The sequence below is a fragment of the Paenibacillus sp. DMB5 genome (assembly GCF_001517085.1).
In the GTDB taxonomy this organism is placed as follows: domain Bacteria; phylum Bacillota; class Bacilli; order Paenibacillales; family Paenibacillaceae; genus Paenibacillus_AQ.
In genome coordinates this window covers 346,029-399,150 of sequence record NZ_LRAC01000120.1, presented here as the reverse complement: position 1 = coordinate 399,150, position 53,122 = coordinate 346,029, and the positions used below count along the sequence as shown (strand labels likewise).

54 protein-coding genes, 1 pseudogene and 1 other annotated feature (1 of these 56 running past the window's edge) are annotated in these 53,122 nt (G+C 49.3%); of the genes and pseudogenes, 47 read left to right on the top strand and 8 right to left on the bottom strand.

Annotation, left to right across the window (positions count from 1 at the left end; translation table 11 throughout):
- Positions 1-272: 272 nt before the first annotated feature.
- From AWJ19_RS35225 to AWJ19_RS14025, 5 genes and pseudogenes are all read left to right on the top strand, one after another.
- Positions 273-437, top strand: coding sequence for a hypothetical protein (locus AWJ19_RS35225; protein WP_157890009.1), 165 nt, complete (start codon positions 273-275; stop codon positions 435-437).
- A gap of 200 nt (positions 438-637) precedes the next feature.
- Positions 638-1,897: a TPM domain-containing protein gene (locus tag AWJ19_RS14040; protein WP_068724580.1), complete on the top strand. Its 1,260-nt coding sequence runs from the start codon at positions 638-640 to the stop codon at positions 1,895-1,897.
- 312 nt (positions 1,898-2,209) lie between these two features.
- Positions 2,210-3,216 (top strand): annotated as a pseudogene (locus AWJ19_RS14035) (phosphodiester glycosidase family protein).
- 84 nt (positions 3,217-3,300) lie between these two features.
- Positions 3,301-4,233: a LysR family transcriptional regulator gene (locus AWJ19_RS14030; RefSeq protein ID WP_068724578.1), complete on the top strand. Its 933-nt coding sequence runs from the start codon at positions 3,301-3,303 to the stop codon at positions 4,231-4,233.
- 15 nt (positions 4,234-4,248) lie between these two features.
- Positions 4,249-5,367 (top strand): 5-methyltetrahydropteroyltriglutamate--homocysteine S-methyltransferase, encoded by a 1,119-nt coding sequence (locus AWJ19_RS14025; RefSeq protein ID WP_068724576.1) that lies wholly within the window; start codon positions 4,249-4,251, stop codon positions 5,365-5,367.
- Between the two features lie 437 nt (positions 5,368-5,804).
- On the opposite strand, the gene AWJ19_RS34795 is transcribed toward AWJ19_RS14025, so the two are convergent.
- On the bottom strand, positions 5,805-6,278 hold the full coding sequence (locus AWJ19_RS34795) for a thermonuclease family protein (RefSeq protein ID WP_068724574.1): 474 nt from the start codon (positions 6,276-6,278) through the stop codon (positions 5,805-5,807).
- On the opposite strand from AWJ19_RS34795, the gene AWJ19_RS34790 reads away from it, so the two are divergent.
- From AWJ19_RS34790 to AWJ19_RS13975, 9 genes are all read left to right on the top strand, one after another.
- A complete protein-coding gene (locus tag AWJ19_RS34790; protein ID WP_128083593.1) occupies positions 6,262-6,624 on the top strand; it encodes a hypothetical protein in 363 nt (120 codons plus the stop codon). The genes AWJ19_RS34795 and AWJ19_RS34790 overlap by 17 nt on opposite strands.
- A 64-nt stretch (positions 6,625-6,688) precedes the next feature.
- Positions 6,689-7,045 (top strand): hypothetical protein, encoded by a 357-nt coding sequence (locus AWJ19_RS14010; RefSeq protein WP_068724571.1) that lies wholly within the window; start codon positions 6,689-6,691, stop codon positions 7,043-7,045.
- 71 nt (positions 7,046-7,116) lie between these two features.
- Positions 7,117-7,385 (top strand) — a binding site (T-box leader).
- Positions 7,386-7,445: 60 nt separating this feature from the next.
- Complete coding sequence (lysS, locus tag AWJ19_RS14005; protein ID WP_068724569.1) at positions 7,446-9,005, top strand: lysine--tRNA ligase; 1,560 nt, start codon at positions 7,446-7,448, stop codon at positions 9,003-9,005.
- A 92-nt stretch (positions 9,006-9,097) separates the two neighbouring features.
- Entirely contained in the window at positions 9,098-9,814 is a 717-nt protein-coding gene (locus tag AWJ19_RS14000; protein ID WP_068724568.1) for a YebC/PmpR family DNA-binding transcriptional regulator, read from the top strand.
- Between the two features lie 63 nt (positions 9,815-9,877).
- Positions 9,878-10,057 (top strand): hypothetical protein, encoded by a 180-nt coding sequence (locus tag AWJ19_RS13995; RefSeq protein WP_039873030.1) that lies wholly within the window; start codon positions 9,878-9,880, stop codon positions 10,055-10,057.
- 85 nt (positions 10,058-10,142) lie between these two features.
- Entirely contained in the window at positions 10,143-10,577 is a 435-nt protein-coding gene (locus AWJ19_RS13990; RefSeq protein WP_068724566.1) for an NUDIX domain-containing protein, read from the top strand.
- 62 nt (positions 10,578-10,639) lie between these two features.
- Complete coding sequence (locus tag AWJ19_RS13985) at positions 10,640-11,404, top strand: TSUP family transporter (RefSeq protein WP_068724564.1); 765 nt, start codon at positions 10,640-10,642, stop codon at positions 11,402-11,404.
- 24 nt (positions 11,405-11,428) lie between these two features.
- On the top strand, positions 11,429-11,887 hold the full coding sequence (locus AWJ19_RS13980; protein WP_198536563.1) for a GNAT family N-acetyltransferase: 459 nt from the start codon (positions 11,429-11,431) through the stop codon (positions 11,885-11,887).
- Positions 11,880-13,049: an alanyl-tRNA editing protein gene (locus AWJ19_RS13975; RefSeq protein ID WP_068724563.1), complete on the top strand. Its 1,170-nt coding sequence runs from the start codon at positions 11,880-11,882 to the stop codon at positions 13,047-13,049. The genes AWJ19_RS13980 and AWJ19_RS13975 overlap by 8 nt, the downstream gene beginning before the upstream one ends.
- A gap of 82 nt (positions 13,050-13,131) precedes the next feature.
- Here AWJ19_RS13975 and AWJ19_RS13970 read toward each other — a convergent pair whose 3' ends face one another.
- On the bottom strand, positions 13,132-13,656 hold the full coding sequence (locus AWJ19_RS13970) for a YfiT family bacillithiol transferase (RefSeq protein WP_068724561.1): 525 nt from the start codon (positions 13,654-13,656) through the stop codon (positions 13,132-13,134).
- A gap of 83 nt (positions 13,657-13,739) precedes the next feature.
- Here AWJ19_RS13970 and AWJ19_RS13965 point away from each other — a divergent pair, with 83 nt between their 5' ends.
- The 24 genes from AWJ19_RS13965 (at position 13,740) to AWJ19_RS13855 (ending at position 37,882) form a co-directional block, all read left to right on the top strand.
- The gene (locus AWJ19_RS13965) at positions 13,740-16,091 is read left to right on the top strand and encodes an ABC transporter permease (RefSeq protein WP_068724559.1); all 2,352 of its coding nucleotides are present in this window, start codon (positions 13,740-13,742) and stop codon (positions 16,089-16,091) included.
- Between the two features lie 17 nt (positions 16,092-16,108).
- Complete coding sequence (locus tag AWJ19_RS13960) at positions 16,109-16,885, top strand: ABC transporter ATP-binding protein (RefSeq protein ID WP_068724558.1); 777 nt, start codon at positions 16,109-16,111, stop codon at positions 16,883-16,885.
- Between the two features lie 78 nt (positions 16,886-16,963).
- Positions 16,964-17,644, top strand: coding sequence for a response regulator transcription factor (locus AWJ19_RS13955; protein WP_198536562.1), 681 nt, complete (start codon positions 16,964-16,966; stop codon positions 17,642-17,644).
- Positions 17,631-18,911 (top strand): HAMP domain-containing sensor histidine kinase, encoded by a 1,281-nt coding sequence (locus AWJ19_RS13950; RefSeq protein ID WP_082707880.1) that lies wholly within the window; start codon positions 17,631-17,633, stop codon positions 18,909-18,911. The genes AWJ19_RS13955 and AWJ19_RS13950 overlap by 14 nt, the downstream gene beginning before the upstream one ends.
- Before the next feature lie 139 nt (positions 18,912-19,050).
- Complete coding sequence (locus AWJ19_RS13945; protein WP_068724556.1) at positions 19,051-20,238, top strand: FAD-dependent oxidoreductase; 1,188 nt, start codon at positions 19,051-19,053, stop codon at positions 20,236-20,238.
- 27 nt (positions 20,239-20,265) lie between these two features.
- Positions 20,266-21,138, top strand: a complete 873-nt coding sequence (gene sigJ / locus AWJ19_RS13940; protein ID WP_347231115.1) for an RNA polymerase sigma factor SigJ — start codon at positions 20,266-20,268, stop codon at positions 21,136-21,138.
- A gap of 39 nt (positions 21,139-21,177) precedes the next feature.
- The gene (locus AWJ19_RS13935) at positions 21,178-21,390 is read left to right on the top strand and encodes a hypothetical protein (RefSeq protein WP_068724555.1); all 213 of its coding nucleotides are present in this window, start codon (positions 21,178-21,180) and stop codon (positions 21,388-21,390) included.
- Between the two features lie 207 nt (positions 21,391-21,597).
- Positions 21,598-22,041, top strand: coding sequence for a GNAT family N-acetyltransferase (locus AWJ19_RS37300; RefSeq protein WP_068724553.1), 444 nt, complete (start codon positions 21,598-21,600; stop codon positions 22,039-22,041).
- A gap of 106 nt (positions 22,042-22,147) precedes the next feature.
- Positions 22,148-22,327, top strand: a complete 180-nt coding sequence (locus AWJ19_RS13920; RefSeq protein WP_068724552.1) for a hypothetical protein — start codon at positions 22,148-22,150, stop codon at positions 22,325-22,327.
- 140 nt (positions 22,328-22,467) lie between these two features.
- Positions 22,468-24,432, top strand: coding sequence for a TetM/TetW/TetO/TetS family tetracycline resistance ribosomal protection protein (locus AWJ19_RS13915; RefSeq protein WP_068724550.1), 1,965 nt, complete (start codon positions 22,468-22,470; stop codon positions 24,430-24,432).
- Positions 24,433-24,536: 104 nt separating this feature from the next.
- The gene (locus tag AWJ19_RS13910; RefSeq protein ID WP_068724549.1) at positions 24,537-24,938 is read left to right on the top strand and encodes an NUDIX domain-containing protein; all 402 of its coding nucleotides are present in this window, start codon (positions 24,537-24,539) and stop codon (positions 24,936-24,938) included.
- A 168-nt stretch (positions 24,939-25,106) separates the two neighbouring features.
- Positions 25,107-25,532, top strand: coding sequence for a DMT family transporter (locus tag AWJ19_RS13905; protein WP_068724547.1), 426 nt, complete (start codon positions 25,107-25,109; stop codon positions 25,530-25,532).
- 22 nt (positions 25,533-25,554) lie between these two features.
- Positions 25,555-26,052: a DMT family transporter gene (locus AWJ19_RS13900; RefSeq protein WP_068724545.1), complete on the top strand. Its 498-nt coding sequence runs from the start codon at positions 25,555-25,557 to the stop codon at positions 26,050-26,052.
- A gap of 490 nt (positions 26,053-26,542) precedes the next feature.
- Positions 26,543-27,484 (top strand): S8 family serine peptidase, encoded by a 942-nt coding sequence (locus AWJ19_RS13895; protein ID WP_068724543.1) that lies wholly within the window; start codon positions 26,543-26,545, stop codon positions 27,482-27,484.
- 4 nt (positions 27,485-27,488) lie between these two features.
- Positions 27,489-30,572: a lantibiotic dehydratase gene (locus AWJ19_RS13890; protein WP_068724542.1), complete on the top strand. Its 3,084-nt coding sequence runs from the start codon at positions 27,489-27,491 to the stop codon at positions 30,570-30,572.
- 10 nt (positions 30,573-30,582) lie between these two features.
- Positions 30,583-31,854 carry a lanthionine synthetase C family protein gene (locus AWJ19_RS13885; RefSeq protein ID WP_068724540.1) on the top strand — a complete coding sequence of 424 codons (1,272 nt, stop codon included), beginning with the start codon at positions 30,583-30,585 and terminating at the stop codon, positions 31,852-31,854.
- Between the two features lie 21 nt (positions 31,855-31,875).
- On the top strand, positions 31,876-32,427 hold the full coding sequence (locus AWJ19_RS13880; protein ID WP_241781739.1) for a DUF5823 family protein: 552 nt from the start codon (positions 31,876-31,878) through the stop codon (positions 32,425-32,427).
- A 14-nt stretch (positions 32,428-32,441) separates the two neighbouring features.
- Positions 32,442-34,235, top strand: a complete 1,794-nt coding sequence (locus tag AWJ19_RS13875; protein WP_068724537.1) for an ABC transporter ATP-binding protein — start codon at positions 32,442-32,444, stop codon at positions 34,233-34,235.
- A gap of 8 nt (positions 34,236-34,243) precedes the next feature.
- Positions 34,244-34,840: an accessory gene regulator B family protein gene (locus AWJ19_RS13870; protein WP_277815806.1), complete on the top strand. Its 597-nt coding sequence runs from the start codon at positions 34,244-34,246 to the stop codon at positions 34,838-34,840.
- Positions 34,818-34,985, top strand: coding sequence for a hypothetical protein (locus AWJ19_RS35835; protein ID WP_198536561.1), 168 nt, complete (start codon positions 34,818-34,820; stop codon positions 34,983-34,985). The genes AWJ19_RS13870 and AWJ19_RS35835 overlap by 23 nt, the downstream gene beginning before the upstream one ends.
- 86 nt (positions 34,986-35,071) lie before the next feature.
- On the top strand, positions 35,072-35,584 hold the full coding sequence (locus tag AWJ19_RS36615) for a hypothetical protein (protein WP_241781737.1): 513 nt from the start codon (positions 35,072-35,074) through the stop codon (positions 35,582-35,584).
- Positions 35,548-36,309, top strand: coding sequence for a GHKL domain-containing protein (locus AWJ19_RS36610; protein WP_241781736.1), 762 nt, complete (start codon positions 35,548-35,550; stop codon positions 36,307-36,309). Before AWJ19_RS36615 ends, AWJ19_RS36610 begins: the two co-directional genes overlap by 37 nt.
- Positions 36,306-37,082 (top strand): LytTR family DNA-binding domain-containing protein, encoded by a 777-nt coding sequence (locus AWJ19_RS13860; RefSeq protein WP_068724534.1) that lies wholly within the window; start codon positions 36,306-36,308, stop codon positions 37,080-37,082. The genes AWJ19_RS36610 and AWJ19_RS13860 overlap by 4 nt, the downstream gene beginning before the upstream one ends.
- A 41-nt stretch (positions 37,083-37,123) precedes the next feature.
- Complete coding sequence (locus AWJ19_RS13855) at positions 37,124-37,882, top strand: TraX family protein (protein ID WP_068724532.1); 759 nt, start codon at positions 37,124-37,126, stop codon at positions 37,880-37,882.
- 46 nt (positions 37,883-37,928) lie between these two features.
- On the opposite strand, the gene AWJ19_RS13850 is transcribed toward AWJ19_RS13855, so the two are convergent.
- Positions 37,929-38,981: an anthranilate phosphoribosyltransferase gene (locus tag AWJ19_RS13850; protein WP_068724531.1), complete on the bottom strand. Its 1,053-nt coding sequence runs from the start codon at positions 38,979-38,981 to the stop codon at positions 37,929-37,931.
- Between the two features lie 12 nt (positions 38,982-38,993).
- Positions 38,994-39,590 (bottom strand): ANTAR domain-containing protein, encoded by a 597-nt coding sequence (locus AWJ19_RS13845; RefSeq protein ID WP_068724529.1) that lies wholly within the window; start codon positions 39,588-39,590, stop codon positions 38,994-38,996.
- A gap of 344 nt (positions 39,591-39,934) precedes the next feature.
- Here AWJ19_RS13845 and nirB point away from each other — a divergent pair, with 344 nt between their 5' ends.
- The 5 genes from nirB (at position 39,935) to AWJ19_RS13820 (ending at position 44,926) form a co-directional block, all read left to right on the top strand.
- Positions 39,935-42,367 carry a nitrite reductase large subunit NirB gene (gene nirB, locus AWJ19_RS13840; RefSeq protein ID WP_068724527.1) on the top strand — a complete coding sequence of 811 codons (2,433 nt, stop codon included), beginning with the start codon at positions 39,935-39,937 and terminating at the stop codon, positions 42,365-42,367.
- Positions 42,368-42,386: 19 nt separating this feature from the next.
- Positions 42,387-42,698: a nitrite reductase small subunit NirD gene (gene nirD / locus AWJ19_RS13835; RefSeq protein WP_068724617.1), complete on the top strand. Its 312-nt coding sequence runs from the start codon at positions 42,387-42,389 to the stop codon at positions 42,696-42,698.
- Positions 42,699-42,728: 30 nt separating this feature from the next.
- Positions 42,729-43,604 (top strand): formate/nitrite transporter family protein, encoded by an 876-nt coding sequence (locus AWJ19_RS13830; protein WP_068724525.1) that lies wholly within the window; start codon positions 42,729-42,731, stop codon positions 43,602-43,604.
- On the top strand, positions 43,601-44,377 hold the full coding sequence (gene cobA / locus AWJ19_RS13825; protein WP_068724524.1) for a uroporphyrinogen-III C-methyltransferase: 777 nt from the start codon (positions 43,601-43,603) through the stop codon (positions 44,375-44,377). The genes AWJ19_RS13830 and cobA overlap by 4 nt, the downstream gene beginning before the upstream one ends.
- A 216-nt stretch (positions 44,378-44,593) precedes the next feature.
- The gene (locus AWJ19_RS13820) at positions 44,594-44,926 is read left to right on the top strand and encodes an iron-sulfur cluster biosynthesis family protein (RefSeq protein WP_068724522.1); all 333 of its coding nucleotides are present in this window, start codon (positions 44,594-44,596) and stop codon (positions 44,924-44,926) included.
- A gap of 92 nt (positions 44,927-45,018) precedes the next feature.
- On the opposite strand, the gene AWJ19_RS13815 is transcribed toward AWJ19_RS13820, so the two are convergent.
- Positions 45,019-45,777 (bottom strand): SDR family oxidoreductase, encoded by a 759-nt coding sequence (locus tag AWJ19_RS13815; RefSeq protein WP_068724520.1) that lies wholly within the window; start codon positions 45,775-45,777, stop codon positions 45,019-45,021.
- A gap of 150 nt (positions 45,778-45,927) precedes the next feature.
- On the opposite strand from AWJ19_RS13815, the gene AWJ19_RS13810 reads away from it, so the two are divergent.
- A complete protein-coding gene (locus AWJ19_RS13810; protein WP_068724518.1) occupies positions 45,928-46,413 on the top strand; it encodes an FGGY family carbohydrate kinase in 486 nt (161 codons plus the stop codon).
- Positions 46,410-47,303, top strand: a complete 894-nt coding sequence (locus AWJ19_RS13805) for an FGGY-family carbohydrate kinase (protein WP_082707878.1) — start codon at positions 46,410-46,412, stop codon at positions 47,301-47,303. Before AWJ19_RS13810 ends, AWJ19_RS13805 begins: the two co-directional genes overlap by 4 nt.
- Before the next feature lie 65 nt (positions 47,304-47,368).
- On the opposite strand, the gene AWJ19_RS13800 is transcribed toward AWJ19_RS13805, so the two are convergent.
- Together AWJ19_RS13800 and AWJ19_RS13790 are read right to left on the bottom strand one after the other, a co-directional pair.
- Entirely contained in the window at positions 47,369-47,851 is a 483-nt protein-coding gene (locus AWJ19_RS13800) for a GyrI-like domain-containing protein (protein WP_068724515.1), read from the bottom strand.
- A gap of 675 nt (positions 47,852-48,526) precedes the next feature.
- Positions 48,527-49,768 (bottom strand): MFS transporter, encoded by a 1,242-nt coding sequence (locus AWJ19_RS13790; RefSeq protein WP_068724512.1) that lies wholly within the window; start codon positions 49,766-49,768, stop codon positions 48,527-48,529.
- Positions 49,769-49,882: 114 nt separating this feature from the next.
- On the opposite strand from AWJ19_RS13790, the gene AWJ19_RS37295 reads away from it, so the two are divergent.
- Positions 49,883-50,818, top strand: coding sequence for an ABC transporter substrate-binding protein (locus tag AWJ19_RS37295; protein WP_068724510.1), 936 nt, complete (start codon positions 49,883-49,885; stop codon positions 50,816-50,818).
- Between the two features lie 11 nt (positions 50,819-50,829).
- Complete coding sequence (locus tag AWJ19_RS37290; RefSeq protein WP_068724508.1) at positions 50,830-51,663, top strand: ABC transporter substrate-binding protein; 834 nt, start codon at positions 50,830-50,832, stop codon at positions 51,661-51,663.
- A gap of 48 nt (positions 51,664-51,711) precedes the next feature.
- On the opposite strand, the gene AWJ19_RS13775 is transcribed toward AWJ19_RS37290, so the two are convergent.
- A protein-coding gene (locus AWJ19_RS13775) for a glycoside hydrolase family 2 TIM barrel-domain containing protein (protein WP_068724506.1) crosses the window boundary here: on the bottom strand, positions 51,712-53,122 show its 3' end. The gene runs 1,703 nt beyond the window's last position; 1,411 of the gene's 3,114 nt are visible here — the last part of the coding sequence; its start codon lies off the right edge, out of view; it ends in the stop codon at positions 51,712-51,714.

Genomic DNA, 53,122 nt, shown 5'->3' with positions numbered 1-53,122 from the left:
AAACTTCTCCATGATTCTGCGATAGGTCCATCCCTCTTTAACGTGTAGGCGTATAGCTTCAAGCTTCATCTCATATGGATACGTTGTGAACTTCTGTCCTTTTTTCACCATAAAAATGCACCCCTTAGATTTCATCGGATAAACCAGGGGTTTATTCCAATGTCTATTCTAAGGGATGCACTTCAGATGCCAGGCGGGTCTTATTTACTTTGGTGAGAGCGAAAGAGAGGGATCAAAGGCAAAAATGCCTTTGATTCGGCCGGAATGGCCGAATGAGCGAAATCAAAGGCAAAAATGCCTTTGATTCCGGCGCGAGTAGCCGAATGAGCGAAATCAAAGGCAAAAATGCCTTTGATTTCGGCCCGCGTGGCCGCAAGGCAAACCTCCTACAACCTTCTACTCTTATTTTTCTTTGGATTAATATTAGTAATGAATAATAGGATCGAGCATATAATCAGTAGCAGATAGCCCGCAAATGCTAGCAGAGTAGTAGTAAGTACCAACATTTCACCAAACGAACACGAACCGTAGCAAGTATTAAACCTAACATTCACACCAGTTGTTGTAGAGTAAAAATGCATTAAACCAAGTGAGGCAATGTTAGTTAAAGCCAGAATAGACAAGCAGGGGGATTCGGATGAAACATAAAGGAATCTTGTTAACATTGATTGCTGTACTGTTGAGTGTCATGCTTTTACCACCGTCTGTAAGCTTGGCCAGCCCGGCGGTTCCGGAGCATACGGATGCTTTTTATGTGAATGACTTTGCGGGAGTTATCGACCTGAAAGCAGAGAATTATATGGTCAACTACGGCGTGAAGCTCCATCAGGAGACGGGAGCGCAGGTGGTTCTTGTAACAGTGGATTCAACCGGCGGAGCATCAATGGAGGAATACGCCAGAACACTGTTCGACACCTGGGGAATCGGCTCATCTGATAAAGAAAAAGGGGTACTGCTGCTGCTCTCAATCAAGGATGACAATTACTGGGTACTGCAGGGTGACGGTCTGAAGAACTCTCTGACTGACAGCATGCTGTCGGAGCTCCTCGCCGAGTCACTGGAGCCGGATTTCGCCCGCAAAGAGTATACTGCCGGGGCTCGCAAAACCTACGGTGCTTTGATTAAAAGCCTGGGCGGGGTCTGGACAGAGCCGCTCGGAATGCAGAATTTTGTAGCTGACAATGCCGGGGTCCTTCCGCAGGTTACCAGACTATATCTTAACCAGTCCAGCAACCGTTACAAAACAACAACCGGCAGCGGCATTTATTTTGTAACAGTGAACAATCCCGGCGGGAAAACGCTGCAGGATTACACCTATGCCAAGTATGCCTCAGTCGGGGCCGGCACCAGGGATGTTATGGTGGTGCTTGACATCGAAGGGGACAACTATCATGTGCTGCAAGGCAGGGATGTGGATACCACCTTGACGAATGAGCTTATCGGGGATATCCTCAATAAGTCGCTGGAGCCGCAATTTGCCGCTAAAAAGTATGCAGCGGGTGTAACGGCAGCGGCGAATGATTTCTACCATTATTTCTTGGCCCGAGCTGACCGCAGTCCTGCAGTATCCGGGGAAGCAGCCGGAGCAGCAGCCACCGAAACAACAGAAGCAGCTGCTGATAAAGCAGTTGAAGTAACAGCTAAGCAAGAAACTGTGCCCGGTGAAGGTATTGATAGAGTCAAGGAGCCTGCTCCACAAAGTAAAGGGGTAGTGTCTATCGTTCTGCTCCTGAGTATTGTCGCTTTGATCGCTGTGGCAGCATCATACCGCTACCGTCAATCTTCCCGGTCCGCTCCATACCGGGGAACGGAACCGGAGCATAACCGGCGCCGCTTCCGGGGAGCCGGTCAAGGCGGCCGTTCAAATCGCAGAGGCGGAAAAAGCAGGCATGGATAGATTGAAGACATAATGTAAAGTTAAGCCCTCTTCATCAAGAGGGCTTTTTTGTTGTTACAAATTATGGATGATATTGTGAAAATACTGAAACCTTTGCCGGCACAAGATCGTCTATCATGGGAGAATACGAGACTGCCACATTTTGCATGACAGGCAAGACCAGGGAGGAATCCAGAAGTGAGCACTTCATCATTACCCCAGCGCTCAAGCGCCCGCAAGAAGAAACCCGTCAAAAAGAAACGAAAAAAAGCAAGCTTTCTGCGCAGACTTACCAGAGTGTTTATGTTCTGTTTATTGCTGCTGACCATTGGCATGGGCTGGCTGTATTTTGCACCCTCTGCCAACAATTTTCGTTACTTGATAGCAGACACACTAATAACAACACAGCACCGTTACATGGCAAAGTATATTATCGGGGAAGATGAACTGAAGAACAGAGTAGCGGAGTATAATCAGCGCTTTGATAATATGGGGGACGAGGTGGATACGCATACCATTGGCACTCCCGCACCTGAAGCTGATGCTGATACTGAAGCTCCGGCAGAGAAGCCGCTGGTGGAAATTGAAAAGGTCAGCGGAACCGGCTATGCGGGTTACATAATGATCGTTAACGATCCTACCAAAGTGCGGCTGGGGATTCCTAGTAAAGTAGGCTCGGGTGAAAAGGTATCCAGCATGGTAGCACGTACCGGTGCAATTGCCGGAGTGAACGGTGGAGGCTTCGCTGACCCGAACTGGAAAGGCAACGGATTTAAGCCGATCGGGCTTGTGATCTCCCAGGGCAAGCTTTTTTATAACGGGCTCGGGGGAAAGACTTCAACACAAATTGTCGGGTTAGATAAACAGGGGAAATGATTGCCGGCAATTACTCGCTTGAAGAGCTGAGCAAGATTGGGGTTCAGGAGGCCGTTTCTTTTCAGCCGCGGATTATCGTGAACGGCAAAGGGCTGATCAAAAATGCAGCCGAAGGCTGGGGTATCGCCCCGAGAACGGCTATGGGCCAGCGTGCTGACGGTGCGCTGCTGTTTGTTGTCATTGACGGCAGACAGCCGGGCTATAGCATCGGGGCCAACCTGTATGATGTCCAGCAGATCATGCTTAAGCATGGTGCAGTGATTGCTGCCAATCTGGACGGAGGTTCATCCACAGTGCTGGTGAAGGACAACGAAATCGTCAACAAACCGTCCTCGCAATATGGCGAACGTTATCTGCCGACGGCGTTTCTGGTATTCGAGCATCCGGAGCAGGTGCAGATTGATAATATCTGGGAAGGTCTTGATCCCTCCCAGATTGACGCCGCCAAGAAGCGGACCCAGTAGACATCGGACCAGAATTAAAGGTATTCTACTAGTTATAAGCCAGATTCGTACAGGCATCAGCCTTAGGTAAGAGGGGGAACAGGTTTGACATTGCAGCAGCTCCGCTACGCAATTGAGATTGCGAACAGCGGCTCGATGAACGAAGCGGCCAAACGGCTTTTTGTGTCGCAGCCCAGTCTCTCCAATGCGATCAAGGAACTGGAGAACGAGCTGGGCATTACTATTTTTGAACGGACTAACCGGGGAATCAGCATATCGGCCGAAGGCATGGAGTTTCTTGGCTATGCCCGGCAGATTATCGAGCAGACCGAGTTCATGGAGAACCGGTACACCGGCAAGAAGCGCAGTCCGGTTTATTTTTCCGTATCCACCCAGCATTACGCCTTTGTTGTAGATGCTTTTGTGCGTCTGATGAAGGAGCGGGAGCTTGCAGAATATAATTTCAGCCTGCGGGAGACACAGACCTTTGAAATTATTGAGGATGTGCGCACATTGCGCAGCGATCTTGGCATTCTGTACATCAACGAGAGCAATTATAAGGTGATGAACAAGCTGTTCAGTGACGGGAATCTCAAATTTACGCCGCTGTTCAATACCAATCCGCATGTGTATGTGAGAGCGGGGCATACTTTGGCTGGCAAAGAGTCTATTATACTCGAAGATATTTTGCCGTTTCCGTACATTACGTTTGAGCAGGGGGATAACAATTCACTGCATTTCTCGGAAGAAATGCTTAGCTTCACTCAGATTGAGAAAAACATTAAAGTAACGGACAGGGCAACCCTGTCTAATCTGCTGCTTGGGAGCGATGCTTACACGATCGGGACCGGCATTATGGCTTCCGATCTGAACGGCAACGGGGTGGTGACCATTCCCTATGAGAGTAATGAAGTGTTTACTGTCGGCTGGATTGCCCACAAAGACCGTAAACCGAGTGAAATTATGTCCGCTTATATTGATCTGCTGAACGATCTGGTCGCCAGCAGCTATTTTGACATGAATCAGTTCTTACTATAACAGCAGGAGGGTCGTATGATCAGTCCAATTACGGGTTCCGCCAGAACTGCCCCTCCCTTTCGCTATGACATCGTGGGCAGCTTTCTGCGCAGTGAGGGCATCAAGACAGCTCGCAGCTTATTCGAACAGGGTGAGATTACAGCTGCACAGCTTCAGGAGATTGAGGACAGAGAAATTGCTGAACTGCTGAAGCAGGAAAAGGCACTGGGTCTCAAGGCTGTTACTGACGGTGAATTCCGCCGTTCATGGTGGCATCTTGATTTTTTTCTGGGAATAACAGGCACACACAAAATCATTCTAAATCAAGGCAATAGTTCGCCCAAGGAAAACGCGCAACGGGCTGAAAGCTTTAAGATTACCGGAAAAATAGCATTCGGCGATCACCCGATGTTGGCCCATTTCACCAGGCTGCAGCAAATGGCAGGTGATACGATGGTCAAAATGACAATACCTGCCCCGTCCCTGTTCCATTTCGTGCAGGATTACAATGGAAACGAGATTTATCCTGACCGGGATCAGCTGTTCCAGGATATTATTACAGTATACCGTGCAGCTATACAGGCTTTTTATGACGCAGGCTGCCGCTATCTTCAGCTTGATGATACGACCTGGGGAACGCTGTCTAGCGGCAGGCACCGTGCGCATCTGCGGAGCAGAGGCATTGATCCGGATCAATTGGCCAGGGACTACGTGTCGCTGATCAACGAGAGTATAGCAGACAAGCCTGAGGATATGACTATCGCGCTGCATGTATGCCGCGGCAATCTGCGTTCAACATGGTTCGCGGCCGGAGGCTATGAGCCGGTTGCGGAGACGCTGTTCGAAGGGGCGCAGGTGGATGCCTTTTTCCTGGAATACGATAACGAGCGCTCCGGTGACTTCGCACCGCTGCGGTTCATCAAAGACCAGTTCGTGGTGCTGGGCCTTGTTACTACCAAGCATGGCGGGCTGGAGAATAAGGAGCAGCTGAAGCTGCGGATTGCCGAAGCGGCGGAGTATGTAGATATCGACAAGCTCTGTCTCAGCCCGCAATGCGGCTTTGCATCTTCCGAGGAAGGGAATATTCTTACCGAGGAAGAGCAGTGGGACAAAATCCGGCTCGTTATCGAGACCGCGAATGAGGTATGGGTGTAGGACTACAATAGCAAGTTAGGACAGGGAAAAAGAATAGGGATGTTCCGGTCTGCCTGAGCGGCTGCGGGACATCCCTATTTGTTATTTTGCCGGTACCGGACTAAGTTTGCTATTGTTAGAAGCTCTGCTATCGAGAATAGCTGCACTCCGTACACTTAAAAACCCAAAAAGTCTGCGATTGCAGCGTTTAGCTGTAGTTTGTGCAACTATTTTTGCCCGAAATAACCAAAATGAGCATATTGCTGATTTTTAGTTGTACAGAATACACTTATAAGCGTAATCCGGGGAAAAACTGGCATTTTAGTTGTATAAAGTGCAGTTATCCCGAGTGTTTGCAAAATGGAAGTTAACCGCCAGCACCTTGCTACAACCTGTTAACCATGCTAAGTGGAAAATCGCCATCTAATTCTCTATCAATTTTAAGAACCACTCACGAACTACTGGCCAGAAGCAGCCGCATCTGCATTAAATCCCCTGTTAGTTACATAGTTGTCGATGCTCCAAACCCTGAGCTTGGCTTCACGCGCCTTCGATTCAATCTCTCTAAAGTCCGCTACGTACATGGTATCCGGCGGGAAAACAGCCACTCTGGCCAGCCCCTTCTCCAGCAGCAGCTCATTAACCATCCGATCATCCACATAGACATAGGCCAGCAGCCTGCCGTACTGATCGCGCTCCGATTCGTCAAATTCAAGATGTACGGTTTGCCCTCCGAGCAGCTCTTTAGTATAGTCACGCGCTTCCAGAGCATAGGGCTCTGGCTGTTCTCCTATTTCTGGAGTATCAATCAGCAGCATCCGTACTTTTTCAGTATTTCCTTCGTTGGTCCGGATTCGGAAGGTGTCCCCGTCGATGACAGAGGTGACTTCGGCTTCCATTGTTTTGGAGGTATATATGAAAGTGCCAGCCACTTGGAAATCCCTTAATATGAAAAAATTCTGTATGGAAGCAGCCTTCTCAACAAGTGAAGTTCCCGGTGCTGTAACAATTACTAGAACGAAACTTAGAGCCACTGTGAGTAGTGAGATTCTGTTGACTCGCTTGCGGGATTTCCTGGCGGAAGCACTCCTGCGGCCGACAAAGCTGACCACCCAGACGATGATTGCCAGTATGGTGAATAATAGAAATAATACTGCCGTAAATGATTCATTTGATAGCATCCGTAAAAGCTCCTCCGTTAACAATAATGTTGCCAGTTTAGCAGAAAATAGCACCATTGAATACCTGCATCTAGCCATCAGCAAAAATAAGCTTTAAACACAAATTAGACATCATTTACATATATACCCAAATGGGTTATGGTTACTGGAGGAGGGATGACATGGATCCATATGCTGAGCGGCAGGTTGAGCGCAGGGCCAGGCCGGGAAGAATCAGAAATATGTTCATTGTGCTCGTGATTTTGTTGGGTGTGCTTGCACTGCTTAATCCGTCTACTGATGATTTTGCGGAGTATGCCGCTGATGATCTGCAGGAAATGCTGGGCCAATCACTGCCGGATGGCGTTAGTCAGGCTGTTGTCCGTCCGCTGGTGCAGAGCCTTGCAGAGAGGGATAATTACATAATCTTTTCTGTTTTCAGTCTGCCTAACATTCAAGACAGCAGCACCTTTATTGGTGATATCACAGCGAAGAAGCGTTACTTAGGCTTATTCAAAATCTTTTTCATTGAGTTGTAGTTTGAAATGCAGCCCGAAATTTAAGCTTGAAAAAGCACCGCAAAACATGTTTAAATAGTTTTAATTGGATAAGAAAAGCGATGATGAGAAGAGTAGTTAAGCAAACATTGTTCCCAGAGAGCTCCAGCCCGGTGAAAAGGAGCAGCAATGTGCCTGACGAATAAAGTCTCTGAGCTGCATATGGAATTGGGCGCAATTGAACGCTCAAGGATGGTATGACGGGAGCTCCGTTACAGAGCTAGGGTATAAGCGTGATGGCCGTACCCGAAGAGGCGGGCCTGGCAACATGTCCGCGAACAGAGGTGGTACCACGGTGCTTACGACAGCTCCCGTCCTCAAGATGACAATCTTGAGGCGGGGGCTTTTTTGTTTTTATTACAGGGCAGAGGAGATTATTAACATGCATTGGGCACAAAAAATCGCAGATGACTTGATCAGCAGACACCCGGAACGCCAGACCTTTGTATGCGCATCGGGCATCAGTCCGTCAGGCTCGGTTCATATCGGCAATTTCCGCGAGATTGTCACCACTTATTTCGTCACTAAGGCGCTGCAGAGAGCCGGGAAGGAGGTTCGCTTTATTTTTTCGTGGGATGATTTCGACCGGTTCCGCAAGGTTCCCGCGCAGCTGGACGCTTCATATGAGCAGTATATAGGCATGCCGTATACAAAAGTCCCTTGTCCCTGCGGCACCCATACTTCCTATGCGGAGCACTTTGAACAGGAGTTTGAACAGGCGTTGAACGCTTTTGGCATCACTCCTGAATTTATCTACCAGAGCCGTGAGTATCAGTCGGGCAGATATAACCGGGCCATACTCCATGCCCTGCGCAGCAGAGGGGAAATCTACGACATTCTGATGATGTTCAAAACGAGCAAAGCTACTGAGGAGGAACGGGCAGCCTTTTATCCGATTCAGGTCTATTGCGAGCGTTGCGGAAAAGATACGACCTGTGTCCACGCTTTTGACGAGGAATCAGAGGACATTATCTATAGCTGCAAATGCGGCTGTTACAATACGCTGCACGTTCCGCAGGCCTCAAACATTAAGCTGCACTGGAAAATAGACTGGCCTATGCGCTGGGGGATGGAGCAGGTTGTATTCGAGCCGGGCGGCCGGGACCATTCCTCCGAGACGGGGAGCTATAATGTTGCCAAGGTCATTGCGGAGAAAATATTCGGAAACCAGCCGCCGTATTACGTTCCCTATGAGTTCATCAGCATCAAGGGCAGCCAAGACAAAATGTCCAGCTCGTCAGGCCGGGGCTATACGCCGGATGATCTGCTGAAGGTATACGGGCCGGAGCCGATCCTGTTCATGTTCGCCAAATATCAGCCGGATGCGGCCTTCAGCATCGGCCTGGATGAGGATGTACTGCGGAACTATACGGAATTCGAGCGGTTCCGCAAAGCTTATGCTGCGGGGCAGCTGGAGAGTGAGGATATCCGTGCGGCTCTTGAACTGGCCCTAAGAAATCCCGCAGACCCGGAAATACCGGGCTTCAGCCAGATTGCGGCCCTGCTGCCGCTGTTAAACTGGGACAGCGGGCTGCTGCAAAAACTGCTTAAGCAGGATGGCGTGCAAGCCGGCGAAGAGAAATTATTCCGGCAAACCGCAGAACGGGCTGAGCACTGGATCAGACATTATGCCCCGCACAAGCTGATAACAGTGAACAGCAGCCCGGACCGGATACTGTACCAATCACTTGAGGCTGCTGAACAGGAGCGGGTTATGGCATTCTGCGGCTTGCTTCGCAGCGGATTTTCCGGTGAAACAGAATCCATGCAGCAGGTATACGCTATTTGTCACGATGCTGACAAAAAAACGATGAGAAGTAATCAGAAGCGGCTGTTTACTATTCTTTATCAACTGATTCTGCAGCAGCCGGAGGGTCCAAGAGTTCCTGTACTCGTTCAGGCACTTGGCAAAGAGCGCGTGCTGGCGCTGCTGGACTTCTAAACAGAGCTCCGGTGCTCTTTACGGGATCGTCCCAAGAGAGGTATAATATAACGGACTGTTTATAACTTATGTTGGAAAGTGAGTCGAACACTATGGGCCGTAAATGGAATAATATTAAAGAGAAGAAAGCATCCAAGGATGCCAATACAAGTAAGGTCTACGCCAAATTCGGCGTTGAGATTTATGTAGCAGCGAAGAAAGGCGAACCGGACCCGGAATCGAACCGTGCACTGAAGGTCGTTCTGGAACGCGCCAAAACTTATAATGTACCGAAGGCCATTATCGATCGTGCCCTGGAAAAAGCTAAAGGAAGCGGCGACGAAAACTATGTGGAGCTGCGTTATGAAGGCTTCGGCCCGAGCGGCTCGATGATCATCATTGATGCATTGACTAACAACGTGAACCGTACGGCTCCGCTTGTCCGTTCCGCATTCAGCAAAAACGGCGGGAACATGGGTGTCAGCGGATCAGTAACGTATATGTTTGATCCGACAGCGGTTATCGGTGTTGAAGGCAAATCCGCTGAAGAAGTAATGGAACTGCTGATTGAAGCCGACGTTGACGTGCGCGATGTACTGGAAGAGGACGAGGCGGTTATCGTATACGCCGAGCCTGACCAGTTCCATGCTGTGCAGGAAACACTGCGCGGAGCCGGCATCACCGACTTCACCGTAGCCGAGCTTACCATGCTGCCGCAGAATTATGTGGAGATTCCGGAAGATGCGCAGGCCCAATTCGAGAAGCTGATCGATGCTCTTGAAGAGCTCGACGATGTTCAGCAGGTCTATCACAACGTGGATTCCGAATAATCCGGGCTGTTCATTGCCACAATAAGGTGAACCGATTTTTAGTTACCTTAAGGAGGCAGCGCAGTGACAGATCACGCCAAACCGGATAAGAACCTGATGAACACTGTGGATGAGCTGGATCATGCGGCAGTTACCAGCCAGCAGGCACAGCAGATGGAGCAGAAGAAGCTCGACATCCGCAAGGAATCCCTTAGCGATGACAAGACAACTTATAAGAAGAATGAACAGAATTCTTATAAGTAATTACTGCATCAAACGGATTTAAGGGAGCGGCAGGAGATGATCCTGCTGCTCTTTTTTTATTTTACGTGGGAGGACTAGAACTAATATGGCAGAATTCCGGATGCTCAGTGTTGTACATATCATGCTGGTCCAGGGCGGCCAGGTGCTGCTGCTTAGACGCTTCAATACAGGACATATGGACGGTTATTACGGTTTTCCGGGCGGGAAGCTGGACGGTGGGGAAACGCTGCAAATGGCGGCAATCCGTGAAGCGCGGGAGGAAACCGGGGTGCGGATTGATCCGGCACATTTGCATATGCTGGGGACAATGCATATTAAGACAGCGGACGCGGAACGGATTGATTTTTTCTTCCGGGCTGAGGAGTGGTCGGGTGAAGTGAGCAATATGGAGCCGGATAAGTGTGATGACCTAGGTTGGTTTGATATGGATAGGCTCCCGGACAATGCACTACCATTCATGACAAAAGCGCTGGATGCCTTTGGACGCGGGGAATGGTTTATGGAATACGGCTGGGATTAAGCTTACACAAGCCTTCCAGATTACAGGTTAATACTCATTGTTTACATAGCAGGAGGCCGGGGATGGATCATATTAGTACTGGAATGATAATCGTTTTAGTGGTTTGTGGCTTTCTGGCCGGATTTATTGATTCTGTAGTGGGCGGCGGCGGACTGATCTCGATTCCAGCGCTGCTGTCGGCGGGCATACCGCTGCATCTGCTGCTTGGAACGAACAAGCTGGCAGGCACGATGTGCTCTTTTACCAGTACGGCTTCCTTTATTAAATCCGGTAAAATCAACTTTCAGCTCATCAGGCTGTTAATACCTTTCTCTATTGCCGGGGCGGTCGCTGGCTCCTTCACTGTCCGGCAGGTGCCTTCAGAATTTCTGAAGCCGCTGGTCATCGTGATGCTGGTGGTGATTACGGTCTATACGCTTTTTAAAAAATCGTGGGGCGATGTATCCACCTTCTCCGGCAGCAGCAAAAAAACGCGTCTGACCAGCATGCTGGTCGCTCTGATTATCGGGTTTTATGACGGTTTTTTCGGTCCGGGCACGGGATCGTTCCTGATCTTTGCCTTTCTGATGCTGGGCTTTGAGTTCGTGACGGCAGCCGGAAATGCCAAGGTGCTGAATTTTGCCAGCAACATCTCCAGTCTGCTTACGTTCGTTGCGTTGGGCTCGGTCAGCTACTCCTATGGTCTGGTGCTTGGAGTACCGATGGTTATCGGGGCAATACTCGGCTCAAAGGTTGCGATCCGCAAGGGAGCGGGATATATCCGTCCTTTGTTCATTGCGGTAACGGTGATCTTGATCGGCAAACAGATATGGGATACGATGCACTAAACAGATCGAGTTAGAGGTGGGAATATGGACATAAGGTTCATACCGAAGGAACAGGCATGGCAGTTAAGGCATGAGGTCATGTGGCCGGAGCGTGAGCTGGATTATGTGAAGCTGGCTGATGATGATGCCGGGGAGCATTACGGGTTGTTCGAGGGTGTGCGGCTAATATCCGCAGTTTCTTTATTCGTAGATGGTGATGAAGCGCAGTTTCGCAAGTTCGCCACTCTCGAATCGGAGCAGGGCAAAGGATATGGCAGCAGGCTGCTTAAGCATGTGCTTGAGGCGGCGGAGCATCGCGGTGTCCGGAGAATCTTTTGCAATGCACGGAGCAATAAAGCGCCTTTCTATCAGAAGTTCGGACTGGCTGCAACGGGGCACTCATTTATTAAGGGCGGTAAAGACTATATCATTATGGAACGGTTCTTCGGACCAGCCGAAGACGGAGCTGTAGACAGAAACGGAGCGGAGCAGACAAATGACTGATAAATTATATTATGAATCAGCTTTTATCCGGGATTGGGAAACAAAGGTCAGCCGGATTGAGGAAAAAGAAGACGGGCTGTATCTTGTCCTGGAGCAGACAGCCTTCTATCCGCACGGCGGCGGACAGCCTTGCGATACCGGCACCATCAGCGGTATTCCCGTGCTGGATGTCATTCTTGAGGGGGGCGAAGTGTTCCACAAGGTGGAGAGCCTTCCCGGAGGTGCTGAAGTCAGCTGCAAGCTGGACTGGGAACGGAGATTTGATCACATGCAGCAGCACAGCGGGCAGCATCTGCTGTCGGCGGTGTTCCGTGAGCTGTGCGGAGCAATGACATTAAGCTTTCACCTAGGAACCGATTATGCGACGATCGATGTTGAACTGACTGAGCTGTCACCTGCCAGGTTGCTGGAACTGGAGGCCGAGGTTAACTGGCAGATTTATCTGAACCGCAGTATCACCAGCTATTTCGTGAGCGGGGAAGAGCTGGCCGGCCTGCCGCTGGTGAAGCAGCCTACAGTGACTGAGAATATCCGGATTGTGGAAATCGAGGGAATTGAATATAATGCCTGCGGAGGTACTCATGTCCCGTCGACCGGGGCTATCGGCATGATCAAGCTGCTAAGAGCGGACAAGCAGAAGGGGAACATCCGGGTGACCTTTAAGTGCGGCAGCCGCGCACTGGCCGAGTTTAATGATAATGTGCGTATTCTTGGCGCCTTGTCCGCCAAATTCAATACCGGCAAGGACGAGATTTTGGACCGGATTGAAAAGATGGAACAGGAACAAAAGCAGCTTCATGCCGAGCTTACAGCACTAAAAGAGCAGAATGACAGCTATGCAGCGGGCGAACTGCTGGCGGCGCAGGAGCAGGGCAGCCGGATTATCGCGCAGACATATGAACACAAATCACTCAAGGATCTTCAGAGTCTTGCGGTCAAACTGACTGCGCTAACTGATCTGCCGGTACTGCTGCTGTCAGCAGCCGAGAATAAGCTGGTGTTCGCGCAGAGCGGAAATGCCGGGCTGTCCTGCGGTGCGTTCTTTAAGGAGCACCTCGGCGGCTTCGGGGGCAAAGGCGGCGGCAGCGACAAGTTGGCCCAGGCCGGCTTTACAGACTGGGAGCAGGCACTGGCATTTTATGAATTTGTGAAACAGCAGTAACACATATAGCCTGCCACGGGAGAAAGGGTCAGAATGATAGTCCTTTTTCCCTGGCAGGCTTTTTAGCTGTATTGGGGTTATTTTACCAGCCCATGCGGCTGCACAGCGAGGTAATATGGGCAAGATGATGCTTGCCGTGCCAGGCGTAAATGCCGATATTTCTGCCTAATGAAACTACACCGGATTCCGGATGGATAAAGGTCTTTTCCAGATCGGCAGGAGTCAGTTCACGCAAAACGGTAACCCAGCGCTGATGCAGCGTTTCAATGAGCAAAAGGGACGGCTCAACCGGCAGGGCATAATCCGGCAGCTCGGCCCATTTTGCCTCCTCATATGGCTTGATTACCGGCTTGTCTTCAGTCAGAGCCAGCTTAAACCGTACATAAGCATTCATATGACTATCTGCAACATGATGGATAACCTGCCGCAGTGACCATCCGCCCGGACGATACGGAGTATCCAGCTGTTCATTATTCAACTCTTTTACAGCCTCCCGCAATAGTCCCGGCAATTTTTCAATTTCCTTGATCCACGCAGTGGTAACACTTACGGTAATCTCACCCTCATACTCAAACGGGCCAATCGGGTATCTCAAATCCGTCTCCATAGACAATATCCCCCCAGTTAAGGATTATTTAATAACTTCCCCATTATAATCACTTCAGAGGATATGAGAAAGGGGAACGAAGCGTGTTTCTGAACATTCTGAAAAAGGATCTGCGCCGCAAAAAAACGATGAATATCGTACTGCTCGTGCTGATCACACTGGCTACAGCCCTGGTGGCGAGCGGAACAAACCTGATGTATACCACCTCATCGGCCATCGGGTATTTTATCGACAAGAGCAATGTCGCGGATCACAGTGTCACCATTCCCGATACAGCTGAGAACAGGCAAAAGATAAAAGACTGGGCCCGTAATCAGGCTATCGTCGGTGAGGTATACTCCGAGCCGCAGATCAGTGTAACCAGCCAGCAGATTAAGCTGCCAGCCGGCCGGAACGGATTTTCAAGCAACCTGGTGCTTACACTGGCGACGGTGCCTGACAAAGTTAATCTGATCTTCAGCCAGGACGATCAGCTGTTCAAGCTGGATGCAGGCGAGATCGGCATACCGGTAAGCATCAGAAATGCTACCGGCATGGAGCTTGGCGACATCATCACTATGAATTTTAACGGTATCTCCAAAAGCTTTAAAGTAACAGAGTTTTTCAAAGACGCCTTTTTGGGAGCCGACCTGATGGGGCTGAAGCGGCTGATCCTTTCACAGCAGGATTTTGCTGATATTCAGAGCGCATTACCTGAGGAAGCAATCTCGGTGCAGTATAGTTTTGTGGCAGCTAAAGGAGTGGAGTCTTCAGCGGTAACTTCATCTTTTGCCAAGGAGGATCTGCAGGCGAATTTTCAGGTAGACAAGGGGCTTGTAAAGACTTCCTTCCTGACTGATCAGATTATTTCCGCCATGCTGTTTGTAATCAGCCTGTTTCTGATTTTCATCGCTTTTATGACATTGAGATTTACCATTGTATCTACGCTGCAGGATGAATACCGTGAGATCGGCGTGATGAAAGCCATCGGCTTCAAGAACGGATCAATCAAGGGACTGTACCTGGCCAAATATTTAGGCCTTGCTGTGATTGGCGGAGCCGTCGGGCTGATCGGCAGCTTTCCGCTGAGTGCCCTCATGTCCCGCAAAACGGCAGAATATATCATCCTGCCCGGCGGTATAGCCAACATTATCATTTCCATTATGAGCGCAATAGCAATTGTTCTGCTGACCTTGCTGTTTTGTGTCCTGTGCATGCGCAAAATTAATAAAGCCTCTGCAATCGACGCGATCAGACAGGGTCATACCGGCGAAAGGTTTAAGCCTTCACGCAGGTTCCATCTTCACCGCAGCAAGCGGCTGCATCCAATGCTGTTTATGGCAATGAGCGATGTTGTGAGCCGTCTGAAAAGCTATACCACCCTGATTATCACCTTTATTCTTAGCGCAGCTATCATCATTATCCCTATCAATCTGACTAATACGATTCTTACACCGAAATTCATAAGCTATCTGGGAACAACGGAAGCGGATTTCTATACGAAAGCCGTCGTGGCTGATTTACCGTTGAGTGAAATCCGCGAGGAGCTGTCGAAGGTAGAGCAGCAGTTTAAGGATCAGAAGTTCGATGTGGAGCTTTCACTGGAATACACGGCATTGACAAAGTATATATCCGATGACGGTGAGAGCAACAGAAGTATATCCGGAACGAAAAACGAGCCTGCGGCCAATCTTGAGTATCTGCAGGGAACTGCACCTGAGCTGGCTAATGAAATAGCGATTACCAGCATTATGTCAGAGGTCTATCACAAAAATCTTGGTGATTACATTGTATTTGAGATAGACGGTCAGCAGTATTCCTTCCTGATCACCGGTATTTTTCAGGCCATCTCTAATGAAGGCTATATGGTCCGGCTGGCTGGGGATTTCTACCCGCAGATGACAACGTCCTATATGATTACCGGCATGATTAATGCACCGGATCAGGACAAGGCAGCAATAACGGCAGAGATGAAGCAGTTATTCAGCCAGTATGAAATCAAGACTGCTGATGAAATGCTCAAGGAGGTCATCGGCGGCTTTATCGGTCAGCTGAAAAGCGTCATCAGCCTGCTAACGGTCATTGTGTGCCTGATTATCTTTTTTATTACAAGCCTATTTGTGCGGCTGCTCATCAGCAAGGAGATTCAGGGCATTGCCGTTATGAAAAGCCTTGGTTTCACAGACGGGCTGATCCGGCTGTGGCAGGTGCTGCGGATAATGATTCTGCTGACAGGTTCGCTGATTATAGGGGTGCTGGGTGCCAATATTCTCGGTGAACGGCTGTTCGGCTTCGTCTTCCGGATGTTCGGGCTAACCGAGCTTCACTTTCAGATTATGCCGCTGCAGGTTTACGTGCTGTACCCGTTGATCATTCTGGCTGTAGTGGTAACAGCGGTATATACCAGCTGCGGACAAATTAAACACATTCACGTCTGGAATATGAATAAAGAATAATCAGGAGGAATGAAGCGATGAGTACCATACTTGAAGTTACCAATCTGTGCAAAACCTATATCGTGAACAAAAGCCAGCATAATGTGCTGCGGAATATTAATTTTACCCTGCATGAGGGAGAGTTTGTGTCGATCATGGGACCTTCCGGCTCGGGCAAATCTACCCTGCTCTATACGGTCAGCGGGATGGACCGCCTGACTGCGGGAGAGGTGCTGTTTAACCGGAGGCAGCTGTCACGGCTTACGCAGAATGAGATCGCAGAGGTCCGGCTGCATGAGATGGGTTTTATTTTTCAGCAAATGTATATGCTCGGCAACCTGTCGGTCTATGATAATATCATATTATCGGGCTATCAGGCGATTAAGGGCAAAGGAGATAACCGCAGCCGCAGTGACATCAACGAGTATGCCGACAAGCTGATGCGGAAGCTTGGGATCATCGAAATTGCCGGACATGATATTGCCGAGGTGTCGGGCGGACAGCTGCAGCGGGCCTGCATCTGCCGGGCTTTGATCAATGCACCCCGGATGCTGTTTGCCGATGAGCCGACCGGAGCACTGAACTCCAAAGCCGCCAAGGAAGTGATGGAGGAGCTGTGCCGGATCAACCGGGAAGGTACGACGATCATGATCGTCACCCATGATGTGAAGGTAGCCGCGCAGACCGATAAGGTTCTGTATATGGTTGACGGCAATATCCAGGGCGAGCTGAAGCTAGGCAAATTCGCTGAGGCGGAGGGCGTCAGGGAGAGGGAGCGCCGGCTGAATGAGTGGCTGATGGAGCAGGGCTGGTAGGCGCGGGAATTAATGTCGGCTGATTGTCGCCTTGACCTGCCATAGAGATATAGAAAGATACAGGAGGGAGGGATGGCATTGGCTGATATTTTGGTAATTGAGGATAATCTGGAGCTGTCAGCGGTTATACGGGATTTTCTGGAGGCGGAGGGCTACACTGTAGCGGCAGCATGCAGCGCGGAAGAGGGCCTGGAGCTTCTGGACAGCCAGGCGGTGAAGCTGCTGCTGCTCGATATAATGCTGCCCGGGATCGACGGCTTTGCCGTGTGCCGGTTAGCCAGGGAAAAATACAATCTGCCGATTCTGATCATGAGTGCCCGGCACGGGGATGACAACAAGATCATCGGGCTGGAGCTGGGGGCAGACGATTATCTGGAAAAGCCGTTTACCATTCAGCTGCTGATCGCCAAAGTAAAGGCACATATGCGCCGGAGCTATGAGATGAATGACAACAGGCAGCTGCTGACAGACGGCGACCTGCTGGTCAACCGCTCCTCCATGCAGGTGTTTCTGGCAGAAGCTCCGGTGTCCATGACAATGAAGGAATATGAGCTGCTGGTGCTGCTGCTGAATAACCGGGGCAAGGCGCTGCGCAAGGAGTGGCTGTTCGAGCAGGTGTGGGGAGCGGACAGCTTCAGTGAGCCGTCTACATTAACAGTACATATTAACAAGCTGCGGGAAAAGATTGAGCTTAATCCGAAGCAGCCGAAACGGATTGTAACGGTGTGGGGAGTGGGCTACAAGTATGAAACGGTTTGACCGGCTGATTCTCTGCACGATAGGTATCGGTATCGCGGTGATTGCTTTGTTTACCGCCTATGGCTTCAAGCTGGCAGGAGACTCAGGAGACAAAACATACCGGATTGAGGTCAACCGGATTACCCGGGAGGTAAGTGACGGGCGTGAGCCCGGTGAACTTAAGCTGGAGAGATACACTTACGTGCGAAATGCTGCCTGGCTGGAATGGAATGCGGAGCCGGAGGCTGTACGCGGATTATTTGACGGTACAGGTGTGCAGAACAATGCTGAGTATACCGTTAAGCCTATATACCGTGGAGGTGAGCCGGCAGGTTATTTGCGCCTGGAGTATTCGTCCGGTGCAAGCCGTTCACCGCTGCTTCTGCTGACGGTCATTCTGCTTGGTACAGTACTTGCCGCCATTTGCGGCCTGCTTATGTATATCCGCAAACAGATCATCAGGCCGTTCCATACGATCGAGGAGCTTCCTTATGCATTGTCCAAAGGCAATCTGACTCAGGACATGAAGGAGAGTAAAAGCAGGTTTTTTGGCAAGTTCGTCTGGGGGCTAAACCTGTTGCGCGAGACGCTGGACCGGCAGAAGCAGACCAATCTGCGGCTGGAAAAAGACCGCCAGACCCTGATCGCCTCCCTGTCCCATGAGCTCAAAACACCGGTCGCAGCGATCAAGCTGTACTCCAGTGCGCTTGCGGAGGGACTCTATGACAACGAAGACAAGCGGAGGGCATCCGCCAGCCTGATCGGCCAAAAGGCCGGACAGATTGAGGAGATGATCAGCAGCATCATCGCCGCATCCGTATCCACTCTGCAGGAGACAGAGGTGCACGTAGCGGAATTTTACCTGAAAGACTGGATCAGGCGGGTGGCGGGGCATTACAAGGAACGTCTTGAACTGCTCAAAATCCGTTTTGAAGTGGCTGTACCTGAAGACAAGCTGCTGCTTGGAGACCCGGATAAGCTGCTGGAGGTTATGGACAACCTGCTGGAGAATGCGATCAAATACGGGGACGGCTCGCTAATAAGAATCTCCTTCCGGGAAGAAGATTACCGCCAGCTGATCCTCGTTGAGAACACTGGCACTCCCGTTCCGGTCACCGAGCTGCCGCATATCTTCGCCAGCTTTTGGCGTGGCTCGAACAGCGCCGGCAAGCAGGGCAACGGCCTGGGCCTGTTCATCTGCCGCCAGCTGATGCGCAAGATGGACGGGGATATTTACGGTGAGGCGTATGCGGAGGGGATGCGGTTTGTGCTGGTGCTGCGGTACTGAAATGATAATACAGAGTAAGCAAAGAGCCTTGGAATTTATAAGGCTCTTTTTTATGATGTTGTTTTATCCCCTCAGATTCCGTGTCACAAAAAAAGCGGCTGTCTCGTTCTATATGCAAACTACAGAAGGAGTAGATTGTATGAAAACATTGACATGTGTTGTTATCGGTGCCGGGCATGCGGGGATTCATGCCGTGAAGGAAATCCGGAAATGGTTCAAGGATCAGGCAGGGAAGTATCCGCTGCGGCTTGTCATGATTGATAAAAATGATTTCCATCTGCGCAAAGTATTAATGTTTAGACCGGCCGTTACAAATGAAGATATACGAGTTCCACTGACTAAGCTGTTTCCGGACGGTGTTGACTTGATGCAGGGCATCGTATCCAACATCAATGCGCAAGAAAAGAAGCTGATGTATGTGAATCCTTCGGGAGTGGAGCATGAGATGAGCTATGATGTGCTCATTGTAGCAGCGGGCAGTGTGATCCGGCAGCCTGATCCTGAACAGGGCGGAATTCCGCTCACTTCACTGGAAAATGCTCAGAAAACCCGCAGCAAATGGCTTTCTAATCTGGAACAAGCAGCTGCTGAAAATGAAGCAAGCCAACGCGAGCGGTTACTGCAAATTATCATTGCGGGAGCTGGAATTAGTGGTATGGAGACTGCGGCAGAGCTGGCTTACTACGCCCGCAAGGATGCAGAGCGGCTGGGACTTGACCCTAAAGCCGTAAAAATTGACCTGTATAATGCACACGAGCGTCTCTTTCTGGAAGGTCCAGTCAAAGTAGGATTAAGACTGGAACAACTCCTTCAAGAGAACGGTATAAATACTCTGCATAATAAACGTGTAATGAAAGAACAGGATGGGGTAATATGGTTATCAGATGGTGAGAGCCGGACTGCAGGTTTATGTATCTGGACGCTCGGTCTGCAGCCCAATCCCATGCTGCCCACGCTCCGCTTGCCAGTCACCTCCGAAGGGTATGTACAGGTAGACAACAGTTATAGGGTAGCGGGTATGCCAGGTGTATACAGTATCGGTGACTGCGCCAGAATCGTAGACCCGGTTAGCGGCCATGTCGACGGTAAGACCTGTAAAGAAGCAATTCCCCAGGCGGCCCGGCTTGCCAAAATTATATTAGCAGATCTTGAGGGGCGCCGGGCGCCGGTCCATGAAAGCTATATGAATTTGTTCAGCATCGGACTAGGTCCCGATAAAGGATTAACCTGGGTGAACAAATGGGGACTCGATTTTGTGATCACAGGTAAATTGAGCTGGAAGATTAAAAAGTATACTTGGGATACAGCAAGTATGCTGACGCCTTAACCGGTAGGGATTCAGAAAAAGGGGGTGGTGGAGATAGAGGAATTATACAGCCAGTACAAAAAATTAATGCTTACGCTGGCTTATCAAATGACGGGGGTATGGTCCGATGCGGAAGACGCCGTACAAGACGTTTTTCTCAAAGTCTACAATGTGAACCCGGCTGGCCTGGCCGAAGAGCCAAAGGCGTATTTGTGTAAAATGGTCGTAAACCGCTGCCGGGACCTGTATAAATCGGCACGCAGACGAAGGGAATATTATGTCGGTGAGTGGCTTCCCGAACCCATCCCCACTGCGGAGTCGGATCCGCTTCATTTCATAGTCCGTGATGAGCTTCTGTCCTATGCAGTCCTGGTAATGCTGGAGAAGCTGTCACCGGCAGAACGTGCGGTATTCGTATTGCGCGAGGCTCTCGGTCTCGAGTACGGTGGAATCGCCGAGATCATCGGTAAAAGCGAAGTGAATTGCCGGAAGCTGTTTAGCCGCGCAAAGGTGAAAATGGGCACCGGTGCAGAAGAGCCGGATGTCATCGAGAGTGATAAAGAGATCTGGGTTCACCGCTTCCTCGCCGCACTTGAGCAGGATAATACAGAGCAGGTCATTTCCATGCTGGCTGATGATGTCGTGCTCATTTCAGATGGGGGAGGCAAAGTATTTGCTGCCGTCCGCCCAATCTCACAGCGCGATGCCGTGTCCAAATTTCTTTTTGGTTCTTTTCATAAATTGTACCAGCAAGAGGGAGTACAGATCGAGATTAGCATGATCAACGGCCAGACCGGGGTCATCTTCCGTGCAGGAGAGCATATCGATTCTGTTGCATTATTTCATACTACCGGACATTTAATCCGCAACATTTATCTAATCCGTAATCCGGATAAACTCAGACATTTTGAACATTTCTGAGTTCTAACTTCTAAAGCAAGTTGTTGAGAGGAAGATGGTATGGAAACTGCAGTAAATAATCTGACGGAGGACAAGAAAGCTGAGCTAATAGATAAATATGGTCTATCTGTTAAACCTGATCCTCCAAAAGACACTCTGTTTCAAGGTGACTTTGGCTTTTCCATCAATTATCCGACACTAGTAACATTAGCTATTGTTGTGTTGGCAGCAGTTGTTCTATTGTATATCTTGTTCAAGAAAAGAAAGGTATGAAGTGAAGTATGGTGAAAGACTTATTGGACATATTCCCCGATGATTTCAAGGCGGCAGAGCCATTTTTTAACCGGAAAAAACAGCATATTCCCGCGCTATCCGTTTTGCGGAGGTTGTACCCGGGCCGTGTGTTTGTAGATAACGCAGTGAATCCGGGGCTGGCGATAGTCTGGGCTGCCGGCAGGTGGATGCAAGCATTTTGAATCAGTGTATGAGCTGGAGACAGGGCGGTTTAGAACATTACAGGACTTCCTTAGAGCTGATGCTGCTGAACTTGAGATTGATATTGCACAGTACCCGATTGTCACTGAAGATGAGAGTACGTCGTCACATACTGACCCTTATTTTTTGGAAAAGAAAACGTTTGGAGCGTCAGTGAAGGCAGGAGGAGTAACCGTGTCTTTCTGCCGAAATAACGGTTTTTCTGTGGGCAATGAATATTTTATTGATGCGGATACCTACGAAACGGCTGAGCGGAACAAGGGCTACGGGACACAGGCGGCAGCTGCACTGATCGGCTATTATCTGGAATTGGGTATGGTTCCTTTATGGGAGACAACTCAGGACAATCTGGCCTCACAACGGCTCGCTTTAAAGCTGGGGTTTCTCCCGGTTGAACAGTATCCTGTCTTTACTTTTGAATTGTATTAATAACATCTGTAACCCAGAGATAATAACACAGAAATCCCGCTAATTAGAGTTATTTTATCCAGTTTGGGTAATATTGGATATACCTGAATGAAGTGGAGGCGGGAAAATGAGAACTTTTGGACGAGGCGTGCTATATTCCATTATTGTCATAGCTGTACTGCTTCTGATTTCTTTTGTAATCGGTGATACTGTTACCCTTCCCTGGTATATTTTTATTCCTTTGTTTGTTCTGGTCTGGGCGCTGGTTGTTTATCAGGAGGGGCGTAACCGTTCCAGGCAGGGATAGATAATGCGTTTCATAGGATTGATCATACACGCAACCGCCCATAATGAGAAGGGATGGTTTGCCGTGTATTTAGTATGAGGTACATAAAAGAGTATATAAAGGAATCGAACCATACTTTTGGAGGTGTACTACCAGCAAGAATGACAAAGAATATAACAATCGGTCTGCTTGCCCACGTCGATGCCGGAAAGACGACCTTCGCCGAGCAGCTGCTCTACCATACGGAAGCGATCCGCAGCAGGGGCAGAGTAGACCATAAGGATACTTTTCTGGATACCCATGAGATTGAAAAAGCGCGCGGCATCACCGTATTCGCTGATCAGGCGGAATTCAGCTACGGCGATTCACACTATTTTTTGCTGGATACTCCCGGCCATGTCGATTTTTCGCCGGAGATGGAGCGGGTGCTGCAGATTCTCGATTATGCAGTTGTGATTGTCAGCGCAGTTGAAGGTGTGGAGGGTCATACGGAGACGGTATGGCAGCTGCTGCGTTCCCATAGGGTTCCAACCTTCTTTTTTATCAATAAAACAGACCGTATCGGTGCCGATCCGCAGCGTGTGCTTAGCGAGATTCGCCAGCTGCTCAGCGGAGATGCCTTTATGCTGCCGGAGCTTGATACTGGCGGTGTGGATGAGGAGCTGCGCTCTTTTTTGGCTGAACGGGATGAAGCGCTGTTTGAGGCATATCTCGATGGAAGCCTGGACGAGCCGGTCTGGAAGGAGGCACTAGTTAATCTGGTGCGGCAGGGCAAAGTCTTTCCTTGCATGGCAGGCTCCGCTCTGCTGGATGAAGGGATCGGCAGCTTTCTCCGAAATTTGGATGCACTTGCGGTAACGGAATATGATTACCGTCTGCCTTTTGCCGGAAGAGTCTACAAGGTCCGCTACGATGACAAGGGCACAAGGATCACTTATATTAAAGCGCTGCAAGGTGTGCTAAAGGTAAGGGAAGAGTTAACCTGCGGTCCTGCAGGAAAGCGGATCTCTGAACGTATTACCGGTATAAGGCGGATTAACGGGGCGAAGACGGCAGCGGCCGACTGGGCCGGAGCGGGTGAATTGTTTGCCGTAACCGGCTTAACGGCTGCCGGGCCGGGAGAAGGCGTCGGAGAGCTGGAGGACACTGTGGGCAGCGGACTCGTTCCTTTGCTGAGATCCAAAGTCTGTTTCGAACCCCCGGTTCACCTGAAAGAGGTGCTGCAGGCGTTTCAGCAGCTTGGTGCGGAAGACCCTTCGCTGAATGTAAGTTGGGATGAAATGCTTCAGGAGCTGCAAATTCAGGTCATGGGGCAGATCCAGCTGGAGGTGCTGGAGCAGGTGCTCCGGGAGCGATTTCATATACCGGTAACCTTTGGTGACCCGGAGATTTTGTATATGGAGACGATCAAATCAATAGCCTATGGCTGTGGCCATTTTGAGCCGCTGGGCCATTACGCCGAGGTTCATCTGAAGCTTGAACCGGGTGAACGCGGGAGCGGCGTAACGGTACATAATAAGTGTCACCCCGATCATCTGGCTGTGGGCTACCAGAATCAGATTGTTCAGGTACTGCTGGACAAAGGGCATCACGGCCTGCTGACCGGCTCGCCGCTGACCGATGTTCAGATTACGCTCCTGAGCGGCAGGGCTCATAACAAGCATACGTCAGGCGGAGATTTCCGGGAGGCTGCTCTGCGCGCATTACGCCAGGGGCTGGAGCAGGCGGAGAATGTGCTGCTGGAGCCGTTTTATGATTTCAAAATCCGGATTCATGCCGACCATGTAGGCAGAGTGATGTCCGATATTCAGCAGGCCAGCGGAAGCTTTACCTCACCCGAAATAAATGGTGAAACGGCTATCCTTGCCGGAACAGTGCCGGTTGCCACTTTCATGAATTATCCGGTAAGACTGGCTTCCATGACACAAGGCAAAGGAGCCATATCTCTGCGGGCTGGCGGGTACCAGACCTGCCATCAGGCCGGACACATCATCAGTATGAAGCAGTACGATAAAAATGCCGATCCCGCCTACCAGTCGGCCTCAATTTTTTGTGCCAAAGGACAGGCTTATTCTGTCCCTTGGGATGAAGCGGCTATGCATATGCATGTTAAGCTGGAGTATTGAGACATGTGCTGTGAAGACTGTGTAGGACATCTGTCCTTTAAGGAGCGGGGAAGATAGCTTTTAATGGATAATAGCGAATGCCTTTATTTCAAGGAGGATAACAAATGACAACAGTGATAGACAAAATTGCCTGGATTCATATTGTAGACGGGAAGGTGCTCGGCGCTCGTTCTCACGGTAAAGACACCTATTATTTCCCCGGAGGCAAACGGGAAGCGGGCGAGACGGACAATGAAACACTGATCCGCGAGATTGAAGAGGAATTGACGGTACAGATTATTCCGGAGAGTATCCGGCATTTTGGCACATTTGAAGCTGAAGCACATGGTAAAGAACCCGGTGTGCAGGTGCGGATGACCTGCCTGACTGCAGAATATAACGGTACGCTTACCCCGGCAGCGGAAATTGCTGACCTGGCGTGGCTTACGTTGGCAGACAGGGAGCGGGTGTCGGCGGTCAGCAGGCTGATTTTTGACCGGCTGCATGAGATGAAGCTGTTGTCTTAGTTGAGTTTATGTTTATTAAAGGCCCGTTTCAGCCTCTAAAAAAGAGGATTGAAGCGGGCTTTTTGGTGCAATGCTAAGGGGAAATTGTAATTTAGGACATATGTCCTTCACGGATTACGCCGGATGTCATTTAATTAAGGCAGAGATTACAAAGAGGAGAGAGAAGACATGAAGGGAATCATTTTTGCCTTTATAGGCGGGGCGTGCATTACGCTGCAGGGGGTTGCAAACGCACGGATCAGCCAGGACATAGGGACATGGCAGGCAGCAACTATCACACAATTAACCGGTTTTATTATGGCTTTGGCGATTCTTCTGTTCGTACGCGACGGGAAGAAGCAAGGCTTCAAAAAAGTAAATCCGCTGTATCTGACCGGAGGCGCGCTGGCTGCGTTCATTATTTTCAGTGAGGTAACCGCAATACAGCATGTCGGAGTTACTTTGACTATATCCGCACTACTGATCGCCCAGCTGTTTATGACCTTCATGATTGACAGCAACGGCTGGTTCGGAGTAGTGAAGCAAAAAATGCGGCTGCCGCAGTTCATCGGAATCGGGATGATGATTGCCGGCGTGCTGATTCTTAAACTTTAATGCAAAAAAGGGGATAATTTTTATGATAATCGGCATTATATTGGCATTGGTGGCGGGCGCGCTTGTGGGCCTGCAGAATATTTTTAACAGTAAAGTCAATGAGCATACAGGCTCCTGGTCGACAACGACACTTGTACTCGGGATGGGCTTTATCGCTTCACTTATTATGGGGCTGATTACTCAGGGGACCGGGATGTTTACACTCCAGCATATGCAGCCGTGGTACTGGTTCAGCGGAGTGATCGGCGTCGGCGTGGTAATCTGCCTGGTGCAGGCAACGAAGCTGCTTGGTGCGACTTTTGCGATTGCAATCGTGCTGACCTCGCAGCTGGGATTCGCGCTTCTATGGGATTCCCTTGGCTGGATGGGGCTGGAAAAGGTTCCGTTTAGCCTGAATCAGCTGCTTGGTGTACTGGTCATTGTAGGCGGCATTCTTGTTTTTAAGCTTGGCGGCCGTGAAGCGGGACGCCGTGAGAAGAAGGCGTCTGGTCAACAGCGGCAGGCGCTTCATACCGATTAATATATGAAAGCTAAGCTCTGTAATTCTGCCGAGGCAGATTGCGGGGCTTTTTTGCTGCTGCAGATTTAAATTTTAATTAAATGGTGCATTTTATGAGGTTTGGAGTGCTTTTCAGGAATAGAGCACAAAAACCGGGGGGATTTGATATATTCTTGGTCTATCGACAGCATAGACAACACAAAAGCGTCATCCGAATAAACGAGATTTAGGGGTGCCACTAATATCAAGTTTATTAATCCAAAAACCAGAGAGGAAGAAGAAAAAATGAATACCAACCAAATGTTTGACCTCGATTTGAGAAAGAGCTACGAAGCAAGCGACCTGAGCCCTCAGGCTTCAATTGTCAAAACAACAATCCAGATATCCAAAGCAGTATGCAGAACGCTTACTTGCATCTGTACCGGCTCTTGTTCCAATTGTAAATAATTCATAAGGGCTTGATAAGTTAGAGGTAGTGAATAGCTGCCTCTAACTTACATATGGAGACTGTATGTTTAAACCAAATATTTATAACTGGCACACCGCCCGCATGACGGATCAGTTCCAATATAATGCAGCTTCCGGCCGGCCGCTAACCATTCTGTTTATTGATACAGGCGCCGACAAATTCCACCCGGAGCTGAAAGGCAATCTTATTGAAGCAGAGTGCAGATCATTTGTGCCTTATGAGCCCTGTCTGAGTGATTATATCGGCCATGGCACACAGATGATCAGCTCTGTTACAGGCAAAAAGGTGTTTAAGGGAATAGCCCCCACCGCCAGCGTTGTTGTCTACAAAATAACCGATAAAAAAGGGATTAGCAAGCTTGATTGGCTCTATAAAGCGCTAAAGGAAGGTATTTCCAAAGGATATCCGGTAATCAATATTAGCTACCGAACGGAATACGAATTGGACCTGCTCGAATTTGGGCGGTTTCAGGCCTTGATTGACTTTGCCGGCAGACAAGGGATTTGGGTGGTTTGCTCTGCGGGGAACGACGGGCGTGATATATCGCAGGAATTCAGGGTGCCTTCAAATTTACAGGGAGTGTATCCGATCGGTTCAACAAATAAGAACGGCGGGGTGTCCTTGTTCAGCAATACGCTCAGCAGCCAGTTTTTTGCTCCGACTGGAGATGAGTATGAAGTGAATTACGACAATGACTGGGTCATGGTTGCCAAATCAGAGCTTGTCACAGGCGACTATCTATATGAGGTACTGGGCTTTGACAAGGCATATACCGTAGGAATCGGTACCAGCATAGCCAGCGCATTATTCAGCGGTGTTGTTGCCAGTCTTGCCGGTGAGCTCATAGCCCAAGGCTTGAAGCCCGATCGTACTGTACTGGAGGAGCTGCTCCGTCTGGGTGCAAGGCCTGCCGGTACCAAGCAGGAGCATTATGAAGTGAGTCTATCAGGCTCTATTCGAGCATTGAGACATATGAGAGGTTGATTGCATGCTGCAGAAATTTGAAATATCGGACACCTACATGTACCGGAAAACACTGCTCAGCCTGGAACAATATACTGATTTGTTTGACCTTGAAGTACAGGATGACGATGAATACCTCAATAGTCTTGTACGTTTTATTGAAGAGCAAGGATTACTGGATTCGATCTTCATCTCCAGTCCTGCGACATACACGGCGCTGCAAAGTCTGAATAGAGGAAAGACAATGAAGCCCAAAAAGAAACGGAATCTTATATTGAGCCTTACCAAATTTATATCGCGTGCGATCTGCAGGCCGACACCGTTTGGACTGTTCGCAGGAGTCGGTATTTCCCGGTTTGGCACAGAAGGGCTGTCACCGGAAGAAACTGTCTGGGCGTCAGCGGACTACAGTCTGATATACAGCTTGATTGAGCTGTTTCACGGAGATGCGGAAATCCGGAATGAGTTAAAACTGAGTGTGAATAACACTTCCTACACAGACCATCACAGGCTCGTTATCTCCTATCAAACCACCTTTGCAAAGGTACAGGAGGCACAGAGTGCTGAAAATATATCGGTTCTCAAAACCCCGGTCATAGATTTTATTCTGGACATTCTTTACCGGGAACGGCAGTCCTTTCTCCAGCTTACTAAGGCAGTAAACAAAGCATTTGGCGTGGATGACAGCATCAGCGTGACGTTTGTACGGCAGCTGATGGAACAGGGCTTTCTGGTAAGTGCGCTGGTCCCTGATCCCCGGGATGCTGCTCCGCTTCACCATCTGGCTGGCACGCTGAAGAAAATGACTGCGCCAAAGGCAGCCTATTATTCGGATTCACTCGAACGGATTGCTCATGCTATACAGGACATCAGCACCGCTCCAGTCAAGCGGGATAGTATTGAAGCTGCCTTGCAGCAGGTACGTGCAATTCTTCCTGATTATGAAGGCGACGTGGTCAAAGTTGATATCCGTTTGGATCAGGCAAACGAAATTCCTTTATCGGACAGCGACAGGCAGACTCTTGCGGAAACAGCTTCAATTCTGAGCCTGCTTTCTACTTATACAAAAGAAGACACGTTGTCAGATTACCGGCAGCAATTTACCGAAAAATATGGGGTATACGAAGAAGTACCTTTGCTGGAGTTGTTTAGCCGGACCATGGGAATTGGTAAACCGGAAGAGTACAATGGCAGTCACCAGAGCGAAAGCAGGAACAGGCTCAAGAATGAGAGCCGCTTCCAGAGTCTGAAGGCGCTTATTGCAGAGTGGCAGACGAATGCTATCGCCAATCATACCGATATCGTACTGGATAACACCAAATTAAGTAAGCTGTCTGAGCTTAGTCGGGCAGATATCCATGTCTCCTTCGATTTATATTATTCCTGTATGAAAAATGAACAAGGCGGGGTTACCTTTTATTTAAATAACAGATCCGGATCGCCTGAAGCTTGCCAGACCTTTGGAAGGTTTGCTTATATGTTCGACAAAGGGAGCACGGAAGAAATTTTTAATTTCATCAGAGAACCTGAGAAGCAGGAGGCTGGTGTACATTCTGCTGAAATCTCCTTTTACCCGTCGAATCCAAAGGTCGCTAATATTATGACCGTAGGCCGGACACCTGACCCTTCATTGGGTATGGGGAGCTTCCCGGTAAATCACGGGCTGGATATCTCCCGGCTGCTGGTAGGGGTGGAAGAATCGGGCTGTTTTTATCTAAAGCACAGGGATACAGGAGAATTGGTGTTTCCAAAGCTTAGCAGTATGTATAATACAGCACTGGCCCCCGGTCTTGTCCGGTTCCTGAATGACATTAATCAGCAGTATCAGACCGGCTGGTCACACCTGGATGAATATCTTTATGATTCCACCTATACTCCTAGAGTTACCTATAAGAATATCGTCATCAGCCCTAAAAAATGGGTGTTATATGCGGATAAACAGCTTCAAAGCGAAGAACGGTTTCTGGCCTTCCTGGATGAATGGATCATAAAAGCTAACCTTCCGCGATATGTATATCTGGTGGAATTAGACAATAAGCTGCTCCTGGATCTACAGCATCTACAACACCGGAAGTTATTGCACAAAGAATATACGCGGAACCCGGAAGGCAAGGCAGCTGTTATGACCGAAACAGAGCGTGAGCTTTTCTCTTCCGCCAACCGGTATATGGAGGAGTGCGTCTTCTTTGGCAAGAGCAGCTCATTCCGGTATTTACCGGTACAAAGGTTGTCTGCACAAGCCACGGATAAACGATTGAACAAAGTATTAAGCCCCCCGGTTAAGGCAGTCTATTACCCGGGTTCGGACTGGATGGCCTTTCAGTTATATTACAATCAGGAGCTGCTGACTGACCTGTTGGGAAATGCCTTCAAATCATTTATGGATCAAGGTCCGGAAAACTTTATTAAGCGAATCTTTTTCGTCCGTTATGCGGATAAAGTACCGCATGTCAGGCTGCGGTGCAAGGTGCCGGGAAGCGCAGAAAGCGGACGTATGACTGCCTTAAACTATATTTTCGACTTCCTGAACAGTATAGTGTCATCCGGATTGGTCAGTACGTATACGATTGTACCTTATCGTCCGGAAATTTTGCGGTATGGAGGTACAGTGCTGATTGAACAAGCGGAGAAGCTGTTTGCTGTAGATTCCCAGCTGGTATCCGGTTACTATGCAGGAAAAAGGAAGATTGATGCAGCGGACCAGATGTTGTTTTGCTGTACGGGAATGCTGGAAATGCTGCGGTTTGCTTATCCAAATAAGTCTGATCAATTAGCGGCGCTAAAGCCGGTTACAGATTATAAGCGCTTCAGGCAGGAATACCGGGAGCGCAAGGAAGCTTTATTCCAATTCATCCAACAGGACCATGATGCTGCATTACAGTTAACTGACACGGACAGCAGGCATATGCAATATACAGCCTACTTCAACGCAATAAGGGAAACGGATAACAGAACCAATTATTACGATGATATTCTGTTCAGTCTCCTGCACATGTTCTGCAACAGAGTGCTAGGTCTTGACCGGGAAAAAGAAGAATTGGCGCTGCATCTGTGCTATTACGGACTGGAGGATTACATGCAGTCAAAGAAATATCATGCTGTGTATTAAGGAGGGTTTTATGGCAGGTGAAGCGGTCAGAGACCATTTATCTGAAATGGTCAGGAATAGTGCGGAAGTTTTCAAGGATATGAGCAAAGTACGTACACTTATAATGAAGCATGCCATGCATGATTACCCTGAAATGGATCTTCTTTCGCTGGCCTCGGGTTATCCGGGAATCAGTATTTTTCTGGATAAGCTGGATGAGGTATACCCGGAGGAGGGCTGGGATGTGCTTGCTTTCCGCTATAATCAGGAGATTGTGCGGTTAGCCGGCAGCATGCCGGTTCATTCTCTATCTCTTTACTCAGGGTTGGCCGGTCTCATCTTTATGTTTAACGAATGCTCAAGAGGCTCAACGAGATATACACATGTTCTGTCGCAGCTCCTTGATGTGTTTTTTGACAGCTACCCAGCGTTTTTTGAAGAAACAAGGAGTAAGCTGGAAGGCGGCTTGCTCGTGGACAGCGATCTGGATTTGATTTCCGGATGGACGGGAATCGCCGCTGTTTTGATGGAGGTAAAGGAGCAGCAGGTTCATTACTCCGGCAGACTGGTTGGAGCGCTTAATCAAATCCTGCAGCTGATTACCGGGGCCGTGGGCAGGCTGAATAATTTTGAAAAGCTTTCTGGACAGAGCGTCTACTACAATCTGGGCATGGCACACGGAATTACAGGGGCGATTAACCTGCTGTCTGTTGCCAAGCTGCGGCATTATCCTATAAATGGATTAAGAGAAGTGCTGGAAGTGGCGGGGGCATTCCTGAAAGGGAACATCCGGCAGTGGCATGGCACCTCCGTTATACCCAATATGGTTATAGCAGATCCGGAAGCCGGGAATGGGCATAATCCGTCGTATCACCGTGATGCCTGGTGTTATGGTACACCGGGAGCATCTGTTGCACTGTTCCGCTTAGGCCTGGCGCTGGAAGACGACTTAATGCAGACAATGGCGGTGCAATTGTTTAATACTGTCTATTTACGGCCGGATGGGCTAAGAAAGGTAATCTCACCAACAATTTGTCATGGATATGCCGGACTGCTGCTGATTCAGGAGCACTTCAGGCGTGCTGCTGGCTTGGAGGGCGGGGAGGAGTTTCTGCAGCGTCTGCTGGAGCTGCGGAGTGCAGAGGATCTGTTAGCTTTTGCTGACATTGAGGGAACTGCCGAGAAGCCGGTCTGTCTGGATAAAGTCGGGCTACTCGACGGATGTGCAGGTGTACTGCTGACACTGTTGACCTATGACAACAAGCATTTATGCACTTGGGAACAGATGCTCCTGTTCAGCTAAAAGGAGGAAACGTTGATGTTCATGTTATTAAAGGAAATTATTACTGTTACGGTGGGACTGATCACCGACTTTCTTTCCTTCCAGCTTGATGCGTATTTCTATATCTGGTTCCTGGCTCTGTTCTTTTCAAGCCTGGCAGCGACCCTGGTCCAGCGGGCGGAAGGGAAAATAGCCTACAGCAAGGCGGAATGTGTCGGAATCAACTTACTGGCTATTGTTCTATACCTCGTGATCGGAACATTATTAGCCAGATACTTTATGAGCTTTGAAGATCAGCAGGTGATCGCCGATGATAAGATCATGTTATACAAAATCTCATTTATGCTGACATCTGCTGTGATTTTTGTAGATATTGTCCTTGACCGTCTGAAAAAAGAGCGTAAATTTTCATATACTCTAGAGTTTTTCGCCGGAAGTGCCGTATGCTTTTTGCTATTCCAGATAAGCAATCAGACAGATTGGATTGGAACGAGGCTGTCCCTGTCTTACATTATCATGGTGGCGATAGCAGCAGGTATCTACACGCTGGCCATGAAGTTTTTGCTCGAATACGAAAATCATAAAGAAAAATAGGTGAGTACAGCAGAATGGAACTGAAAATGGAGCAACCGGGAATTGATAAAGCCGGCAGAGACCAGAAAACGGCCAATTCCCTGCTGGCATTAATTAAAATAGCAAGCTGGCCCAAACTGGCGCTGGCATGGACCATCGTATTCACTCTCATTTCAGCTGCTTTTTCCCTGGTCCTGCCGGTTATTACAGGGAATCTTGTAGATAAAATATCAAATTCTCAGCTGTACGTCCGGGACGCAGCTATGCTCCTTTTGCTGTTTATGGCCGGAGGGGTGCTGAACGCTGTTTCTGCACTTTTACTCAGATATGTGGGGAGTAAATTTTTCCGGGAGCTGCGGCTGAAAATATGGGATAAAGTCATTCATCTGCCGGTTAGCTATTTCGACAACAATGAAAATGGAAAAATTATCAGCAGAATGACTAACGACCTGGCTATTGTCAGTAATTTTCTGGCTATCGCCTTGCCGTCTGTTATTGCCGATATGCTCATGGTCACCGGCTGTATAATCATGTTATTTGTTCTGGACTGGAGATTAATGAGCGCATTGGTGGCACTAATTCCTGTAACTGCGCTGCTCATCTACCCTATTGGCAAAAGAATAAATAAGGTTTCTGTTGAGACGCAGAATGCAGCGGCGGATTTCTCAGGCGAACTGGCAAAAATCCTCTATAATATCAGGTTTATTAAAGCTACGACCTCAGAAAAGCTCGAGATCGCCTATACGCGGAGAATTCTTAACCGGATTTTCCGGCTGAACATCAAAGAAGGGGTTTTGTCCGCCGTTATAGAGCCTATTGTTACAATTGTTATTATGATGGCTTTGGCGGGGATGTTCTGGTATGGAAGCTCTGGGATTGCCGGCGGTAGAATTACTACTGGAATTCTAGTATCCATGATCTTTTATTTATTTACAATGGTCTCACCATTAACCCAGCTGAGCAGTTTTTTCACAGAGTTTCAGAAGGCTAAAGGGGCAAGCAAGGAAATTTACGCTATTTATGGCCAGCAGGATGAGAAGCAGAGGCTTCAGGCAGCTTCGGTACCTGGAAAATCAGAGGAGACAGCGTATGACTGCCTGAATTTTGATAATGTCTCTTTTGCTTACAGACAGGATCAGCCTGTGTTATCCAATGTAAGCTTCTCTCTTAGCGGCTGTACAACGACTGCAATTGTAGGTCCGTCGGGTTCAGGAAAAACCACACTTTTTTCATTGCTTGAGAAGTTTTATGAGGAATATAATGGGAATATATCTTATAATAGTGTATCTTTGGATAATATCAGGACGGATGAATGGCGGCGTAAAATTTCTTATGTCATGCAGGACAGTGATCTGCTGGTAGGATCGGTTAAGGACAATCTGATATATGGGCTGAACAGAAGAGCGGACGACCAGGAGATTTATGAAGCGCTTGACCGTGTAGGGTTGAAGGAGGTGATTAAGCAGTTGCCGGAAGGACTAGATACCTTTGTCGGTGAAAGAGGAGTTAAATTATCGGGCGGGCAAAAGCAGCGGATTCAAATCGCCAGATGCCTGCTTGCAGATCATGACATTCTACTGTTTGATGAGGCGACAGCTAATCTGGATAGTGATTCAGAGCAGCTTGTGCATGATGCCATCAGAATGATTTCCAAAAGCAAAATGACGATTATTATCGCTCACCGCCTGTCTACGATTTACAAAGCCGACCAGATCATTTTTTTGGACAGGGGAGAAGTAACGGGGATAGGTACTCATCACGAACTTATGCATAGGCACAGTAAATATCGTGAATATGTACAATTTCAGTTTCCCGTAGAACGGAGTTGAGAAGGGCTGTGCCGTTGTATCATCGATTGTCTGTATGGCTGACAGATACATACTTGCAGGATAACGATATGGAAGAGGAGAAACGCTCCTGTGTGCTGTACTACATAGAGAATATGCTGGCCGGAGCAGGAAAGATCCTGCTTGTCCTGATTACTGCAGCGCTCTTCGGTATATTTACCGAAACGGCAGCCATGCTGCTGTCTTATACGGTTGTCCGGCAAAAAGCATTCGGCTGGCATGCCCGCAAATCTCTGCATTGTACCCTGGTGAGTCTGCTATGCTTTGTGTTTGTCCCGCTGCTGCTGCAGGAAGTGGAATGGAACCGGTTTTTGCTGGTCGGAATAGGCCTGCTTTCTCTCACTTTGTCTGCCAGGTATGCTCCGGCCGATACAGAGTATAACCCGCTGGTGAACAGGAAGTTTAGAAGAGCCTGTAAAATAAAGGCTGTCCTTCTTAATGCAGTATTCCTTTTAATATCTGTCGTGCTCGGCTTTAACCAATGGTTCATATTCGGGCCGTTTCTTGAAGCGATTGTTATAACACCACTATTTTATTCCATTATGAGAAGGAGTTATGCCAACTATGAACAATATCAAGAGTGTTGAAGTACACGAAGGTAACAATGTCCAGAGCGGACTCAAGGCGAAGCTGGTCGAGTATATGAGTAAAAAAGGCGGAGGCGGGGGAATCTGCTTCGGATTATTTTATGAACCGGTCAATCCAAAGCTGGAGAAACTGATTAAAAAATGATGACTGCCGGAATTTATTTTTTGCAGTACACCAGTTATCTTGTAATTTATCATATGGTGAGCAGCAATGGTCCGGGACTTTTCCGCATGAATTATAAAATGCTGCTCTTTTTACTGCTGTATTACTTTATCGGGATAACCGCCCTGGATCAATTCGGGCTGATAGTTTATCCTGTTTTGTTTGTGCTACTGACCGTATACGGGTGGCTAATCGACAAATATGAGTCCTTGTGGGTAATTGGCTTCCATGCCATATTGACGCTCTTTATAACTACACTGCTAGGTTATTTCACTACAGTCATCAGTTATGCGGTTCCTTATGAATTTAGCTTTGGATGGTCGGCTCCTCTTCTGGCAGCCGTTTCACCGCCGCTGATCTATCTGGCGTTCTGCAAACTGGTATTCTACTGGTTCCCTGCTCCGGCGGTCAAACTTTTGAAGCTTTACCGGAATAAGCTTATAGCCGGAGCTTCGCTATTCCTGGTCGTGGGTAAAATCGGGCTCGGCTTCATCATTTATTCGGAATCTGCAAGCAACCATCCGTATCCGAGCGGTTTAAGATTGTGCTGCTGCTGGTTGGGGTTACTGTTATTTTTCTGATGATCATTAACTGGCTATATCGATTCCTGCGGGAACGTGAGCTGGAGAAGAATAAGACTGATCAATATATGCAGCTGCAGGCTTATATTATGGAGATTGAAAAAATGTACGAAGACATCCGCAGCTTCAGGCATGACTATGCCAACATTCTGCTAATGCTGGATGAGGGGATCAGAACTGGAGATCTGGGTATGATCAAGCGGATATACGAGCATTCGATTCAGCCGACAGCGTCACAGTTAAACGGATACTCGTACAGGCTGGACAATCTCATAAATCTGGATGTAAGCGAGCTGAAGAGCATCATAGCCTCAAAAATGCTGATAGCACAGAAACGCGGAATCGATATCAGACTGGAGATAGAGGGCAGAATCAGCGAAGTATATATGGATATTATTGATCTCTGCAGAGTGGTATCCTGTTTTCTGGATAATGCCATTGATGCTGCGCTGGAATCCGGTAACCCGATGATAAGCATTGTTTTGATTCATGAAGCTGATATTCAGACGATAATGATCAGAAACTCATACAGTCAAGCCGCGCTTGAAGGGATTTCTGTCGATGATCTTTACAAGCGGAACTTTTCCACGAAAGCAGCCAACCGGGGGCTTGGCTTATATAACATATCCAGAGTGCTGCACAGTAACAGGTATGCTGCTCTGGATACCAGAAAGGAATCGGAATTTTTTATGCAGACATTAATATTAAAGAGAGCGATATCATGAATATTTTTATTCTGGAGGATCAGTTCATTCAACAGCGTATCATGGAAAAGTTAGTCCGCAAAGCCTGTGAGGAGCTGGGTATCCGCTGCAGAAATCTCGTTGTCACCGCCAAGCCGGATTTGCTTCTTCTCGAATCCAAAGCCTGTGCGAATAATTTGTATTTTCTGGATATTGAAATTTCAGGCTGCGAAACCAAAGGACTGGAGGTTGCCCGGGAAATCCGGAAATACGACGCTCACGGCCATATTGTTTTTGTGACAACACATAGCCATTTATCTCCAGTCACATTTAAATATAAGGTGGCTGCTCTTGATTTTATTGTTAAAGTTGCTGATCAGGATGAGCTGGAGTTAAAGATTAGAGAAATTCTGACCATTGCCGATGAAAGAAAAACAGTGGTTGATGATAATGACTGGTTCGTATTTGATAACAAGTTCACGAAATTTCAAATCCCCTTTAACAGCATTTATTACTTTGAAACAACTGATATTCCCCACAAAATCCGTCTAGTTTCCGAGAACAGAACACTTGAATTCTACGGGGATTTAAAGGATATCGAGGCCAAAGATCCGCGGCTGTTCCGGTGTCACCGGGCATTTATCGTAAACCTGATGAAGGTGGAATCCATTGATAAAACCAAGAAGGAGATCATCTTTCAAGGCAATCTGAATTCCGGTGAGCCTAAGCGGATGATTCCCGCTTCGCGCCAGCTGTTGAAGCAGCTCTTGGAGAAGATAGGGGACCGGGGCCTCCTGCATCAGTCGAATTTTTGAGTACCAAGGGATAGGAGTTAAAAGAAAGAAGGGGGAGGGACATGGGACAAGGGACTGCCGTTCGGGCAGAAGTAAGAGGCTTTGATGCAGCCAGCTTAAAGCTTATAGCGATCATGGCAATGCTGGCCGATCATACCGGAGCATTATTTTTTCCTGATTTTCTGGGATTTCAGGTGGTAGGCAGAATTACACTGCCTATTATGGCTTTTTTTATTGCCGAGGGTTATCTCCATACGAGAAGCTTTATAAAATATGCACTGCGTCTTGCTGTAACCGGGCTGATCAGTATTGTGCCTTACGGACTGGTTTTCAATGACTGGTATGGCTCGGGTAATATTATGTTGACGCTACTGTTGGGCTTGTTGGCCATTCGGGTCTATGAAAATACTGCAAACCATATACTCAGATATTCATTAATTTCAATACTATGCGGGATTTCGCTTCTGGGGGACTGGAGTGTAACCGGAGTGGTTATGATTCTGGCCTTTTACGCGGCACGTAAGCAACAGAAGGTTTACAACGGATGGATACTTGCGCTCATTGGGTTTATGTTTGTCTTCGGGGTAGCCATAATATGGGCGGTACCTGATTCTCTGGCCATAATGGGCATGCATGACAGTACAATGAACAGATATTTGTATCCTTTTGCGGTTGGGGGAGCAGCTATTATTGCCGTTCCGCTGCTGTCCCGTTATAACGGAGAAAGGGGAAGAGGAATGCAGACCTTTTTTTACCTGTTTTATCCGCTGCATTTGCTCGCCCTTTATCTCCTTAAGCTGGCTTTAAAGCTTTATACATAATTATTCCGTAAGAGAAAGTATGGGGTGTAGGGCATTTATAGCTGGCCTAGAGCTTAAACTGCTCCAGTGCAGGCGTTCTGCTGCCAAGCAGCGCACTCCGCCATTGCTCATACACCCTCCAGGCTCTGCCGTTGTCGAGCAGATGCTTGCAGATATATACACCTTCCTCCAGCGAACCGGCTTTGCCGGCCAGATGCAGCCGGGCCGCGCCGTTCAGCAGGGTCTGGTTGTAAAAGGCCATGTGGCCGCCGCCCTGCAGCACTTCTTCTGCAGTCTGCAGCTGCAGACGGGCAGTCCAATCCAGCTCCGGCACCTCCGTCTCCAAGCCCAGCAGCTCCGGGTCGATAATATCGAGCTGAGCCTGGCCCTCAGCCACTGTGTACACGCGGTTTGGTCGGTCGATGAACAGATCCTCGGACCCCTCCGCTCCTTGCACAACCAGACCTTTACTATAACCAAGCTTAATGATCAGCCTGGAAATCCGGTCGAAGACGGTATTATGGTAGATACCAAATACAATGTACGGGGAGCAGGAGTAGTCGATCAGCTTCTCGGCAGTATTCAGAATCGTCCGCATGCCGATGTCTTCTCTTAACGGCCGCAGGGCGCCGAGCGGCGGACACCACTGGTCCGCCTGAGCGAATAACACACCGCTTGTCTCCGCGGCTGCAATAGCCTCATCACGTGAAAGCCCGGCAACACGAACGCCGGAGGCCTCTATAATATCCTGCAGCGTAATACCCCATTTCGGCGGAAGCGGCGCTGCACCATGCAGCGTAACAGGAATACCTGCTGCTGCAAGCACAAATGCTGTCGGGAAGGTAGCAATGAATGAGTTCCTCCGGCCGTCATACGGACCGGCACAGTCCAGCCCCTGCAGTACAGGCTCACGGCGGGCGTACTTGCGGCAGACCGCGACAAACGCCTCTAGCTCCTCGATACTCTCCAGCTTGATCCGCTCGGCGATCAGAAAAGCTCCGATCTGCACGGGAGAGGCGGTCTGGCAGAGAATTGCCTCAGCTGCCGCTACTGCTTCGTCATAACTCAAGTCCCTGGCGCCGCGCTTGCCTCTGGCTACTTCTTTTAACAGGTTGATCATATCGGATTCTCCTTAAGTTTGATCCTGGAGCAGCTGGTAGACCTTAACGATCGAGGTGGCTACATCCACCATCCGTTTGCGTTCATTCATTGCCTGCTTGCGCAGGAGGTCATAGGCTTCGGATTCACTGATGTTTTTGGCCTTGGACAGAATCCCCTTGGCCATATCAATCCATTTGCGTTCCTCAATCCGTGCGAGCAGCTGCTCCTTTTCTTTGTGCCACTGCTGGCGCTCGAAGCATTGTCTGGAGCTGAAATGAAGAATCCAGTGGATCTCCTGCTCATGCATGTAAGGGGAGAGGATTCCGTCCACAATAATATTGTCACCGCAGGCGGAGACAGACAGGTCAGCAGTAGCTGAGGTACACCACCAGAGGACTGGGGCGGTTTTGTGCTTGAGCAGCTTTCGTCTCCAGAGCTCAATTTCGGTGACCGGCATACATAGAAGGGTAGCATCGGCGTCCCGGATTAATATAGAAGCCTGCTCCTCACCGGTTGCCGTCCAGGTCACATATCCGCAAGCTTCAAGAATACGCCCGGGACTATGCTCGGAGCGCGCCTCTGTGTCGTTCTCTGTTCTGCCGTTCTGAATCAAGAGCAGGGAATGCATAGCCAGACGCTCCTTTACAGGATCTTCAAGATCTCATTCATATTAAAAACAAGGAACTGCCACATTAAATAATATGTAATATTATATAACACGGATCAGGCTGTTTTGTCGATGAATTAAATTATTTAAAATTTATATGTCATAATTGTTGACGTTTTGGGATCGGCTGTAGTATAGTCGATTTAACAAATTTAACAATTGAACGGATACAACGGTGTATCCGGCTTTAGCGGCAACGGCGCCTGCTATCACTTTTATCGCAACGGGAATGTAATGTTTCCGGGCGGAGTGTAGCGGGCTATTTCTGTTGATTTCTGGTGTGTATATAGAGAGGAGAGAGGCATATGTCAGATGTACGCAAAAAACTGGTATTAGTCGGAAACGGGATGGCGGGGGTCAGAGCCATTGAGCATTTGCTCAAGCTGGCACCGGATGCTTATGAAATTACGATTTTTGGTTCTGAGCCTCACCCCAACTACAACCGGATCATGCTGTCATCTGTCCTGGCGGGTGGAGCGGACATGAACGACATCATCATTAATGACCTGGAATGGTATCGCAGTAACGGCATCAGGCTCTATACCGGACATACTGTAACTTCTATTGATACGGTGAACCGGAAAGTTCACACCGATAAGGGAGTGGAAGCCGGCTATGATGAGCTGATTCTGGCAACCGGGTCCAATCCGTTTATGCTTCCCCTGCCTGGTGCAGACAAAGAGGGTGTAATTGCCTTCCGCGACATCAAGGACACGCAGATTATGCAGGAAACAGCCAAGACTCACCGCAAAGCGCTGGTTATCGGCGGAGGTCTGCTGGGTCTGGAGGCGGCCAGGGGGCTGCTGCATCTGGGTATGGAAGTCTCGGTTGTCCATATCAACGAATATATAATGGAACGCCAGCTGGATGAGGCTGCTGCAGTCATGCTGCAGAAGGAGCTCGAAGCGCAAGGCATGAAGTTCCTGCTGAAGAAGCAATCCGAAGCCATTCTCGGCAAAAAAAGAGTCAAAGGCCTGCTGTTCGCAGACGGTGAGGTCGCTGAAACGGATCTGATCGTCATGGCTGTCGGCATCAAGCCGAATGTGGAGCTGGCCCGTGGAAGCGGCATACATGTGAACCGCGGAATTATCGTCAATGATTACATGGAAACGAACATTCCCGGCATTTATGCTGTGGGGGAATGTGCCGAGCATCGGGGAATTGCCTACGGTCTGGTCGCCCCGCTGTATGAGCAGGGAGCCGTTCTCGCTAAAAGACTGGGCGGAGCACAGACAGAAGGCTATGCCGGTTCAGTTACCTCAACCAAGCTAAAGGTATCCGGGGTTGACGTATTCTCGGCAGGACAGTTCATTGAGCAGCCCGGCTCCAGATCACTCAGGTATCAGGACGAGATCGAGGGAGTCTATAAAAAGCTGGTGATACAGGAAGATAAGCTGATCGGCGCGGTTTTGTTCGGAGATACCAGTGACGGCGCACCGCTGTTCTCGCTTATCAAGAACGGCGAGAATATCAGAGGCAAGGAAAAAGAGCTGCTGCTCGGCATTTCCTCTGATGCACTGGGTTCAACGAAAGGACCTAACCGCCTGGAAGCGATGGCTGACGATGAGATTATCTGCGGCTGCAACGGGGTCTCCAAAGGAACAATTGCCGAGGCGATTCAGTCGGGCGGCTGCACCAGCGTGGGCGATATTAAAGCGTGCACGAAAGCTTCTGCCTCCTGCGGCGGCTGTAAGCCGATGGTGGAAGGTCTGCTCCAGCTGTACGCCGGAGATAAAGCCGTTAAGGTAAAAGAAGGTATTTGCGGCTGCACTACCCTTGGACGCGATGAGATTGTGGCCGAAATCAAACGGATGAAGCTGATGACAGTCAAGGAAGTTATGCATGTACTGAACTGGAACAACGAAGAAGGATGCACCAAATGCCGTCCTTCCCTGAACTATTATCTGGGGATGCTGTGGCCGGATGAGTATGTGGATGAAAAAGAGTCCCGGTTTACCAACGAGCGATACCACGCCAACATTCAGAAGGACGGAACCTATTCCGTTGTACCGCGCATTTACGGCGGAATAACAACTCCGGCGGATCTGATCAAAATTGCCGAGGTCGCTGTCAAGTTCGATGTTCCGATGGTCAAGTTCACCGGCGGCCAGAGACTGGATCTGCTGGGTGTCAAAAAAGAGGATCTCCCGAAGATGTGGGAGGAGCTGGATATGCCTTCCGGCCATGCTTACGGCAAGACACTGCGTACGGTTAAGACCTGTGTCGGCTCAACCTTTTGCCGTTTTGGTACACAGGATTCGATCGGAATGGGAATCCGGCTGGAAAAAGCTTTTGAGCGGCTGAACACACCTTCCAAGGTAAAGCTTGCTGTATCCGGCTGCCCTCGTAATTGTGCTGAAGCAACTATTAAAGATTTTGGCGTTGTGGCGATTGATGGAGGCTGGGAGCTGCATATCGGCGGTAACGGCGGGGTGCATGTCCGTGCAACGGATCTGCTCTGTGTAGTGAAAACCGATGACGAGGTACTGGAGTGGGCAAGTGCTTTCCTGCAATATTACCGGGAAAATGCCATCTGGAATGAGCGGACCTCCACCTGGGTAGAGCGGGTTGGACTTGAAAGCATCAAGCAGGCGCTTGAAAATCGCGAAGAGCGGCTGGCCCTGAAGGAGCGGATTGAAGCAACGCTGGCTCTGACAACCGACCCGTGGAAGCAGATTGTCAATGAGCCGGAGCTGCGCAAAAACTTCACCCCGATCACAGAACCTGAAACGGTATAAGGAGGTCCTATCCATGACAATGACCAAAGTGCTCGTAGGCAATGTAAAGGATATCGACATTAAAGGCTCACGTAAGCTGCAAATGGCGGGTACTGAAATCGCTCTGTTTCGCCTAACAAGCGGGGAAGTGTTTGCTATTGAGAATAAATGCCCCCATAAAGGAGGAGCCTTATCGGAAGGTATGGTGTGCGGCTCCAAGGTGCACTGTCCGCTTCATGATTCCCGGATTGATCTGCACAGCGGAAATGTGCTTGCTCCGGATACCGGACATGTGAAGACCTATGAAGTTGAAGTGGATCCGGCCAGCGGACAAATTTATCTGACAATCTGATGCTGATTATATAATACAGGGGGATCCGTTATGGATTATGTGAAACCGAATGAAGTGCTGTCTTCCATGATTGAAGCCGGAAAAACGAAAGCAGAGCTCACCATCCTGCAGCTGATTGTGCGCGGCGGACTCGGCGGGGCAATCCTTGCCTGTGCGACAACCCTTGCTTATACGGCCGCAGCGCAGACCAAGCTTCCGGTGATCGGTGCGCTTTTGTTCCCGGTGGGCTTTGTGATGATTATTCTGCTCGGCTTCGAGCTGGTTACCGGCAGCTTCGGCTTAATCCCCCTGGCGGTTCTGGAGAAAAAGACAAAGGCTGCACGCATGCTGAACAATTTCTTCTGGGTCATCATCGGTCATCTGATCGGCTGTGCAGTGTATGCTGCGTTGTATGGACTTACAATCACCAAGATGGGCACGGACATGTCGAATCCGATGATCCAGACACTGATAACCACAAGTGAAGCCAAGACCACTGCCTATAAAAACATGGGCGCAGACGGCATGGGTCTGGCTTTTATCAAGGCGATCCTCTGTAACTGGATGGTTACCCTCGGCGCTGTACTGGCGATGACCTCCAAATCTACCGCAGGCAAAATAGCCGCAATGTGGCTGCCGATTCTGACCTTTTTTGCCCAGGGCTTTGAGCATACCGTCGTCAATATGTTTGTCATTCCGGCGGGAATGATGCTGGGGGCCAATGTCAGCTTCGCTGATTGGTGGATCTGGAACGGAATCCCTGTACTGCTGGGCAATTTGGTAGGCGGCGTACTGTTCACCGGTCTGCTGATTTATCTCGCCCATAACGGCTTCCGGTCAGGCCGCTCCGCAACAATAGTTGCAATGCCATCCCGTCATGGCGAAGGCGCCATTGCCAAGACAGCTATTCAGGAGAAAAGCCTATGAGAGAGGGCAGAGAAGGGATCATCTCAATTGTAGGTGCAGGGCCGGGAGATCCGGAGCTGATTACAGTAAAGGCTATGCGCTGCATCCAGGCGGCGGACGTTATTCTCTATGACCGGCTGGTGAACGAGGAGCTGCTGGATTATGCACCGGTAAAGGCCCTCCGCATTTATTGCGGCAAAGCACCAGGCCAGCATTCCATGCCGCAGGAGTCCATCGAGCGGCTGATGATTATGCACGCTGCTGCTGGTAGCAGGGTAGTCCGTCTGAAGGGCGGAGATCCTTTTGTCTTTGGCAGAGGTGGTGAAGAGCTGCTTGCTGCCGCTGACGCCGGAATTCCCTTCGAGGTCATTCCGGGGATCACGTCGGCGGTCGGCGCAGCCGCCTCAGCCGGAATTCCGCTGACTCACCGCGGAGTGGCTACCTCCTTCGCTGTAGTCACCGGGAGCCGCTGTAATGATGCAGCCGAGCCGGTCCGTTGGGATGCCCTGGCTCACAGTGTCGATACCTTGGCCATTTACATGGGAATGAGCCAGCTGGGGGAGATTACGGAGCAGCTGATCAGGCATGGCAAAGACCCGCAGACCCCGGTGGCCTTGATTGAAAAAGGCACGACGGCTCAAGAACGGACCGTTACAGGAACGCTCGCGAACATCGTAAAGCTTGCAGCTGTGATGAAGATCAGCAACCCGGCGATGATTATCATCGGGGAAGTGGTTAATATAAGAGAGCAGGTGCTTGGTCTGCAGCATGAAGCACGTTTCGGCACGGGCTAACCATTAGATGGTGAGTGCGGTCACACGGGAAGCTGATGCAGCAGGACATATGTTTTCGGGGTTGTTTTGAAAGATAAGAAAGTATATGTTTCACGCCATACTATATCCTTATCTTTCTCTCAGAAACGGATACCGTCCTTATAAGGACTGCGTAGTCGTTTCAACTTGTGATATACTCTATATACATTTTGCACAGCACCAAGGAGGTAATCACTTATGCAAGTTCAACTGGATGCACTCACTACAGAGCGGCTGCAAGCAAGCCTGGCGGGACAGCCCGGCGCGTTCAAGATGTTTTATGATACTGAGGACTGCGGCTGTAACGGAGTTCTGGTCCTGCAGATTGTAGACGGGCCGAACGCGACAGACATTGTTTATGAACAGGAGCCGTTCACCTTTATCGTTGACCGCCAGCAGGAATCGTTATTCGATAAGGTTATGCGGATTCAGGCGGAGGTGAACTATCCTTCTTATAAGGTGACCAGTGACTCCACGCTGTACGGCAGCAATGTCAGAATACGGGATAAGCGTCAGCAAGCGGTACAATAAACGAACACCCAAACAGCAGCCCTCAATTGAAGAGGAGCTGCTGTTTTTTGTTGCATGAATTTTTCTTTTATATCGATATGCTCTGATAAAGCCTAGTAAGCCGTCCACCCGCCGTCCGCCGTAACGACTGCCCCATTCACAAAGCTGGCTTCATCGGATGCCAGGAACAGGGCTAGTGCTGCGATTTCCTCCGGCTTGCCGTTGCGCGGATTAAGCGCCAGCCCAGCTTGAATACGGCCCATTCCGAATTCGTTAATGTGCGTCATGGTTGAACCGATATTCGTTTCGACTCCGCCAGGCGCAATTGCATTGCAGCGAATGCCTTCTTTGGCATACATGAAGCCGGTGTTCTTGGTGAAGCCAACAACTGCATGTTTTGTGGCTGTATAAGAAGCGCCAGCCCGTGCTCCGAACAGACCGCCGGCCGAAGCAACGTTGATAATGACTCCGGCTTTCTTTTCCAGAAAAACAGGCAGTACTTTACGGGTGGCGCGCATGACTGAAGTAGTGTTTACGGCAAAAATCCGCTCCCACTGTTCATCCTTTATGTCACCTGCAGGCTCGAAATTATCCATAATCCCGGCATTGTTCACCAGAATATCTACAGTACCATACGTCTTGACAGTGGTGTCGATCAAGTTTTGGATATCTTCCTCAGCCGCCACATTGGTTTTGACCACTATGGCTTCACCGCCGCCGGCTTTGATCTGGTCCACGGTTTCTTTTGCCGCGTCTGCATTAATATCAGAGACTACTACCTTGGCGCCTTCTTTGGCATATACAATCGCAATCGCCTTGCCCATTCCTGAGGCGGCTCCTGTTACTATAGCAACTTTGTTCTGAAGTCTCATGTTCAACAAGCCCCCATATCCTTTAATCTGCGCATCAGTCGGTTAGTATCCTTCATTTAAGCTAAACTATGCAGCGGATTCCGGCAAAATTGAACCGTCTTCCCTTTGTTGTATATACTAGAGTTACTTTTGAGGAGAAGAGGATCGCAGATGAAGTTTATCGGACTCGATATCGGGACTACCTCCATTACGGGGCTCGTGTATTCGCTGGAGCATAAAATGGTACTCTGCAGTATTACAGAAGAATGCGACACAGCTGTTACCGTAGACCACCAGGAATGGGAAAGACTCCAGGACCCTGAAGTGATCTGTGAAAGTATCGTCCGTATGCTGGAGGAGCTGCTTAAAACGGAGGAGGATGTTATGGGAATCGGCCTGACTGGGCAGATGCACGGCATCGTCTATACAGATGGCAATGGGCAGCATGTCAGTCCGCTGTATACATGGCAGGATGGCAGGGCAGCGTTACCATGTGACGGCGGGATTACATATGCTGAAAAACTTAGAATTTTGACAGGCTATTCTATTCCTCCCGGATACGGGTTAGCCACCCATTACTATAATCTGCAGCAGGATCTGGTTCCGGCCGGGCCGTCAGCTTCTGCACCATTGCCGATTATGTTGCCCTCCGGATGACTGGCGGCATAATGCCTGTTGTCGATGCCACTCAGGCTGCAGCCATCGGGGGCTACAGCTTTTCACTGGAAGACTTTGATTATGCTGCAATTGGACGGGCGGGAATCGCGACGGAAATGCTGCCCAAGGTTGTACCTTCCGGAACGCTTGTTGGACATACTCCAGGCGGATTGCCGGTTTACTGCTCGCTGGGGGATAATCAGGCCAGCTTCCTTGGAAGTGTTCCGTCTCCTGAGCGATCGGTGCTGATTAACATTGGTACCGGAAGTCAGCTGTCCGCATTGTTACCGGACGGTGAATACAACATAGAAGGGATTGAGACGCGGCCTTTTCCCGGCGGCGGCAGACTGGCTGTCGGTGCAGCGCTCAGCGGAGGGAAAACGTATGCGCTGCTGGAGCAATTTTACCGGGATGTGATCCGCTGTTATACCGGTGAGGAACCGGGGGAAATGTACAGCTTCATGGAGCGGCTGCTGCATAGCGCAGAACCTTCAGTACAGGATCTTACGGTAAGTACCCGGTTTCTTGGGACCCGGGCTCAACCGGAGCTGCGCGGCAGCATCAACCAGATTTCGCTGGCCAACTTCACACCGGCTAATCTTACGCACGGGTTTCTTCAGGGGATGGTGGACGAGCTTTATACTTTTTATGAGGCACTGATCTCCGTAACCGGTAATCCATACACATTCATCATCGGATCAGGCAATGCGCTCCGGCTTAATCCTGTTTTGTGTGATAAGGTTGGCAAAGCTTTTGGGTTGCCGCTTGCATTCAGTTTATCCATTGAGGAAGCTGCTGTAGGGGCGGCATTAAATGCTGCAGCAGGGGGAGGGTTCATAACCGGCTTCCGGGAAGCCGGTCAATACATCGGGGTGGATCAGCCGGAATGATTTGAATCGAAAAATAAAGGCCATCCTCTATGGACGGCCTTTATTTACGGGCAATGGCAATGCGGTTATTCAATAGCGATATAAATTTCAATTTGTGTATTGGCCGGATCGTAGCTTCTGGTATCGTACAATTCAAAATCTCCCGTGTACGTTCTAACCTCCGGCGATTCTTCGAAATACGACCAGATTTCTTGCCAGGCTTGTGCAACCACTTCATATGCAGGACCCGATTGTGTCTGGAATACGAGGTACTTGCTCTCAGGAATGGACTTTATCTCGAACAGGTTGCCGTCCTGCACTGGAGCATCGGCAGTTTCGTGTCCGATTAAGGTAGTATAAGCTCCGTTTGCATCACTTTCATAATCGGTATAGAGTGCGTAAATATAATTCGGATTCTTGATCTCAGACCTTGCTGCCAGATTGCTGTTGAAGTAGCTTTCCCATAGCTTGGGCAGTCTTCCATCCGGGCCGGCTTCTTCTGCATTTGTAGTCCTTACGGAAACTCCTGTTACCATCATTTTTGGTTTCATAATCGTATAAGTTTTCATGTTAATCAACATCCTCTCTATAATCTTAAGTATACAAGGGGAAAGTTGACTACCTTCTGTCATGTTTGTAAGCAGAATGCAGCTTAATTGCAATCGTACGGGGCGGAAGGCTATAATAGCTACTATATCTTTTCCAACCCGCGCCAGAAAGTAGGATTACTATGAAAGCCGTAATGTTGTTACTTTGGGGAATTGTCCTGTTTATCTTCACCTGCGCCGCAGATTCAAGCTTTTGGAGCAAGGGGGTAATGCCTTATTTTCACCTGACCCCGGCCCGGATTTTCATAACCTGCTCCAGATGGACATAAGGTATACTGAACTCTTCATCACCCGCAAAATCGGCCACTTTATAGGCTTTGCAATCTTCGGAATGCTGCTCTACCGGATTAACCGCAGTTACATAAAAAGTATCGTTTGGTCCATAGCTTTCGCTGTGTCTACAGAAATATTCCAGCTTTATTTCGGGCGGGACGGAAGAATATACGACATGGTGAATGACTCTGCAGGGATCGTAGCCGGTATCGTTCTTATAGCAGTGGTTAAAAGGTGGACCGGAGCTGCCGGGCTACAGGCAAGACGCAGGTGAAATTAAAGTAGTTAGTAATCAACAGCTAAATAAAATGTGTGGAAAAAAACGGCGTTCATTCTAAGAAACAGAATGGACGTCGTTTCCTTTTAACAGGATTGGCGTTGTCTCCATAGCGGACTCAACAGGCAGCCGGTGAAAATCAGCAGATTAGCAGCAATGGTGATCAGGAACACAGTTCGCGGGCCTGACAGCTCTGAGATCCAGCCGGAAGCTATGATCGCAACCGGCATACCCAGCTTAAATATAGAACCGGTAATGCCGCTTACCCGGCCAATCAGATGATAAGGTGTTGTCTCCTGACGGAATGTCCAGATGCTGACTGTGCTTATGGTCTCGAAGCAGCCATACAGAAACAGGCCTCCGGCGAGCAGATATGCTGAATGTGACATATAAAACAGAATCCCTGTCAGTCCGGTAAATAAGCACGACAGCGTGATTAAGCGTCCAACCGGAAACAGCTTCCGCAATTTAACGATCAGCAGGCTTCCGGCCAGTCCGCCGAGCCCGGCGGCCGAGAATACAATCCCGAGTTCAAGGTTGTTCAGCATAAGCTCATCCTTGGCAAAGAAAATAATAGTAGTATCCACCATGCCCGATGTACTGTTCAGGAACACCACGGCAATGCTCATAGACAGCAGCAGACGATTGCTGCGCAGCTCGGCCCAGCCAGCCTGCAGTTCTTTCCAGAAACCCTCTCTGCTCACGGCTGCAGCCCTTACAGGCTCATTAGTTCTGATAAAGCTTAAGGTTACGAACGCAAGACTGAAGGCAACTGCTGTAAGCAGCAGGGCTTCATGCATTTTCGGCAGCATAAGCAGCAGCCCGCCCAATACCGGACCGGCAATGCTGATAAAGGTGGTGACGAAGTTATAGGATGCATTCGCGGGTGTTAACATCGGGAGAGGAAGGGAATGCTTGACCATAGCTACCCGGGCGTTGGAATAAGCATAGCCGAAAGTCATTAGCGTAAAGCCGGCCACATAGAACATTGGAGCAGAATGGTGCCCGTGCTCAATCGCCAGATATAATACAGCCAGAATGACAATCTGCAGCAGAATAGCTGTTAAAGACCATCTTTTCTTATGTACCCTGTCCACGATTACACCGATGAACATCGCCAGCAGCAGGTTCGGCAGAAACTCAATCCCGCGCATCGCGGACATAACCACGGAGGATTTCGTGAAGTCATAGAGTATGAGGGGGAGCGCAAGCTCGTAAATTTTGTTTCCCAACGCCATAACGGCTCCGGCGCCAAGCAGAACCATAAAGGCCGGGCTGCGCCAGATTGAAGGGACTGCCGGTTCTGTCTGTATTGTTGTTTTAATCATTTTAATCACACACTCCTCTTTACTAACGGGTTGCCTCAAATTATACTTTTACAAAAGTAGAACAAAAATAGAAAGATCATTTGCAACCTTTCGCCTTTTAGAGGAGGAGTAGTAGTGGACATAGAGGAATATTATTTGCAGCTAAAAAACCATTACCCTGCACAAGCTGACGGCGAGTGGTTTCCGGTCACAATAAACGAACTGGCGTTAGTCTTTGACTGCACCCGCCGTAATGCGCAATTTCTGATTCAAAAGCTGAAAGAGCAGCATTTCATCGGCTGGAAATCCGGACTGGGCAGGGGCAATTCGTCCCAGCTGGCCCTGCTGCGCAATAAAGATGAATTAATTCTCGCCAGAGCTCAAACCTTAAGTCTGAATGGACAGCTAAGTGAAGCCTTTGCATGCATACAGGCAAGTGAACGGGAATCGGTTCGAGCTGAATTTCATACATGGCTGGGCAACTGGTTCGGTGTGCAGAAGGAGCGGACTGAGGAGGATGTCCTGCGTTATCCGTTTTACAGGCCTGTCCTAGATCTTGACCCGATGAAGGTCGTGCGGCGCACAGAAGCGCATTTAATCAGCCAGCTGTTCGACACTTTGACCCGATATGATCCGTTCAGCAAAAAGCTGAAGCCTGGACTGGCTCATCACTGGGAGCATGACGGGACGTTCAGACGCTGGACCTTTTATCTCCGCAAAGGTGTGCTGTTTCATCACGGCAAACCCTTTAAGGCTAAGGACGTGCAGTACACATTTAATAGGATCCGGCAGTGGAACGGGGAGGACTGGCTGATTAATAGTGTGCAGGCCATAGAAGTTGCCAATACATACAGTGTCTGCTTTGAGCTGAGGGAAAGGAATGCGCTTTTTGCACATTTTATCGCTACTGAACGTTTCTCCATTGTACCGGATGATCTGGAGCAGCTGGATGCCAGACGTAACTTTGCACGGTTGCCGGCAGGCACGGGACCATTTTGTATGCGGAATAATACAGAGTCGATGCTAATCATGGACGCTAATGAGCATTACTTTGCCGACGTCCGTTTTTAGATGTTATTGAAATGTGGGTCTGGCCTGATTATGAGGAGGAGCTGCGGCATACACAGCCTTCCGGACAAGCGCAGCTGCTGTATTTTGAAGCGATTGATAAGGGGGAAGCCCAACAAAAATTGAACCAGCTGGAATTGGGCAGCACTGTTCTTACCTTTAACCTCTCCAAGCCGGGTGTACTTCAGGATTATAGTTTGCGCCAGGCTATACATTTTGCTCTCAGCCGAGAGTATATGATTCGTGAGCTGAAAGGAAGAAGAAATAAGCCCTCATCAGGATTTCATCCCGGCTATTATAATGCTGATTATGGAAGGGATATATCAATAGAAGCTGCAAGAAAAAGCCTGGAACAATCCTCTTATAACGGAGAAACGCTGCAGCTCTATACCTATGAATATTTCAGCAATGAGGAGGATACCCGCTGGATTATGGCAGCATGCAGCCAAATAGGAGTCCAGATAGAACTCACTATTCTGCCGATCCGAGAGCTGTCACAGGCAGAGGTGATCCTGCAGGCGGATATGATCTATGCTGGAGAGGTGCTGGGAGATCAGCCTGCCATCACTCTAATTGAAATGTACCGCTCTATACACGGGTATATCCGCAATCATCTGCAAGCCCCGCTAAGGGCAAAAATAGATGCTATAGTCGCTGATGCCTTGATTGAAACGGGTGAGGACGAGCAGCTGAATGTGCTTAGAGAGGCTGAGGAGGAGCTAAAGCAGCAGCTGAATGTGCTGTTTATATACCATAGTGTCCAGGAAGTCGGCTATGACCGTTCTCTTCACGGCATATCTCTAAATGCGTGGGGGAAGATCAACTATAAGGACGTCTGGGTAAAATAAAAGGAGAGTCCGCATAACGCGGACTCTCCTTATAACTAACGATACGTCCTATTTAGGTGAAATGGTAAACCGGAAGAAGTACGGCCGGTTAGCAGGCAGCATAAATTCCTTGTGAATCGGCGCTCCCCAGCTGTCATCGCCGCCGACACCCATCTGCTTGTAGTTCACGCGCAGTACGGTTTTGTCTGAGGTGGGCAGCTTATATACATGGTCGCTTGCTTCAAGCTCATCCGGTGTCCATGGCATTGCATTAAGCTCGAACAGGGATGGAGCATCAATCTTGAAGCCATGGCCGTCTGCACCGTTTGTCAGTGAGGCGAATCTGACATCGGTCTTGTTGCCAGATTCCTGCGGTCGCAGGTAAGGGGTGAATTGGTCACTGACCTTACCGCTGTAGCTGCCGACAGCTGCACTGGTGTTCCGGTCCCAATGGTTCTCATGCGGGCCGCGGCCATACCAGGAGATTGTATCAAGCCCGCTGTCCAGCACAAACATCATGCCGAATTCCGGAAGCTCAGGCAGACTGCTGCTGCCCGGATTCAGCTCCTGGCTGATCTCAACGGAGCCGTTACTGCGGACATCGTATTTCACGCGCAGGATGGAATCCGGACCAGTGAATAATACATAGTCTGCAGAGATCGTGCAGCGGTTGTCTAGAGCCTCAAAGCTGAAGCTGATCAGGCTTTGGCTGCTTGAAGCTTCTTTCCATACAGCGCTGCGCTTGTCGAGACCGTTACCCAGATCGTTATCGGTCACCGCTCTCCAGAAATTGGTTCTGGCCGGCAGCAGGAGCTGTTCTTTGCCATTTGCCACATAAGAGTAAAGCTCACCGTTTGTTGTATTAAACGAGACGGAGAACGCTTCTCCGGAAACCGTAACATTGTCTTCCTGCTCGGTTACCTGAAGCGATCCGCTGCCAGCGGCAGGGCGGCTGGCGGCAATCCATGGCACCAGAACGAACTGCTCCCAGGCAATAACATGACCGGCTTCTGACCATTCTGTAGCTTCAGGCTGGGTGAAGGAGAGGGTCAGTACAGCTTCCTTATCGTTCAGCAGATCGCTGGCTTCATAAGGAATGGCGACTTCAACCGTTTCACCCGGCGCTGCAGATACCTGCAGAGAGCCTTCCTGCGCAGTTTCACCGTTCAGAGATACATTCCAATGCAGCTGATATTCGCTCAGGTCGGTGAACAGGTAGTTGTTCTTGATCTGGAAGCTGCCTTTTTGCAGGTCAAGGGCTGTGAGCTTGATGTACTGATAGCATTTTTTGACCTCAAGCAGCTTCGGAGTCACGGCACGGTCAGCAAACAGCAGTCCGTTTCCGCTAAAGTTTCCGTCATGCGGGTTTTCACCGAAATCGCCGCCGTAGGCCAGATATTCCACTCCATCTGCGGTTTTGGTCCGGATCGCCTGATCCACCCAGTCCCAGATGAATCCGCCCTGGATGATGTCGAATTGA

What these genes read in the sequence shown, in the direction of transcription:
- AWJ19_RS14000 (WP_068724568.1), top strand. Translation starts at nt 9,098, where the DNA reads ATGGGCCGTAAATGGAATAATATTAAAGAGAAGAAAGCATCCAAGGAT.
- AWJ19_RS13910 (WP_068724549.1), top strand. Translation starts at nt 24,537, where the DNA reads ATGACAACAGTGATAGACAAAATTGCCTGGATTCATATTGTAGACGGG.
- AWJ19_RS34790 (WP_128083593.1), top strand. Translation starts at nt 6,262, where the DNA reads ATGAAAGTGCCAGCCACTTGGAAATCCCTTAATATGAAAAAATTCTGT.
- AWJ19_RS14025 (WP_068724576.1), top strand. Translation starts at nt 4,249, where the DNA reads ATGATCAGTCCAATTACGGGTTCCGCCAGAACTGCCCCTCCCTTTCGC.
- AWJ19_RS13885 (WP_068724540.1), top strand. Translation starts at nt 30,583, where the DNA reads ATGGCAGGTGAAGCGGTCAGAGACCATTTATCTGAAATGGTCAGGAAT.
- AWJ19_RS13790 (WP_068724512.1), bottom strand. Translation starts at nt 49,768, where the DNA reads ATGATTAAAACAACAATACAGACAGAACCGGCAGTCCCTTCAATCTGG.
- AWJ19_RS13985 (WP_068724564.1), top strand. Translation starts at nt 10,640, where the DNA reads ATGGATCATATTAGTACTGGAATGATAATCGTTTTAGTGGTTTGTGGC.
- AWJ19_RS13830 (WP_068724525.1), top strand. Translation starts at nt 42,729, where the DNA reads ATGGATTATGTGAAACCGAATGAAGTGCTGTCTTCCATGATTGAAGCC.
- AWJ19_RS13905 (WP_068724547.1), top strand. Translation starts at nt 25,107, where the DNA reads ATGAAGGGAATCATTTTTGCCTTTATAGGCGGGGCGTGCATTACGCTG.
- AWJ19_RS37290 (WP_068724508.1), top strand. Translation starts at nt 50,830, where the DNA reads ATGTGGGTCTGGCCTGATTATGAGGAGGAGCTGCGGCATACACAGCCT.
- AWJ19_RS13805 (WP_082707878.1), top strand. Translation starts at nt 46,410, where the DNA reads ATGACTGGCGGCATAATGCCTGTTGTCGATGCCACTCAGGCTGCAGCC.
- AWJ19_RS14010 (WP_068724571.1), top strand. Translation starts at nt 6,689, where the DNA reads ATGGATCCATATGCTGAGCGGCAGGTTGAGCGCAGGGCCAGGCCGGGA.
- AWJ19_RS13990 (WP_068724566.1), top strand. Translation starts at nt 10,143, where the DNA reads ATGGCAGAATTCCGGATGCTCAGTGTTGTACATATCATGCTGGTCCAG.
- AWJ19_RS13810 (WP_068724518.1), top strand. Translation starts at nt 45,928, where the DNA reads ATGAAGTTTATCGGACTCGATATCGGGACTACCTCCATTACGGGGCTC.
- AWJ19_RS13920 (WP_068724552.1), top strand. Translation starts at nt 22,148, where the DNA reads ATGAGAACTTTTGGACGAGGCGTGCTATATTCCATTATTGTCATAGCT.
- nirD (WP_068724617.1), top strand. Translation starts at nt 42,387, where the DNA reads ATGACCAAAGTGCTCGTAGGCAATGTAAAGGATATCGACATTAAAGGC.
- AWJ19_RS13960 (WP_068724558.1), top strand. Translation starts at nt 16,109, where the DNA reads ATGAGTACCATACTTGAAGTTACCAATCTGTGCAAAACCTATATCGTG.
- AWJ19_RS13890 (WP_068724542.1), top strand. Translation starts at nt 27,489, where the DNA reads ATGCTGCAGAAATTTGAAATATCGGACACCTACATGTACCGGAAAACA.
- AWJ19_RS35835 (WP_198536561.1), top strand. Translation starts at nt 34,818, where the DNA reads ATGAACAATATCAAGAGTGTTGAAGTACACGAAGGTAACAATGTCCAG.
- cobA (WP_068724524.1), top strand. Translation starts at nt 43,601, where the DNA reads ATGAGAGAGGGCAGAGAAGGGATCATCTCAATTGTAGGTGCAGGGCCG.
- AWJ19_RS13975 (WP_068724563.1), top strand. Translation starts at nt 11,880, where the DNA reads ATGACTGATAAATTATATTATGAATCAGCTTTTATCCGGGATTGGGAA.
- AWJ19_RS13980 (WP_198536563.1), top strand. Translation starts at nt 11,429, where the DNA reads ATGGACATAAGGTTCATACCGAAGGAACAGGCATGGCAGTTAAGGCAT.
- AWJ19_RS35225 (WP_157890009.1), top strand. Translation starts at nt 273, where the DNA reads ATGAGCGAAATCAAAGGCAAAAATGCCTTTGATTCCGGCGCGAGTAGC.
- AWJ19_RS13895 (WP_068724543.1), top strand. Translation starts at nt 26,543, where the DNA reads ATGTTTAAACCAAATATTTATAACTGGCACACCGCCCGCATGACGGAT.
- AWJ19_RS14040 (WP_068724580.1), top strand. Translation starts at nt 638, where the DNA reads ATGAAACATAAAGGAATCTTGTTAACATTGATTGCTGTACTGTTGAGT.
- AWJ19_RS13915 (WP_068724550.1), top strand. Translation starts at nt 22,468, where the DNA reads ATGACAAAGAATATAACAATCGGTCTGCTTGCCCACGTCGATGCCGGA.
- AWJ19_RS13860 (WP_068724534.1), top strand. Translation starts at nt 36,306, where the DNA reads ATGAATATTTTTATTCTGGAGGATCAGTTCATTCAACAGCGTATCATG.
- AWJ19_RS36615 (WP_241781737.1), top strand. Translation starts at nt 35,072, where the DNA reads ATGAATTATAAAATGCTGCTCTTTTTACTGCTGTATTACTTTATCGGG.
- AWJ19_RS13945 (WP_068724556.1), top strand. Translation starts at nt 19,051, where the DNA reads ATGAAAACATTGACATGTGTTGTTATCGGTGCCGGGCATGCGGGGATT.
- AWJ19_RS13800 (WP_068724515.1), bottom strand. Translation starts at nt 47,851, where the DNA reads ATGAAAACTTATACGATTATGAAACCAAAAATGATGGTAACAGGAGTT.
- AWJ19_RS13880 (WP_241781739.1), top strand. Translation starts at nt 31,876, where the DNA reads ATGTTATTAAAGGAAATTATTACTGTTACGGTGGGACTGATCACCGAC.
- AWJ19_RS13900 (WP_068724545.1), top strand. Translation starts at nt 25,555, where the DNA reads ATGATAATCGGCATTATATTGGCATTGGTGGCGGGCGCGCTTGTGGGC.
- AWJ19_RS13850 (WP_068724531.1), bottom strand. Translation starts at nt 38,981, where the DNA reads ATGATCAACCTGTTAAAAGAAGTAGCCAGAGGCAAGCGCGGCGCCAGG.
- AWJ19_RS13815 (WP_068724520.1), bottom strand. Translation starts at nt 45,777, where the DNA reads ATGAGACTTCAGAACAAAGTTGCTATAGTAACAGGAGCCGCCTCAGGA.
- AWJ19_RS13875 (WP_068724537.1), top strand. Translation starts at nt 32,442, where the DNA reads ATGGAACTGAAAATGGAGCAACCGGGAATTGATAAAGCCGGCAGAGAC.
- AWJ19_RS13935 (WP_068724555.1), top strand. Translation starts at nt 21,178, where the DNA reads ATGGAAACTGCAGTAAATAATCTGACGGAGGACAAGAAAGCTGAGCTA.
- lysS (WP_068724569.1), top strand. Translation starts at nt 7,446, where the DNA reads ATGCATTGGGCACAAAAAATCGCAGATGACTTGATCAGCAGACACCCG.
- AWJ19_RS13845 (WP_068724529.1), bottom strand. Translation starts at nt 39,590, where the DNA reads ATGCATTCCCTGCTCTTGATTCAGAACGGCAGAACAGAGAACGACACA.
- AWJ19_RS13970 (WP_068724561.1), bottom strand. Translation starts at nt 13,656, where the DNA reads ATGGAGACGGATTTGAGATACCCGATTGGCCCGTTTGAGTATGAGGGT.
- AWJ19_RS13855 (WP_068724532.1), top strand. Translation starts at nt 37,124, where the DNA reads ATGGGACAAGGGACTGCCGTTCGGGCAGAAGTAAGAGGCTTTGATGCA.
- AWJ19_RS13950 (WP_082707880.1), top strand. Translation starts at nt 17,631, where the DNA reads ATGAAACGGTTTGACCGGCTGATTCTCTGCACGATAGGTATCGGTATC.
- AWJ19_RS13820 (WP_068724522.1), top strand. Translation starts at nt 44,594, where the DNA reads ATGCAAGTTCAACTGGATGCACTCACTACAGAGCGGCTGCAAGCAAGC.
- nirB (WP_068724527.1), top strand. Translation starts at nt 39,935, where the DNA reads ATGTCAGATGTACGCAAAAAACTGGTATTAGTCGGAAACGGGATGGCG.